The 56,013-nt window shown below is 63.0% G+C and carries 52 protein-coding genes and 2 tRNA genes (2 of these 54 only partly in view); 39 read left to right on the top strand and 15 right to left on the bottom strand.

What is annotated here, in order from left to right:
- Window positions 1–84: the 3' portion of a glutathione peroxidase gene (locus tag JC616_RS19585; protein WP_227104904.1), read on the top strand. It extends 402 nt beyond the left edge of the window; the window shows 84 of its 486 coding nt (coding positions 403–486); its start codon lies beyond the left edge, outside the window; the stop codon is at window positions 82–84.
- A 32-nt stretch (window positions 85–116) separates the two neighbouring features.
- Here JC616_RS19585 and trmB read toward each other — a convergent pair whose 3' ends face one another.
- Window positions 117–797, bottom strand: coding sequence for a tRNA (guanosine(46)-N7)-methyltransferase TrmB (gene trmB / locus JC616_RS19580; RefSeq protein ID WP_107800545.1), 681 nt, complete (start codon window positions 795–797; stop codon window positions 117–119).
- A gap of 37 nt (window positions 798–834) precedes the next feature.
- The gene (locus tag JC616_RS19575) at window positions 835–1,755 is read right to left on the bottom strand and encodes an NAD-dependent epimerase/dehydratase family protein (protein WP_227104902.1); all 921 of its coding nucleotides are present in this window, start codon (window positions 1,753–1,755) and stop codon (window positions 835–837) included.
- A gap of 38 nt (window positions 1,756–1,793) precedes the next feature.
- Here JC616_RS19575 and JC616_RS19570 point away from each other — a divergent pair, with 38 nt between their 5' ends.
- The 6 genes from JC616_RS19570 (at window position 1,794) to arcC (ending at window position 8,686) form a co-directional block, all read left to right on the top strand.
- Entirely contained in the window at window positions 1,794–2,822 is a 1,029-nt protein-coding gene (locus JC616_RS19570; RefSeq protein WP_227104900.1) for a CDP-6-deoxy-delta-3,4-glucoseen reductase, read from the top strand.
- 263 nt (window positions 2,823–3,085) lie between these two features.
- On the top strand, window positions 3,086–3,214 hold the full coding sequence (locus tag JC616_RS19565; RefSeq protein WP_019103856.1) for a DUF3149 domain-containing protein: 129 nt from the start codon (window positions 3,086–3,088) through the stop codon (window positions 3,212–3,214).
- A 494-nt stretch (window positions 3,215–3,708) separates the two neighbouring features.
- Entirely contained in the window at window positions 3,709–5,148 is a 1,440-nt protein-coding gene (arcD, locus tag JC616_RS19560; protein WP_107800543.1) for an arginine-ornithine antiporter, read from the top strand.
- An 85-nt stretch (window positions 5,149–5,233) separates the two neighbouring features.
- Window positions 5,234–6,466 (top strand): arginine deiminase, encoded by a 1,233-nt coding sequence (locus JC616_RS19555; protein WP_043637845.1) that lies wholly within the window; start codon window positions 5,234–5,236, stop codon window positions 6,464–6,466.
- Window positions 6,467–6,599: 133 nt separating this feature from the next.
- Complete coding sequence (locus JC616_RS19550; RefSeq protein ID WP_048409588.1) at window positions 6,600–7,610, top strand: ornithine carbamoyltransferase; 1,011 nt, start codon at window positions 6,600–6,602, stop codon at window positions 7,608–7,610.
- 131 nt (window positions 7,611–7,741) lie between these two features.
- The gene (arcC, locus tag JC616_RS19545; protein WP_107800542.1) at window positions 7,742–8,686 is read left to right on the top strand and encodes a carbamate kinase; all 945 of its coding nucleotides are present in this window, start codon (window positions 7,742–7,744) and stop codon (window positions 8,684–8,686) included.
- 64 nt (window positions 8,687–8,750) lie between these two features.
- On the opposite strand, the gene JC616_RS19540 is transcribed toward arcC, so the two are convergent.
- On the bottom strand, window positions 8,751–9,788 hold the full coding sequence (locus tag JC616_RS19540; RefSeq protein ID WP_107800541.1) for a patatin-like phospholipase family protein: 1,038 nt from the start codon (window positions 9,786–9,788) through the stop codon (window positions 8,751–8,753).
- Between the two features lie 318 nt (window positions 9,789–10,106).
- Between JC616_RS19540 and JC616_RS19535 the strand changes: the two genes are divergently transcribed.
- Genes JC616_RS19535 through JC616_RS19520 form a run of 4 tightly spaced genes read left to right on the top strand, consistent with a single transcriptional unit; the run spans window position 10,107 to window position 12,686 of the window.
- On the top strand, window positions 10,107–10,451 hold the full coding sequence (locus JC616_RS19535; protein ID WP_107800540.1) for a PadR family transcriptional regulator: 345 nt from the start codon (window positions 10,107–10,109) through the stop codon (window positions 10,449–10,451).
- Window positions 10,448–11,536, top strand: a complete 1,089-nt coding sequence (locus JC616_RS19530) for a DUF1700 domain-containing protein (RefSeq protein WP_227104898.1) — start codon at window positions 10,448–10,450, stop codon at window positions 11,534–11,536. Before JC616_RS19535 ends, JC616_RS19530 begins: the two co-directional genes overlap by 4 nt.
- 35 nt (window positions 11,537–11,571) lie before the next feature.
- Window positions 11,572–11,862, top strand: coding sequence for a DUF1700 domain-containing protein (locus tag JC616_RS19525; RefSeq protein WP_146176709.1), 291 nt, complete (start codon window positions 11,572–11,574; stop codon window positions 11,860–11,862).
- 56 nt (window positions 11,863–11,918) lie between these two features.
- On the top strand, window positions 11,919–12,686 hold the full coding sequence (locus JC616_RS19520) for a hypothetical protein (RefSeq protein ID WP_227104896.1): 768 nt from the start codon (window positions 11,919–11,921) through the stop codon (window positions 12,684–12,686).
- Between the two features lie 59 nt (window positions 12,687–12,745).
- Here the strand turns inward: JC616_RS19520 and JC616_RS19515 are convergent, their stop codons facing one another.
- Window positions 12,746–13,294: an adenine phosphoribosyltransferase gene (locus tag JC616_RS19515; RefSeq protein WP_019103866.1), complete on the bottom strand. Its 549-nt coding sequence runs from the start codon at window positions 13,292–13,294 to the stop codon at window positions 12,746–12,748.
- A 103-nt stretch (window positions 13,295–13,397) separates the two neighbouring features.
- A complete protein-coding gene (locus tag JC616_RS19510; protein WP_107800536.1) occupies window positions 13,398–14,696 on the bottom strand; it encodes an NCS2 family permease in 1,299 nt (432 codons plus the stop codon).
- Window positions 14,697–14,859: 163 nt separating this feature from the next.
- Here JC616_RS19510 and gmk point away from each other — a divergent pair, with 163 nt between their 5' ends.
- From gmk to JC616_RS19455, 11 genes are all read left to right on the top strand, one after another.
- Window positions 14,860–15,486: a guanylate kinase gene (gmk, locus tag JC616_RS19505; protein WP_107800535.1), complete on the top strand. Its 627-nt coding sequence runs from the start codon at window positions 14,860–14,862 to the stop codon at window positions 15,484–15,486.
- A 118-nt stretch (window positions 15,487–15,604) separates the two neighbouring features.
- Window positions 15,605–15,811: a DNA-directed RNA polymerase subunit omega gene (gene rpoZ, locus JC616_RS19500; protein WP_019103869.1), complete on the top strand. Its 207-nt coding sequence runs from the start codon at window positions 15,605–15,607 to the stop codon at window positions 15,809–15,811.
- A gap of 20 nt (window positions 15,812–15,831) precedes the next feature.
- Complete coding sequence (locus JC616_RS19495) at window positions 15,832–17,988, top strand: RelA/SpoT family protein (RefSeq protein ID WP_227104894.1); 2,157 nt, start codon at window positions 15,832–15,834, stop codon at window positions 17,986–17,988.
- A gap of 1 nt (window position 17,989) precedes the next feature.
- Window positions 17,990–18,193, top strand: coding sequence for a sulfur carrier protein ThiS (gene thiS, locus JC616_RS19490; protein WP_253313733.1), 204 nt, complete (start codon window positions 17,990–17,992; stop codon window positions 18,191–18,193).
- Between the two features lie 26 nt (window positions 18,194–18,219).
- Complete coding sequence (locus JC616_RS19485; protein WP_227104892.1) at window positions 18,220–19,014, top strand: thiazole synthase; 795 nt, start codon at window positions 18,220–18,222, stop codon at window positions 19,012–19,014.
- Window positions 19,015–19,143: 129 nt separating this feature from the next.
- Complete coding sequence (gene rpsU, locus JC616_RS19480) at window positions 19,144–19,356, top strand: 30S ribosomal protein S21 (RefSeq protein WP_039756346.1); 213 nt, start codon at window positions 19,144–19,146, stop codon at window positions 19,354–19,356.
- 189 nt (window positions 19,357–19,545) lie between these two features.
- On the top strand, window positions 19,546–19,992 hold the full coding sequence (locus JC616_RS19475; RefSeq protein WP_107800531.1) for a GatB/YqeY domain-containing protein: 447 nt from the start codon (window positions 19,546–19,548) through the stop codon (window positions 19,990–19,992).
- A 45-nt stretch (window positions 19,993–20,037) separates the two neighbouring features.
- Window positions 20,038–21,822, top strand: a complete 1,785-nt coding sequence (gene dnaG / locus JC616_RS19470; RefSeq protein ID WP_107800530.1) for a DNA primase — start codon at window positions 20,038–20,040, stop codon at window positions 21,820–21,822.
- Between the two features lie 165 nt (window positions 21,823–21,987).
- A complete protein-coding gene (rpoD, locus tag JC616_RS19465) occupies window positions 21,988–23,919 on the top strand; it encodes an RNA polymerase sigma factor RpoD (protein WP_107800529.1) in 1,932 nt (643 codons plus the stop codon).
- 111 nt (window positions 23,920–24,030) lie between these two features.
- Window positions 24,031–24,109, top strand: a tRNA-Ile gene (locus tag JC616_RS19460).
- Window positions 24,110–24,377: 268 nt separating this feature from the next.
- The gene (locus tag JC616_RS19455) at window positions 24,378–25,079 is read left to right on the top strand and encodes an FCD domain-containing protein (protein ID WP_107800528.1); all 702 of its coding nucleotides are present in this window, start codon (window positions 24,378–24,380) and stop codon (window positions 25,077–25,079) included.
- A gap of 88 nt (window positions 25,080–25,167) precedes the next feature.
- On the opposite strand, the gene tyrS is transcribed toward JC616_RS19455, so the two are convergent.
- The 5 genes from tyrS to mltA all read right to left on the bottom strand — a co-directional run bounded on the left by tyrS (window position 25,168) and on the right by mltA (window position 33,021).
- A complete protein-coding gene (gene tyrS, locus JC616_RS19450) occupies window positions 25,168–26,442 on the bottom strand; it encodes a tyrosine--tRNA ligase (RefSeq protein ID WP_227104890.1) in 1,275 nt (424 codons plus the stop codon).
- 71 nt (window positions 26,443–26,513) lie between these two features.
- Window positions 26,514–27,743, bottom strand: a complete 1,230-nt coding sequence (locus JC616_RS19445; RefSeq protein WP_227104889.1) for an amino acid permease — start codon at window positions 27,741–27,743, stop codon at window positions 26,514–26,516.
- A 124-nt stretch (window positions 27,744–27,867) separates the two neighbouring features.
- Entirely contained in the window at window positions 27,868–29,796 is a 1,929-nt protein-coding gene (locus JC616_RS19440) for a pyridoxal phosphate-dependent decarboxylase family protein (RefSeq protein ID WP_227104888.1), read from the bottom strand.
- A gap of 40 nt (window positions 29,797–29,836) precedes the next feature.
- Window positions 29,837–31,303, bottom strand: a complete 1,467-nt coding sequence (locus JC616_RS19435) for an amino acid permease (protein ID WP_158274335.1) — start codon at window positions 31,301–31,303, stop codon at window positions 29,837–29,839.
- Window positions 31,304–31,791: 488 nt separating this feature from the next.
- Window positions 31,792–33,021, bottom strand: coding sequence for a murein transglycosylase A (gene mltA, locus JC616_RS19430; protein WP_227104886.1), 1,230 nt, complete (start codon window positions 33,019–33,021; stop codon window positions 31,792–31,794).
- Between the two features lie 250 nt (window positions 33,022–33,271).
- On the opposite strand from mltA, the gene JC616_RS19425 reads away from it, so the two are divergent.
- Entirely contained in the window at window positions 33,272–33,565 is a 294-nt protein-coding gene (locus tag JC616_RS19425; RefSeq protein WP_158274334.1) for a BON domain-containing protein, read from the top strand.
- A 241-nt stretch (window positions 33,566–33,806) separates the two neighbouring features.
- A complete protein-coding gene (locus tag JC616_RS19420) occupies window positions 33,807–34,103 on the top strand; it encodes a hypothetical protein (RefSeq protein ID WP_227104885.1) in 297 nt (98 codons plus the stop codon).
- 4 nt (window positions 34,104–34,107) lie between these two features.
- Here JC616_RS19420 and lysA read toward each other — a convergent pair whose 3' ends face one another.
- Window positions 34,108–35,346 carry a diaminopimelate decarboxylase gene (gene lysA, locus JC616_RS19415; protein ID WP_227104884.1) on the bottom strand — a complete coding sequence of 413 codons (1,239 nt, stop codon included), beginning with the start codon at window positions 35,344–35,346 and terminating at the stop codon, window positions 34,108–34,110.
- Window positions 35,347–35,498: 152 nt separating this feature from the next.
- On the opposite strand from lysA, the gene JC616_RS19410 reads away from it, so the two are divergent.
- Window positions 35,499–36,419: a LysR family transcriptional regulator gene (locus tag JC616_RS19410; protein WP_227104883.1), complete on the top strand. Its 921-nt coding sequence runs from the start codon at window positions 35,499–35,501 to the stop codon at window positions 36,417–36,419.
- A 52-nt stretch (window positions 36,420–36,471) separates the two neighbouring features.
- Here the strand turns inward: JC616_RS19410 and JC616_RS19405 are convergent, their stop codons facing one another.
- The gene (locus tag JC616_RS19405) at window positions 36,472–37,179 is read right to left on the bottom strand and encodes an alanyl-tRNA editing protein (RefSeq protein ID WP_227104882.1); all 708 of its coding nucleotides are present in this window, start codon (window positions 37,177–37,179) and stop codon (window positions 36,472–36,474) included.
- 196 nt (window positions 37,180–37,375) lie between these two features.
- Between JC616_RS19405 and JC616_RS19400 the strand changes: the two genes are divergently transcribed.
- The 3 genes from JC616_RS19400 (at window position 37,376) to JC616_RS19390 (ending at window position 41,094) form a co-directional block, all read left to right on the top strand.
- The gene (locus JC616_RS19400) at window positions 37,376–38,050 is read left to right on the top strand and encodes a pseudouridine synthase (RefSeq protein ID WP_107800517.1); all 675 of its coding nucleotides are present in this window, start codon (window positions 37,376–37,378) and stop codon (window positions 38,048–38,050) included.
- Window positions 38,051–38,340: 290 nt separating this feature from the next.
- Window positions 38,341–39,657, top strand: a complete 1,317-nt coding sequence (locus JC616_RS19395; protein WP_107800516.1) for an NAD(P)/FAD-dependent oxidoreductase — start codon at window positions 38,341–38,343, stop codon at window positions 39,655–39,657.
- Between the two features lie 114 nt (window positions 39,658–39,771).
- Window positions 39,772–41,094 (top strand): MFS transporter, encoded by a 1,323-nt coding sequence (locus JC616_RS19390; protein WP_227104881.1) that lies wholly within the window; start codon window positions 39,772–39,774, stop codon window positions 41,092–41,094.
- A 1-nt stretch (window position 41,095) separates the two neighbouring features.
- Here JC616_RS19390 and JC616_RS19385 read toward each other — a convergent pair whose 3' ends face one another.
- Entirely contained in the window at window positions 41,096–41,464 is a 369-nt protein-coding gene (locus JC616_RS19385) for an Mth938-like domain-containing protein (protein ID WP_227104880.1), read from the bottom strand.
- Window positions 41,465–41,711: 247 nt separating this feature from the next.
- On the opposite strand from JC616_RS19385, the gene JC616_RS19380 reads away from it, so the two are divergent.
- The 4 genes from JC616_RS19380 to thrC all read left to right on the top strand — a co-directional run bounded on the left by JC616_RS19380 (window position 41,712) and on the right by thrC (window position 46,226).
- The gene (locus JC616_RS19380) at window positions 41,712–42,944 is read left to right on the top strand and encodes a pyridoxal phosphate-dependent aminotransferase (RefSeq protein WP_227108608.1); all 1,233 of its coding nucleotides are present in this window, start codon (window positions 41,712–41,714) and stop codon (window positions 42,942–42,944) included.
- A 237-nt stretch (window positions 42,945–43,181) separates the two neighbouring features.
- Complete coding sequence (locus JC616_RS19375) at window positions 43,182–44,492, top strand: homoserine dehydrogenase (RefSeq protein ID WP_107800513.1); 1,311 nt, start codon at window positions 43,182–43,184, stop codon at window positions 44,490–44,492.
- Entirely contained in the window at window positions 44,485–44,817 is a 333-nt protein-coding gene (locus JC616_RS19370) for a hypothetical protein (RefSeq protein WP_107800512.1), read from the top strand. Before JC616_RS19375 ends, JC616_RS19370 begins: the two co-directional genes overlap by 8 nt.
- Window positions 44,817–46,226, top strand: a complete 1,410-nt coding sequence (gene thrC, locus JC616_RS19365) for a threonine synthase (protein ID WP_227104878.1) — start codon at window positions 44,817–44,819, stop codon at window positions 46,224–46,226. Before JC616_RS19370 ends, thrC begins: the two co-directional genes overlap by 1 nt.
- A gap of 124 nt (window positions 46,227–46,350) precedes the next feature.
- On the opposite strand, the gene JC616_RS24585 is transcribed toward thrC, so the two are convergent.
- Entirely contained in the window at window positions 46,351–48,384 is a 2,034-nt protein-coding gene (locus JC616_RS24585) for an autotransporter outer membrane beta-barrel domain-containing protein (protein ID WP_319792907.1), read from the bottom strand.
- A 153-nt stretch (window positions 48,385–48,537) separates the two neighbouring features.
- On the opposite strand from JC616_RS24585, the gene flgA reads away from it, so the two are divergent.
- The 5 genes from flgA (at window position 48,538) to JC616_RS19335 (ending at window position 52,652) form a co-directional block, all read left to right on the top strand.
- Window positions 48,538–49,212 (top strand): flagellar basal body P-ring formation chaperone FlgA, encoded by a 675-nt coding sequence (gene flgA / locus JC616_RS19355; RefSeq protein ID WP_227104876.1) that lies wholly within the window; start codon window positions 48,538–48,540, stop codon window positions 49,210–49,212.
- Between the two features lie 119 nt (window positions 49,213–49,331).
- On the top strand, window positions 49,332–49,628 hold the full coding sequence (gene flgM, locus JC616_RS19350) for a flagellar biosynthesis anti-sigma factor FlgM (protein WP_019100618.1): 297 nt from the start codon (window positions 49,332–49,334) through the stop codon (window positions 49,626–49,628).
- A gap of 23 nt (window positions 49,629–49,651) precedes the next feature.
- Window positions 49,652–50,116 carry a flagella synthesis protein FlgN gene (locus tag JC616_RS19345; RefSeq protein WP_227104874.1) on the top strand — a complete coding sequence of 155 codons (465 nt, stop codon included), beginning with the start codon at window positions 49,652–49,654 and terminating at the stop codon, window positions 50,114–50,116.
- A gap of 162 nt (window positions 50,117–50,278) precedes the next feature.
- On the top strand, window positions 50,279–51,199 hold the full coding sequence (locus tag JC616_RS19340; RefSeq protein ID WP_107800507.1) for a CobD/CbiB family protein: 921 nt from the start codon (window positions 50,279–50,281) through the stop codon (window positions 51,197–51,199).
- Between the two features lie 115 nt (window positions 51,200–51,314).
- Window positions 51,315–52,652: a DEAD/DEAH box helicase gene (locus tag JC616_RS19335; RefSeq protein ID WP_227104872.1), complete on the top strand. Its 1,338-nt coding sequence runs from the start codon at window positions 51,315–51,317 to the stop codon at window positions 52,650–52,652.
- Window positions 52,653–53,008: 356 nt separating this feature from the next.
- On the opposite strand, the gene JC616_RS19330 is transcribed toward JC616_RS19335, so the two are convergent.
- Window positions 53,009–53,103 (bottom strand) — tRNA-Sec (locus tag JC616_RS19330).
- Window positions 53,104–53,837: 734 nt separating this feature from the next.
- Between JC616_RS19330 and JC616_RS19325 the strand changes: the two genes are divergently transcribed.
- Both JC616_RS19325 and JC616_RS19320 read left to right on the top strand, forming a co-directional pair.
- The gene (locus tag JC616_RS19325) at window positions 53,838–54,338 is read left to right on the top strand and encodes an oxidoreductase (protein WP_107800504.1); all 501 of its coding nucleotides are present in this window, start codon (window positions 53,838–53,840) and stop codon (window positions 54,336–54,338) included.
- 32 nt (window positions 54,339–54,370) lie between these two features.
- A protein-coding gene (locus JC616_RS19320; protein ID WP_158274333.1) for an ATP-binding response regulator crosses the window boundary here: on the top strand, window positions 54,371–56,013 show its 5' portion. The gene runs 112 nt beyond the window's last position; 1,643 of the gene's 1,755 nt are visible here — the first part of the coding sequence; it begins with the start codon at window positions 54,371–54,373; its stop codon lies off the right edge, out of view.

Below are 56,013 nucleotides of genomic sequence, written 5' to 3'. Positions count from 1 at the left end.
AGGGTGGTCAAGCGCTACGAGCCGGCGGTGGAGCCGCATGAATTGCTGGAGGATATCGAGGCCTTGCTGCCTAAAGGCGGCTGAGACCCGCCGCTGGCGGCGGGTCCGGACGGACATCAGCGCCGGCGGAAAATCACGTCCCACACGCCGTGGCCCAGCTTGATGCCGCGGGCTTCGAACTTGGTCAGCGGGCGGTAGTCCGGGCGCGGCGCGTAGCCGTCGGCGGTGTTGACCAGCTGAGGCTGGCCGCTGAACACCTCCATGATCTGCAGCGCGTAGTCTTCCCAGTCGGTGGCGGCGTGCAGATAGCCGCCCGGCTTGAGCTTGGCGACCAGCTTCTCCACCAGCGGGGCCTGAATCAGGCGGCGCTTGTTGTGGCGTTTCTTGTGCCAGGGGTCGGGGAAGAAAATATGCACGCCGTCCAGGCTGCCGTCGGCCAGCATGTGGTCCAGCACTTCCACCGCGTCGTGGCGGATGATGCGCAGATTGCTCAATTCCTTTTCCGCGATCAGCTTGCACAGATTGCCGACGCCGGGCGAATGCACTTCCACGCCCAGGTAGTCCTGAGCCGGATTGGCGGCGGCGATTTCGGCGGTGGCGCCGCCCATGCCGAAGCCGATTTCCAGGATCTTGGGCGCGGCGCGGCCGAAGGCCTGCTCCAGATCGATGCGCTCGGGGCGGTATTCGATGCCCCAGCGCGGCATGCCTTCGTCCATCGCGCGTTGCTGGCCGGGAGACAGATGGCCTTGGCGCAGAACGAAGCTGCGGATGGCGCGTTGAAATGCCGGATTTTCCATAGAGAAGCCTGCTTAAAAACTCAAAAAAACCGCGATGTTACCGAATCTTGGCCGCCGAAGCGAGCGCGGCGGCGATGCGCTCCGGCGCTTGGGCCAGCGCCGCCAGGTAGTCGGCGGTGTCGGGCCAGCGGGGAGCCGGCAGCAATTCCCGGCGCAAGCGCCGGTTGTTAAGCCGTCTGGACTCCATCATATAAGACCATAGACCAGCGGAGACCCGGGCGCGGACCTCCTCGCGCGGCAACAGGGGCGGCAAGGTCAGGTCCAGCGCGGCGGCCAGCCGGCGATACCATTCGCTGATCGGCAGCGGCTGATCGTCGCTGGCGTTGAATACGCGCGGACCGCCGCGGCATTGCAGCAAGGCGGCCACGCAGGCGGCGGCGAGGTCGTCGGCGTGGATGTGATTGCTCCAGCTGTCCTCCTCCGGCCGGATCAGCGGCGTTTGCGAGGCGAAGCGGCTCAGCGGCAGGCGGTCGTCGGCGTAGATGCCCGGCGCGCGCAGCACCGTCAACTGGCAGCCGTGGGCGGCGGCGAAGCCGCGCAAGCAGGTTTCCGCGTCCAGGCGGCGCCAGGCGCGGTCATTGTGCGGGCGGAGGCGGGCGCCTTCGTCCAGCAAAGCCCCGTCGGCATTGCCGTACACGCCGCTGGTGCTGATATAGACTAGACGCTGTGGTATCCTGCAACCTTTTGCCAACGCAGACAACAACTTGCGCATGCGCAAGTCCTTGCGGCCGATTTCCTGGGGGGGAGCGGTCAGCAGCAGATCGTCGGCCAGGCCGGCCAAACGGCGCAAAGCGCGGGGGTCGTCCAGATCGCCCCGGATGGGCGTGACGCCCTGGCGGCGCAGCGCTTCCGCGCTAGCGTTGGAACGGCACAGCGCCAGCACCCGCCAGCGGCGGGTCAGTTCCGGCAGGGCGCGGCGCGCGACATCGCCGGCGCCGATGATCATTAAGGTTCGCATGATGCGCATTTTAGCCAGATATTGAGTAGAGGAAACAGATGACAGCGCAGGTGAAAGTGCTCCCCAGCGGGCATACATTTGGCGTCGAGCCGCATGAAACCGTATTGGAAGCGGCGTTGCGCCAGGGCGTGGGCCTGCCTTACGGCTGCCGCGACGGCGCGTGCGGCGCCTGCAAAGGCAAGGTGGTGGAAGGCGAAGTGAGCCAGGACGGTTTCCAGGAAAAGGCCTTGACCGAGGCCGAACGCGCCCAGGGCATGGCGCTGTTCTGTTGCGCCCGCCCCAAGGGCGACATCGCCATCGAGGCGCGCGAAGTGGCCGGCGCCGGCGATATCCAGATCAAGACCTTGCCGTGCCGCGTAGAGAAAATCGAAAAAATCCACGACGTGGCGGTGCTCAAGCTCAAGCTGCCGGTGTCCGAGCGCTTGCAGTTCAAGGCAGGCCAATACATCGACATCCTGATGAAGGACGGCAAGAAGCGCAGTTTCTCCATCGCCAACGCGCCGCATGACGACGCTTTCCTGGAACTGCATATCCGCAATCAGCCGGGCGGCTCTTTTTCCGAGTATGTGTTCAGTCAGATGAAGGAGCGCGAGATCATGCGCTTCAAAGGCCCGCTGGGCTCTTTCTTCCTGCGCGAGGACTCCGACAAGCCCATTCTCTTCGTGGCCAGCGGCACCGGCTTCGCGCCGGTCAAGGGCATCATCGAGCACGCGATTCATAGCGGCATCCAGCGCGAGATGGTGTTCTACTGGGGCGCGCGCACCAAGGCGGATCTTTACATGGCGGATCTGGCCGGCGCCTGGCAGGCGCAGCATCCCAACATCACCTTCATCCCCGTGCTGTCCGACGCGCTGCCGGGCGACGAGTGGGCGGGCCGCACCGGTTTTGTTCACCAGGCGGTGCTGGAGGATTTCGACGATCTGGCCGGCTATCAGGTTTACGCCTGCGGCGCGCCGCTGATGGTGGAGGCCGCGCACGGCAGCTTCACCCGCGAGCGCGGCTTGCCGGAAGACGAGTTCTTCTCCGACGCCTTCTTCCTGTCCAAGGACATGGGCGGCAGCAAGTGAACACGCCGGCGAGACAGGGATGACGTAAGCCGATTTTTTCAGCTGAACTGATTCGAACTGTATCGCCTGACGCACAACTGTAATGATATAAGTTGCTGATTTTTAGGAAATGAGCCCTTGGCGCGAGCCAGGGGCTTTTTATTTGTCTTGCATCAAACTTGGGGGTCATGCCATTTGATTTGCGTCAATGGACGGGCCGCCCAACTGGCTAAGATGAGGATCAAGAAACCTATATGGGGCGTGGCCCCGGAAAAGGAGTGGCGATGGAACTTCTGACTCTTCTTCTTTCCGACGATGTCGGCATTTTAAGCTTGGTGACCATTGTGGTGACCACCTTGGTGGTGCTGGGCGCTCTGGTGGCGATTTTCAAGAACGTGAAAAAACCGGAGTGAGCGCCTGGGCAAACAGGATGTGTTTATCCTCTTGATGTGTGTGTTGGTGGATGCGGTGGTGGGCCGCATCCACTTTTTTTGCCCGCAATTGCCGTGGCCGCCTGCCTTATTCTCCGTCTCCTCTCTCCATCTTTATCTCACTGCTTCTTTGTCCCGTCTCTTTTGGCCGTTTGCGGCTCTTCTCTATTGGACGCGTTCAGACAATCTGATATTGCGTTTTATTTTTAATAAAAATTAAATACAAAATTAATTAAATGTTTTGTGCGCAGCACAATTGTTAGTTCTGCCAATTGTGCCTGGGGCTTCTATAAAGCTTTTGTTCTAATGTCGGGATGGGGCGAATGGAGCGGGAGGACGCTATTTGACGCAGGTCAAACGGATGTTCGACTGTTCTGGCGATCACTAAATCCGGGGTATACCATTGTCTCAGATGATAAGAATTTAATTATATAACAACAGATTTGCAGGTTAATGTACTCTCACGGAGAACGAAAATGTCTACGGAAACTGAAACCCAAGGCGGCGGCGCTCCCAAGCTCAAGCTTGGCGCGCTGACCGCTCTGGTGGTGGGCTCCATGATCGGCGGCGGCATCTTCTCGCTACCGCAGAACATGGCGGCGGGCGCCGGAGCCGGCGCCATCTTGATCGGTTGGGTGATTACCTTCTTCGGGATGTTGACTCTGGCATTCGCCTTTCAGATGCTGGCCAATCGCAAACCGGAAGTGGAGGGCGGCGTCTACGGCTACGCCAAGGCGGGTTTCGGCAACTATATGGGCTTCAACTCGGCCTGGGGTTACTGGATTTCGGCCTGGATCGGCAACGTATCCTACTTTGTGGTGATGTTCTCGGCGCTGGCCTTCTGGTTCCCGGTGTTCGGCGAGGGCAATACCACCACCGCCATCGTCTGCGCGTCCATTCTGTTGTGGGCCTTGCACTTCCTGGTGTTGCGCGGCGTGCACGGCGCGGCCTTCATCAACACCATCACCACCGTGGCCAAACTGGTGCCGCTGGCGCTGTTCATCCTGCTGGTCATTTTCGCCTTCAAAGTGGATACCTTTAATCTGGACTTCTGGGGCTCGGCCAAACTCGGCTCGGTCGTCGATCAAGTCAAGAGCACCATGTTGGTGACGGTATGGGTGTTCATCGGCATCGAAGGCGCGTCGATGTTCTCCAGCCGTGCGGAAAACATGAAAGAAGTGGGCAAGGCCACCGTGATCGGCTTCCTGCTGACCATCGCCCTGCTGGTTGCGGTATCGGTGCTGTCGCTGGGCGTGATGTCGCAAACTGAACTGGCCGCGCTGAAGAACCCGTCCACCGCCTATGTGCTGGAAAAAGCCATCGGCCCCTGGGGCGCCAATCTGATGAACGCCGGTCTGGTGATCTCGGTGGGCGGCGCGCTGCTGGCCTGGACGCTGCTGGCTTCCGAAGCGCCCTACCTGGCGGGCAAAGACGGCGTGATGCCCAAAGTGTTCGGCACCACCAACGCCAATGGCTCCCCGGCCGCCTCGCTGTGGCTGACCAACGGCCTGATCCAACTGTTCCTGATCATCACGCTGTTCAGTTCCGCAGGCTACCTGGCGCTGCTGTCGCTGGCCACCTCGATGATTCTGATTCCTTACCTGTTGTGCTCCGGCTACGCCTTGCTGGTGGCCAAGCGCGGCGAGGGCTACGCCCAGGGCGAATCCAGCGGCAAAGAGTTCAGCATCGCCGCCGTCGCCTCGGTCTACGGTGTCTGGCTGATCTACGCCGCCGGCCTGAAGTATCTGTTCCTGTCCATGGTGCTGTACGCCCCGGGCCTGCTGTTCTACCTGTGGGCTCGCAAGGAACGCGGCGAGAAAGCGTTCACCGGCGCCGAGGCGGTACTGGCTGCGCTGATTGTAGTGGCGGGCTTGTTCGCCGCCTACGAACTGGCTACCGGAGCGCTGACGCTCTAAGCCGGAACCTTGTAAGAAGATTACCGGAGGCGCGCGAGATCCACGGGCCTCCACCAGCTCCCCCAATATCATTAAGGAGTTTGTCATGACCAAGTTTGGTGTTCATTCCGAGTGCGGCAAGTTGCGAACTGTGATGGTGTGCCGTCCCGGCCTGGCGCATAAGCGCCTGACCCCGGACAACTGCCACGGCCTGTTGTTCGATGACGTGATCTGGGTGGAACGCGCACAGAAAGACCATGCTTACATGGTTGAGCAAATGCGCTCCCGCGGCATCGAAGTGGTGGAGGTGCACGACGCGCTGGCCAAGGTCTTGGACGACAAAGCTTCCCGTGCCTGGATCCTGGACCGCAAGGTCAAGGCCGACAACGTAGGTATCGGCATGTTGCGCGATCTGCGCAGCTGGCTGGACGAAATGCCGTCTTCGCAACTGGCCGAGCATCTGGTGGGCGGCATCGCCAAATTCGAACTGCCGTTCGACCCGAAAGGCCTGTTCGGCGGCTACCTGGACCAATCCGAATTCGTGCTGCCGCCGGTGCCGAACAGCCTGTTCCAGCGCGACCCGTCTTGCTGGATTTATGAAGGCGTGACGCTGAACCCGATGTACTGGCCGGCGCGTCGTCAGGAAACCCTGATCCTGCAATCCATCTACAAATTCCACCCGATGTTCGCCGGCAAGGTGAAAGTATGGTGGGGCGATTGCGACCAGGAACACGGCCCGGCCACGCTGGAAGGCGGCGACGTGATGCCTATCGGCAACGGCGTGGTCCTGATCGGCATGGGCGAGCGCACCAGCCCGCAGGCGGTGGTGCAAGTGGCCAAGCGCGTGCTGGGCAAGGAAGGCGGCGCCACTCGCGTGATCGCTTGCCAGATGCCGAAGTCCCGCGCGGCGATGCACCTGGATACCGTGTTCAGCTTCCTCGACATCGATCTCTTGTCGCTGTTCCCGGACGTGGTGGACGACATCACTTGCACCAGCATGTACGTTGGCGACCGCGAAGGCGAAATCCGCTTCGAACGCCACGAAGGCGTGCATCTGGTGGAAGTGGTGCGCCAGGCGCTGGGTCTCAAGGAAATCCGCGTGATCCAGACCGGCGGCGACGCCTACCAGCGCGAACGCGAACAGTGGGACGACGGCAACAATGTGGTGGCGCTGGATCGCCGCGTGGTGGTGGCCTACGACCGCAACACCTACACCAACCGCCTGATGCGCGAGCATGGCGTGGAAGTGATCGAGATCCCGGCTTCCGAGCTGGGCCGCGGCCGCGGCGGCGGTCACTGCATGACCTGCCCGATCACTCGCGACGAAGTGAAACTGTAATTCAGCTGTAGTGTCCCGGCCGCAGGCGCGGCCGGGAGGAAAACCCAAGATTCATGTGCAAAAAGACAGGTTGACCGCCGGTTTCCCCGGAAACGACGGCCGGCTTGCCCAGACTCTAATCAGGAGCAATATCATGGCTTTCAATCTGCGCAACCGTAACTTCCTCCGCATGCTGGACTTCACCCCGCGCGAAATCCGCTACATGCTCGACCTGGCCCGCGACCTGAAGCGCGCCAAGTACACCGGCACCGAACAGCAGCACCTGAAGGGCAAGAACATCGCCCTGATCTTTGAAAAAACCTCCACCCGTACCCGCTGCGCGTTTGAAGTGGCTTGCTACGACCAGGGCGCCAACGTGACTTACCTTGGGCCGTCCGGTTCGCAAATCGGCATCAAGGAATCGATGAAGGACACCGCCCGCGTGTTGGGCCGCATGTACGACGCGATCGAATACCGCGGCTTCGACCAGCACATGGTGGAAACCGAGCTGGCCAAGTTCGCCGGCGTGCCGGTATACAACGGTCTGACCGATGAATGGCACCCGACCCAGATGCTGGCCGACGTGCTGACCATGTGGGAAAACAGCGACAAGCCCATCTCCCAGATCAGCTACACCTATCTGGGCGACGCCCGCAACAATATGGGCAACTCCCTGCTGGTGATCGGCGCCAAACTGGGCATGGACGTGCGCATCGGCGCGCCCAAGCACCTGTGGCCGACCGACGAACTGGTGGCTCAGTGCCGCGAAATCGCCGCCAAGACCGGCGCGCGCATCACGCTGACCGAGGACGCCAAAGCGGCGGTCAAGGGCACCGACTTCATCCACACCGACGTATGGGTATCCATGGGCGAGCCGGCCGAAGTCTGGGCCGAACGCATCAAGCTGCTGAAGCCTTACCAAGTGAACGCCGCGCTGATGGCCGCCGCCGAGAACCTGCAAGTGAAGTTCATGCACTGCCTGCCGGCCTACCACAACAGCGAAACCAAGGTGGGCAAGGAAATCGCCGCGCAATATCCGGACCTGGCCAACGGCATCGAAGTGACCGAGGACGTGTTCGAGTCCGAAGCTTGCATCGCTTTCGAACAGGCCGAAAACCGCATGCACACCATCAAGGCCATCCTGGTGGCCACGCTGGGCGATTGATCCGGCCCTAGGCATCCCTAGCTGCACTTTGCCGGCCAAGGCTTCCCTGACCGGGAACCTTGGCCGGTTTCACATCAAGCACGCGGCTCGCCGTCGCAGACGGCGGGCGCGGCAATAGCGAGGAATAGAATATGCGAGTCGTCGTAGCTCTGGGCGGCAATGCCCTGCAACGTCGCGGCGAGGCCATGACCGCCGACAACCAGCGCGCCAACGTCAAAGTGGCCGCCGAACAACTGGCCGGCGTGACCCGGCTGGGCCACAACCTGGTGATGTGCCACGGCAACGGGCCGCAAGTGGGCCTGCTGGGCCTGCAGAACGACGCCTACGCCCGCCACGTGGACGAAAAAGTGACGCCCTATCCGCTGGACGTGCTGGGCGCGCAGACCGAAGGCATGATCGGTTACATGGTTGAGCAGGAACTGGGCAATGTGCTGCCCTTCGAAGTACCGATCGCCACCATCCTGACCCAGACCGAAGTGGACGCCAAGGACCCGGCCTTCAAGAATCCGACCAAATTCGTCGGCCCGGTTTACAGCAAGGAAGAGGCGGACAAGCTGGCCGCGGAAAAAGGCTGGACGGTGAAGGCCGACGGCGAATACTTCCGCCGCGTGGTGCCCAGCCCGAAACCGAAGCGCATCTTCGAAATGCGCCCGATCAAGTGGCTGATCGAAAAAGGCGTGGTCGTGATCGCCGCCGGCGGCGGCGGCATCCCCACCATGTACGAGGGCGACAAGCTGGTGGGCGTGGAAGCGGTGATCGACAAGGATCTGGCCTCCGCCTTGCTGGCGCGTGAAATCGACGCCGATTACTTCGTGATCGCCACCGACGTGAAGAGCGTGTTCATCGGTTGGGGCACGCCGGAAGCCAAGGCGATCAAGCAGGCGCATCCGGACGAGATGGACAAACTGGGTTTCGCCGCCGGCTCGATGGGCCCGAAAGTGGAGGCGGCTTGCGAGTTTGCCCGTCTGACCGGCAAGAAGGCCGTGATCGGCGCGCTGGAAGACATCGAGAAAATCGTCAAGGGCGAGGCCGGCACGGTGATCTCCACCGAGCAGGCCGGCATCAGCTGGTATTGATGCCGTTTGTGCTTAGCCAAGCGTCAAGGGCTGCCGTCAGGCAGCCCTTTTTTATTGGCGGCGTCTAGCCCAGCAGCTTGCCGCGGTGCTGGCGGAGGAGGTCCTGTCCGGCTTGATAGCCGATCTGGTAGAGCTGGGACAGATTGGAGTGCGACCAGTCCAGCTCCTCCGCGCGGCGTTGCGGGTCAATCAGTTGGTCGAACTGGATCTTCAGCACCTCGGTGCGCGGCCGGCCTTGCTCGTCCTTATTGTGCAAGGCTTCGAACAGCTTCAGGTCGTCGCGCGCGATTTCGGTCAGCGGGGTGATGATGGATTGCACCCAGGCGTCGTAAAGGCCGCGCGGCGGATGCAGGAGCCGGTCGCTGCCCAGCACGTCGAACACCAGGGTGTAGTCGATGTGCGGATGATCGCGGAACAATTGCTTGAAGTTCAGCGTGTCTATGGCCGCGCCTTCGATGTAATCGCCGTCGGCCAGCGGATACGGCGGGTAGATGAAGGGAAAGGACAGCGCGGCCAGGAAGTGTTCGTGACCGATCTCGCTCTTGTCCCAGCAGCGCATCTCGCCGCGGCTGATGTTGTAGGCGTTCAGGTAGAACTGCGGCGCAATGGTCTTGAGGCGGTCGAAATCCACGATCTCCTCGATGAAGGGCACGTGCGCGCACAGGCCTTGGCTGTTGGGGCCCAGATCGCTGGGGCAGAGCGTGGCCAGCAGCAGCGATGTCCAGTCGGCCAGCAGACGCTGCCAAGGCCCTTGATCGGCCTGTTGTTGAATGCTCTGCAACAGGGGGTTCTGGCTTTGCCAGCTGCGCCACAGGTCGGCGGCCGGGCCGGGTTTGTTGAACACCTTGTAGTTGATCGGCAGCAGCCGGTAGATCGGATCGGATACGCCGAGATCGGCCAGCCGGCGCAAATTGTCCAGCGGCGAGCCCTTGCGCGGCGCCGCGTACAAGAGACCGACGATGGCGCCGGCGCCGGAGGTGGAGATGATGTCGAATTCGACGCCGGCCTCCATCAGCGCGACCAGCGCGCCGGCCATCAAGGTTGCGTTGGGCGCGCCGCCGCCCAAGACCAGCGCGATGCTGGGCCTGTTTGCTTTTGCCATCGGAGTCCTCGTCGAGAGAGTGGCCGGTTGTTGGAACCGGTTGGGCGTATGACTTAGTTCAATGTCATTGTTGCTGTTGAATTATGGATGCCAAGGCGTATTTTGCAACGCAATATGGTGTCAGTAATGACATTCTGATTTGTTGCGAGAAAGCCGCAGTGACAGTGATTTGTCATTGGGTAATGAAAGATACCTTGCGGTACAAGGTAGTGGTTTGTATAGTGCAATCACAAGCAGATCGATGCCTTGGTCCGTCTAGCTATCTTGCAATGCAAGGTAGCTGGGTGGAAAGGACCGGGCGGTTTCAAGGAAGGCAAGATGAAAACCCAGTTGAAGAAGGGGACCCTGGACATGTGCGTATTGGCGGTATTGGCCCAGTCCGACAGCTATGCCTATGAATTGGTCAGCACTTTGTCGCGCACGATGGAAATCAGCGAAGGGACGATCTATCCGTTGATGCGCAGGCTGCAGAACGAATCCTGGGTCAGCACCTATCTGGTGGAGTCGGCGTCCGGGCCGTCGCGTAAATATTACACGCTGACCGAGGCGGGCAAACGGGAGTTGGAATTGATGCGGCGCGAGTGGCAGGAATTCGTCAGCGAAGTGGACAGCGTGCTGAGCCGCCTGCCGGCGGCCGGTCAGCCGGGAGAACAACAAGCATGAACCGCAAAGCGTTTTTGGCGCAATTGGAACAGGCCCTGGCGGGGATGCCGGCCGAGGAAATCCGTGAAATCGTCGCCGACTACCAAGAGTACTTCAGCGACGCGCAAGAAGCCGGCCGCGACGAGGACGAGGTGGTCGCCGCCCTGGGCAGCCCGCAGAAGCTGGCCAAGGAACTGAAGGCGCAGGCGCATTACCGCCAATGGGAAAGCCATCGTTCCTTCGGCAATTTGATGAGGGTGGTGGCTTCGGTCGCCGGCCTGGGCGTGCTGAACTTCTTCCTGGCGCTGCCCTTCATGATCTACCTGCTATGTCTGTCCATAGGCTATATGGTGTCCGGCAGCCTGTTGATCGCCGGCGTGGCGCTGGTGGCGGCCTGGGGCGGCAACAGCCTGTTCGGCTGGCCGGAGCTGGAGCCCAGCCTGTCGCCCGAGAACGGCAAGATCGAGTTCAAGCTTCAAGCCGACGGGGAGCCGGTCCACGGCGTGAGCCTGAAGCAGGGGAGGCTGTTGCTGAGGCTGGAGGAGGATGAAACCGCCAGCCTGAAGTTGCGTAGCGGAGAGCCGGTCAGGGTCAGTTACGACGGCGGCGAGTTGAAAGTGGACGCCAGCAATCCGGCGGCGCGGCAAACGATCAAACGCGAGAGCGAACGCTCCGTCAGCCTGGAGCGCGGCCAGCTGAGCGCGCTGACGCTGGTTTCGGACGGCGGCGACAGCATGGTGCTGGCGCAGGATGGGGATGGCCGTTCGCTGCGTTGGCGGATGATCTCGGCGCAGGCCTCCGCCGCCGTCGGCGAAGCCGGAGAAGCCGGCGATCTGGTGTTGAACGACGGCGAGAGCTCGCTGGTGATCAAGGATAACCGGCTGTCGCTGAAGGACGGCAAGGACCATATCGAGATCGACGGCATTCCGGGCTTGTCGCTGCAGGGCTCGGCGGCGGTCAGCGGCCTGGTGTTGTTATTGGTTGGCGGATTGGGGCTGGTGTTCTGCGTATGGCTGACGCGGCTGACCTGGCGCGGGCTGGTGCGTTACGTCCGTTATCAGATCGACTTGGTGGCGGGCAGGGGCTTGGGCGGCAACGCGGTGTGAGGAGTGGTGTTTTTGACCGGACTTGGGAGAGAAACATGAAACACGATGCATGCATTCAACAATTGCAGCTGACCATGGAGCGCTTGCCCGAAGCCGAGCTGCGCAAGATTCTCAGCGACTATCGCGAATACATTCGCGAGGCGGTGGCCGATCAGCGCAATGAGAGCCGCCTGATCGCCGCGTGGGCGGATTCGCGACGGACCGTTTCGATTCTTGCGCGCAAAGGCTCGCTGAGCGCTCAGTGGGCGCGCTTGGCCCGCCACGCGGTGGGCGGGATGGCGGCCGCTTGCGGCGTGATCGCGATGTACTGGTTGTTCATGCAGTGAGGAAAACCACCGCCGCCGGCCAAGGCGGCGGCTTCTACTTGGGAAAGGGGTGCGTGATGAGGCGTGGGATAGTGCGCTTGCTGGCATTGACGGGGCTGATGGGCGGCGGAGCGGCTTACGCGGCGGAAGCGCCGATTGAAAAGCTGGTGATCAACGGCGATGCGGCCGTGCTCAAGCTGAGCGCGGACGACAAGCGGCCGTATCAGCTGGACCTGAACAAAAGCAATTGGGACGCCAAGCAGTGCAGCGCCCTGGTGCGGCGCGCAGGCGGCGTGGTCACGATCACGGTCAAGCTCAACGACAAGCTGTTGGGCAGCAGTTGCGGGTTGGAGATCGCCGGCAATCTGAAGCCGGGCAAACAGGTGGAATTGGGGCTGGCTGCGGTCAAGGGGTCGATCCGCGGCGCGTATTCGGCGATCCGGGTGGACAGCCGGGCGGTGGATCTAACGCTGGACGGCAAAGCCGCCAGCCTGTCCATGTCCGCCGACGCGATCAGGGCGCAGGCCAAGGGCGCTTACGACAAGCTGGCGCTCAAGGGGCAGGCGCTGACCTTGGGTTTCGAAGGCAGCAGCCGCGACATGGTTTTTGACGGCCAGGCGGTGAAGGCGAAGGTGAAGCTGACCGACGCCAAGCCCAGCGGCTCCTTGTCGCTGGACGCCACCACCGGCAAGTTGTCGCTGACGCTGCCCAAGTCCGCAACGCTGCAATACGAGGTGCGGGGCACGGCGGCCTCGGTGGACAGCAAGCTGCCCAGCACCGCCGGCGCGCCGCTGAAGCTGAGCGCGCGCGGCCAGGCGCTGAAAGTGGCGGTGGAGGCGGATTAAGACGCGGCCAAACAAAAACGGAGCCCGAGGGCTCCGTTCGCTTGGCCGACGAATCCGGCTCAGTAAGCGCAGACGGTGAACAACTCCAGGCCGCCGTCGCGCACCAGCTTGCCGCCGCCCAGTTCGGGCAGTTCGATGATGGCGGCGGCTTCCAGCACGTCGGCGCCCATGCGCTTCAGCAGTTTGTAGCCGGCCATCATGGTGCCGCCGGTGGCGACCAGATCGTCAATCAGGATGACGCGGTCGCCCGGCTTGCAGGCGTCGGTGTGCATTTCCACCGCGGCGTTGCCGTATTCCAGCTCGTACTCCTCCTCCACCGTGGTGAAGGGCAGCTTGCCGCGTTTGCGGATGGGCACGAAGCCTACGTTCAACTCGTAAGCCAGCACCGAACCGATGATGAAGCCGCGCGCGTCCAGGCCCGCCACCAGGTCCACTTTCTCCATCATGTAGCGATGCACATAGATGTCGATCAGCATGCGGAAGGTTTTGGGGTTCTGCAGCAGCGGGGTGATGTCGCGGAACATCACGCCTTGTTGCGGCCAGTTGGGCACAGTGCGGATCCAGCCTTTCAGATAGCTGGAGTAGTCGAGATTGCTAAGGTTTTCCATGGCCTTATTGTACTTCGAAATAAAGAGAGTCGCCGCGCGCCCCACAAGAAAAAGCCCGCCGCGCAGCGCGGCAGGCTAGGAGTCCGCATCAATTATTGACGTTTCAGTGGAAGAAAGCCAGCTTGAAGATCCACAGCGCGGCGATCACCAGCACCGGCGGCTTCAGGTCGGAGAAACGGCCGGCCAGAATCTTGATCACCGCGTAGCTGATGAAGCCGAAGGCGATGCCGTCGGCGATGGAGAAGGTGAAGGGCATCGCCAGCGCGGTCATCACCGCCGGCGCGGATTCGGTCAGATCGCTCCAGTCGATCTCGGCCAGGCCGCGCGCCATCAGCACCGCCACATAGCACAGCGCGGGCGCGGTGGCGTAGGCGGGCACGGTGGCGGCCAGCGGCGACAGCCACAGCGAGGCCAGGAACAGCAGCGCCACCACCATGGCGGTCAGGCCGGTGCGGCCGCCCACGGCGGTGCCAGCGGCGGACTCGACATAGGCGGTGGTGGACGAAGTGCCCATTACCGCGCCGGCGGTGATCGCCACCGAGTCGGCCAGCAGCGCGCGCTTCAGGCGCGGCAGCTTGCCGTCCTTGTCCAGCAGGCCGGCGCGGTGAGACACGCCCACCAGGGTGCCGGTGGTGTCGAACAGATCGACGAAGAAGAAGACGAAGATCACGCCGATCAGGCCGGCTTGCAAGGCGCCTGCGATATCCATCTGCATGAAGGTGGGCGCCATGCTCGGCACCGGCGCCACCACGCCCTTGAACGGAGACAGGCCCATGGCGATGGACAGCACCGTCACCACCAGAATGCCGATGATGATGGAGCCCGGCACCTTGCGGTATTCCAGCGCCACGATCAGGAAGAAGCCCAGAATGGCCAGCAGGGTGGTGGGTTTGTGGATGTCGCCCAGGGTCAGATAGGTTTCCGGGTGCGGCGCGATCACGCCGGCGTTCTTCAGCGCGATGATGGCGAGGAACATGCCGACGCCGGCGGAAATGGCGAATTTCAGCGACTGCGGGATGGCGTTGACGATGGCCTCGCGCACGCGGAACAGGCTGACCGCCAGGAACACGATGCCGGAGATGAACACCGCGCCCAGCGCGGTTTCCCAGGACAGCCCCATGCCCTTGACCACGCTGAAGGTGAAGTAGGCGTTCAAGCCCATGCCCGGCGCCAGCGCGATCGGGTAATTGGCCACCAGGCCCATGATGGCGGTGCCCAGCGCCGCGGCCAGACAGGTGGCGACGAAGACGGCGTTCAGGTCCATGCCGGTGCTCGACAGGATCAGCGGGTTGACCAGGATGATGTAAGCCATGGTCAAGAAGGTGGTAAAGCCGGCGATGACTTCGGTCTTCACCGTGGTGCCGTTTTCTTTCAGCTTGAAGAAGCTGTCAAGGAATTGCATGGCGAAACGCGCTCCAAAGGAGATAGGTAGGAAAAAAACCAGCCATTTTATTCAGCCTGAAGAGATTTACCTAAATCTTGACGTGAAAATAACTTGGCGATTAACAGCCGGTACGCGCTTATGGTATTCTGGAGAATTACTCATTTGGCAGGAAGTACCTTTCATGAGCCAGCCAACCGGTAATATTTTTATCGTGGTCGCTCCTTCCGGCGCGGGGAAAACCTCGCTAGTGGCGGCCTTGCTCCAGGCGGAGCCGTCTGTGGAACTGTCCATTTCTTATAGCACGCGCGCGCCGCGCAAGGGTGAAGAGGACGGCAAGCATTACCACTTCGTCGATCAGGCCACGTTCAAGTCCATGATCGAACGCGGCGATTTCCTCGAGTACGCGGAAGTCTACGGCAACTACTACGGCACCAGCGCGCCGTGGATACGCAGCCGCCTGGCCGTGGGGCAGGACATTCTGCTGGAGATAGACTGGCAGGGCGCCGAGCAAGTGCGCAAGGTCTTCCCCGAGGCGATAGGCATTTTCATCGCGCCGCCGTCGATAGAAGAGCTGGAGCGCCGCCTGCGCGGACGCGCCACCGACAGCGAGGAAGTGATCCGCCGCCGGCTGGCTTCCGCCCGCGCCGAGATCGACAAGATCGCCGAATACGACTACATCGTGGTCAACGACGATTTCGAGCGCGCCCGCCTCGATCTGATCAGCGTCGTGCGCGCCAATCGGCTGCGCAGCGCCATCCAATGCCGCAAGCTGGCGACGATGCTGGCGCGGATGGGACAGACCGGCTGATCCGACCGTTTGTTGGTGAGTCGACTAAAATTTAGATATAGTGATCCCTCTGGGCGTTGCCGCGGCCGCAAGAACGGCGACCGACAACGCCCTTGGCAACTTTGAAGAAAGAAAGCACATGGCCCGTATTACTGTTGACGATTGCCTGGACCGCATCCAGAACCGTTTCGACCTGACCCTGGCCGCCGCCTACCGCGCGCGCCAAGTGGCTTCCGGCGCCAGCCCCTTCGTTGAAGCCGGCCGCCATAAGCCCACCGTCGTCGCGCTGCGTGAAATCGCCGCCGGCCACGTCGGCAAGGAAGTTCTGAGCCGCGGCAAAGCCTGATTGCAAGTGGGTGGTGGGTTATGGCAACCGGCATCGAGGATGAAATCGACTATAACGCCCTGATCGACAGCGAAGCGCAAGCGTTTTTCGAGTCTGTCGCGCGTTATCTCAAGCCGGAGGACGTCCAGCTGTTGCGGCAGGCTTTCGAAGTCAGCCGCGCGGCGCACGAAGGGCAGACCCGCAAGAGCGGCGAACCCTACATCACCCACCCGCTGGCGGTGGCCTGCATGTTGGCCGAGTGGCGGCTGGACGTGCAGGGCCTCGCCGCCGCCTTGCTGCACGATGTGCTGGAAGACACCGGCGTCACCAAGCCGACGCTGATCGAAAAGTTCGGCAAGATCATCGCCGATCTGGTGGACGGCCTCTCCAAGCTGGAGCGGCTGGAATACCAGACCAAGGAAACCGCGCAGGCGGAAAGCTTCCGCAAAATGGTGCTGGCGATGGCGCGCGACATCCGCGTCATCATCGTCAAGCTGGCGGACCGGCTGCACAATATGCGCACGCTGGATTCGATGCGCGAGGACAAGCGCCGCCGCATCGCGCTGGAAACTTTGGAAATCTACGCGCCGATCGCCAACCGCATCGGCCTGAACAAGGTTTACCGCGAACTCCAGGACCTGGCGTTCAAGCATCTGCACCCGCATCGCTACGGCGTGTTGTCCAAGGCGGTGCGCGCCGCGCGCGGCAATCGCCGCGAAGTGGTCACCAAGATCCTGCAATCCGTCAGCCAGAAGCTGGTGCAGAGCAATATCGAAGCCACCATCAAGGGGCGAGAGAAAAACCTCTACAGCATCTACAAGAAAATGCAGGAAAAACACCTGTCGTTTTCCGAGGTGCTGGACATCTACGGCTTCCGCGTCGTCGTCAACGACATTCCCGGCTGTTACCTGGCCCTGGGCGCGCTGCACAGCCTGTACAAGCCGATTCCCGGCAAATTCAAGGATTACATCGCCATTCCCAAGGGCAATGGCTATCAGAGTCTGCACACCACCTTGTTCGGCCCCTACGGCACGCCGGTGGAGATGCAGATCCGCACCCGCGAAATGAACAGCGTGGCCGAGGCCGGCGTGGCCTCGCACTGGATGTACAAGAGCGGCGACGGCGTCAACACCGCGCAGCAGCGCACCCACCAGTGGCTGCAAAAAATCATGGATATGCAGGAGGAGAGCGACGATCCGGTCGAATTCCTCGAGCACATCAAGATCGACTTGTTCCCGGACGAAGTCTACGTGTTCACGCCCAAGGGCAAGATCATGGTGATGCCGCAGGGCGCGACCCCGGTGGACTTCGCCTACGCGGTGCACACTGACATCGGTCACCGCTGCATCGCCGCGCGCGTCAATCACGCGCTGGTGCCGCTGCGCACCGTGCTGCGCAACGGCGACACCGTGGAAATCATCACCTCCACCCAGGCTAAGCCCAATCCGTCCTGGCTGACCTTCGTGCAGAGCGGCCGCGCGCGTTCTGGCATCCGCAACTACCTGAAGAGTTTGCAGCAGGAAGAAGCGGTCGGCCTGGGTGAGAAGCTGCTCAAGCAGGCGATAGGCGCGCTGGCGGTGACGCCGTTGGCCTTGAGCGAGGAGCTGTGGGTGGAGTATCTGGCCGCTTTCGGCGAGAAGCTCGCCTCGCAGCAGGACGTGCTGGCCGACATCGGCGCCGGCAAGCTGATGCCCATTGTGGTGGCGCGCAGGCTGCTGGAGCTGGCCGGCGAGCGCTTGGGCGAGGAAGTGAAAGTGGGACCGGTGACCATACGCGGCAACGAGGGCGGCATGGTGCAGCTGTCGCCGTGCTGCAACCCGCTGCCGGGCGACGACATTCTGGGCGTCATCACCAAGGGCCAGGGCCTGGTCATCCACCGCAAGGGCTGCCCGAACGCGCGGCGGGCGGATCACGACAAGCTGCTGGACGTCAATTGGGAAGCGCAGCGCGACCGCATGTTCGGCGTCACCGTCGGCGTGCTGTCCCGCAACGAGCGCGGCGCGCTGGCCGATATCGCCACCGCGATTTCCCAGGCCTCGGCCAATATCGAAAGCGCCGACACCCAGGACAGCAGCCGCGACGGCGACGGGCTGTTCAACATCCACTTCCGCTTGCAGGTGGAGGGCGTCGAGCATCTGGAGCGCGTGCTGAGCGCCATCCGCGTGCTGCCGGTGGTGCAGCGCGTGCAAAGGAGATGAGATGCTGAAACTCAAGATCAACGGCGAGGGCCGCGAACTGAGCGGCGTCGCCAATGTGGCCGAGCTGGTGGCGGCGCTGGGCCTTGTCGGCAAGCGCGTGGCGCTGGAAAAGAATGGCGAGATCGTGCCGCGCAGCCAGTATCCGGCCACCGGGCTGGCCGACGGCGACGAACTCGAAATCGTGGTGGCCGTCGGCGGAGGCTGAGCGGCAAAGCTGATAGAGGTGCAGGAGTGGCGGATCAACTGATCATCGCAGGCAAGGCTTACAATTCGCGTTTGCTGGTGGGAACCGGCAAGTATCGGGATTTTGAGGAAACGGCCCGGGCGCTGGACGCGTCGGGAACGGAAATCGTCACCGTCGCCATTCGTCGCGTCAACCTGGGTCAGAATGCCGGCGAACCCAATTTGCTGGACTTTTTGCCGAAAAACCGGTATAACCTTCTCCCCAATACGGCGGGGTGTTATTCCGCCGACGACGCCATTCGCACTTTGCGCCTGGCCAGAGAGCTTCTGGACGACCATCGTCTGGTCAAACTGGAAGTGCTGGGCGATCCGAATACCTTGTTCCCCAACGTCAAGGAAACCCTGAAAGCGGCCGAAGTGCTGGTGGCCGAGGGTTTCGACGTGATGGTGTACACCTCGGACGATCCCATCATCGCCCGGGAGCTGGAGCAAATGGGCTGCTGCGCCATCATGCCGCTGGCCAGCCTGATCGGCTCGGGGATGGGGATTCTGAATCCGTGGAATTTGAAGTTGATTATCGAGCAGTCCAAGGTTCCCGTGCTGGTTGACGCCGGCGTCGGCACCGCGTCCGACGCGGCGATCGCGATGGAACTGGGCTGCGATGGCGTGTTGATGAACACCGCGATTGCCGCCGCGCAACAACCGGTGTTGATGGCCCACGCCATGAAACAGGCTGTAGAAGCAGGCCGATCGGCATATCTTGCCGGCCGGATGCCGAAACGTTTTTATAGTGCAGTACCTAGTTCTCCTAGTGAGGGGGTGATTTCTTCCGCCAAGCCGTGATGCGTAAAGCGCCACAGATTGCTTGGTCGGAACGCTTCAGACTTTTCCAAACCGCGTAAGATTGTTAAAATGCTGTTTTTTATAGCTCCAGCCACGTCTGGACGCTAGGAACTAAGGATACTAGATTCAATGCCGAACATTCGCGTTAAAGAGAACGAGCCGTTTGAAGTTGCAATGCGTCGCTTCAAGCGCGCGGTGGAAAAAACCGGTCTGCTGACCGAACTGCGCGCCCGCGAGTTCTACGAAAAACCGACTGCCGAGCGCAAGCGCAAGCACGCAGCTGCCGTTAAGCGCCACTACAAGCGCATCCGCAGCCAAATGCTGCCGCCGAAACTCTACTAAGAGTTCGTCTGGTCAGTAAGCAGGACCGCAGGCTTAGCCTGCGGTTTTGCCATTTGTAGTTCCCCGTTTGCAGACTCTGACGGCATGGGTTTTGAACGATTCAAAACCAATGTCATCAGGGTTTGACTCTCTCTAAAGTGCGCGCTCGCCGCCGGCGACGAGTGGCGGTCATCTTCCGGAAAGCAAGCAATGAGCCTCAAGCAGCGAATCAGCGACGACATGAAATCTGCAATGAAAGCGCGGGAAAGCGACAAGCTGGCGGCTATCCGCCTGTTGCTGGCGGCCATCAAGCAGAAAGAAGTGGACGAGCGCGTGGAGCTGGACGACGCCGGCGTGGTCGCCGTCATCGACAAGATGCTCAAGCAGCGCCGCGATTCGGTCAGCCAGTACGAGGCGGCTCAGCGCCAGGATCTGGCCGACAAGGAAAAATTCGAGATGGACGTGCTGATGGCCTATATGCCGCAGCAATTGTCCGCCGGAGAGATTGACGCGCTGGTGGCCAAGGCCGTCGCCGACAGCGGCGCCGCCGGCATGCAGGACATGGGCAAGGTGATGGGGCTGTTGCGGCCGCAATTGGCCGGCCGCGCCGATATGGCGCAGGTTTCCGCCTCCATCAAGGCCAAGCTGGCCGGCTAGCCGGCTTCGGGCCGCGTGTGCGGCCCGCACCATTGGTGACCTTGTTTGATCCCTCAGGATTTTGTCGATCAGTTATTGTCCCGCGTCGATATCGTCGACGTGGTGGACCGTTACGTCCCCTTGAAAAAGGGCGGCCAGAACTATCTGGCCTGCTGCCCGTTTCATAAGGAAAAGTCGCCGTCGTTCACAGTGAGCCCGTCCAAGCAGTTCTATCACTGCTTTGGCTGCGGCGCTCACGGCTCGGCCATCGGCTTCGTGATGGAATACCAGGGGCTGGGCTTCGTCGACGCGGTGAAGCTGCTGGCTGAAGGCATCGGCATGCAGGTGCCGGACAGCCGCGCCCACGCCAACCCGGAAGCCAGCCGCGCCGCGCGCGAGCGCAAGCTGTCGCTGGAACAAATGATGCAGATGGCGGCAGGCTACTACAAACAGCAGCTGAAGTCCGCGCCCAACGCCATTTCCTATCTGAAAGGCCGGGGTTTGAGCGGCGAAGTGGCCGGCCGCTTCGGTCTTGGCTTCGCGCCGGACGGCTGGCAGAACCTGGAGGCGGTGTTTCCGGACTACCAGGACGACAAGCTGGTCGATACCGGCCTGGTCATCGTCAATGAAGAGAAGGGCCAGCGTTACGACCGCTTTCGCGATCGGGTGATGTTCCCCATCCGCAACCAGCGCGGCGCCATCATCGGTTTCGGCGGCCGGGTGATGGGCAAGGGCGAGCCCAAGTATCTGAATTCGCCGGAAACGCCCTTGTTCGAGAAGGGCCGGGAGTTGTACGGCCTCTACGAGGCGCGGCAGGCGATACGGGATAAAAACCGCGTGCTGGTGGTCGAAGGCTATATGGACGTGGTGGCGCTGGCTCAGTTCGGCGTCGCTTACGCGGTGGCCACGCTGGGCACCGCCACCACCGGCGAGCACGCGCGCAAGCTGATGCGCCACGCGGACCAGGTGTACTTCTGCTTCGACGGCGACAAGGCCGGTCAAAAAGCGGCTTGGCGCGCGCTGGAAAACAGCCTGCCGCAATTGCAGGACGGCAAGGCGCTGAACTTTCTGTTCCTGCCGCAGGAACATGATCCGGACAGCTATATCCGCGAGTTCGGCGCCGAGGCCTTTGAAAAAGTATTGGAAGAGCAGAGCCTGCCTCTGTCCGTTTACTTCACCCGCGAGCTGTGTCGCGAGGTGAACCTGACCACGCCGGAAGGCAAGGCCGATCTGATCCGTCAGGCCGCCCCCCTTCTGGCGCAGATTGCCGCTCCGGCACTGGGCTTCATCATCAAGAAAAGACTGGCGGAACTTGCCGGTGTGGATGTCGACGAATTCGACATGTTGACGACGGGCCAAAGGAAGTCGGAGCGCAAAGGCAAGCGGGAGCACCGTTTGCCGGAGGTATCGCATCGTCCGCAACAGTCCTCCATGGTGACGCGCCTGATCAAATGGCTGCTGTTGAATCCTGGTTGGGCTGGCGATGTGCGCTTGCCGGACAGCATGGCGCTGTCCGACGAGCTTGCCTGTTTTGCCATGTTGGCCGAATGCGTGCAAGGGCACGACCAGCCGCCGAATACGGCGCAATTGATGGAAAGCCTGCGTGGCACTCCATATGAAGGGCTGGTGGATAGTGTTCTGCAGCAGGCCATGCAGGATCCGGATGAGTTCGCCGATCCCAGCGAGGAAGATAGGCAGCAGTTTCAGGACGGCGCGGCCAAGCTCCTGAAAATGCTGCATCAAACTCAGGTGGAGCGGCTAAAACAAAAGGACCGGAACGAAGGCCTGACTCCGGAAGAAGTCAGATTGCTAGGGGAATTGCTGCGGGATTTGCTGACGCCAAACGCTTGACGACGTCGCCGCCCCGGCAGATCGCAGAGCGGTCTGGCGTACGCGCCGGACTGCCGAAAGCGATGCCGCGGCGGTAGAAAGCGCCCCGCAGGGCTACACAAACAGCGTTATTTGCTTGTGTTATTATCAACTGTTTTTTTCGGCTTATTTCAAGCAGGAAGCGAAATGGCGGCCTCTCCCGAAAATCAAAAAGACGTGCAGGAAAACGAAACCGAAGTGATGAGCCTGGAAGAGCAGCGTAAACGCCTGCGCCAGCTGATCGCCTTGGGCAAGGAGCGTGGGTATCTGACCTACGCGGAAATCAACGACCACCTGCCGGAAGACGTGTCCGACGCAGAGCAGATCGAAAACATCGTCACGATGATTTCCGGTCTGGGCATCCAGGTTTACGACGAGGCGCCGGATGCGGACACGCTGCTGATGTCCGACGCCACCCCGCCGGTGGCCGACGAAGACGCCGTGGAAGAAGCCGAAGCGGCGCTGTCCTCGGTGGATTCCGAATTTGGCCGCACCACGGACCCGGTGCGCATGTATATGCGCGAAATGGGCTCGGTGGAGCTGCTGACCCGCGAAGGCGAGATCGAAATCGCCAAGCGGATCGAAGACGGCCTGAAGTACATGATCCAGGCGATTTCGGCTTGTCCGGGCACCATCGCCGAAGTGCTCGAGCTGGTTGAGCGCGTCGGCCGCGACGAAGTGCGCGTGGACGAAGTGGTTGACGGCTTCATCGATCTGAACGCGCCGTCCGAAGAGGATGCCGCGTTCGCCGAGCCGGCGGACGAAGACGAGTTGCTCGAAGCCGAGGCCGAAGAGGAAGACGAAAGCGAGGACGAGGACGGCGACGCCGCCGACGCCGCCGGCGTCAACCTGGAAGAGCTGAAGCAGCAGGCGCTGGAGCATTTTACCGGCGTGCGCATGTTGTTCGACAAGATGGTCAAGGTGCTGTCCGTCAAGGGCGCGCAGAGCAAGGAATACCTGGAGCTGCAGGACGCGATCACCACCGAGTTCATGCTGGTGCGCTTCTCCACCCGCCAGGTGGAAAGCCTGTGCGACTCGCTGCGCAGCCGCGTCAACGAAATCCGCACTTACGAACGCGACATCCAGGATATCTGTGTCAGCCGCGTGCGCATGGAGCGCGCCCACTTCATCAAGGTGTTCCCGGGCAACGAGACCAATCTTGACTGGGTGGAAGACGAAATCCATTCCGGCAAGGCCTGGGCGGAAGCTTTGACCCGCTTCAAATACGCGATCATCGAGAAGCAGACCAAGCTGTCCGAGCTGCAGGATCGCGCGATGCTGCCGATCAAGGCGCTGAAGGAAATCAACCGCCAGATGTCGGCGGGCGAGTCCAAGGCGCGCCGCGCCAAGAAAGAGATGATCGAGGCCAACTTGCGCCTGGTGATCTCCATCGCCAAGAAGTACACCAACCGCGGTTTGCAATTCCTCGATCTGATCCAGGAAGGCAATATCGGTTTGATGAAGGCCGTGGACAAGTTCGAATACCGCCGCGGCTACAAGTTCTCGACCTACGCCACCTGGTGGATTCGCCAGGCGATCACCCGCTCCATCGCGGACCAGGCGCGCACCATCCGCATCCCGGTGCACATGATCGAGACCATCAACAAGATGAACCGCATCAGCCGTCAGATTCTGCAGGAAACCGGCCACGAGCCGGATCCGGCCGAGTTGGCGGAAAAGATGGAGATGCCGGAAGAGAAGATTCGCAAGATCATGAAGATTTCCAAGGAGCCCATCTCCATGGAAACCCCGATCGGCGACGACGACGATTCCCATCTTGGCGATTTCATCGAGGACCAGAACAACCTGGCGCCGTCCGACGCTGCGATGTATTCCAGCCTGAAGGACGCCACCAAGGAAGTGCTGGACACGCTGACGCCGCGCGAAGCCAAGGTGCTGCGCATGCGCTTCGGCATCGATATGAACACCGACCACACGCTGGAAGAAGTGGGCAAGCAGTTCGACGTGACCCGCGAGCGCATCCGCCAGATCGAAGCCAAGGCCTTGCGCAAGCTGCGTCATCCGACCCGTTCGGAACGCCTGCGCAGTTTCCTGGACAACGAGCCGGGCGGTCAGTGATCGGATCGCGAGACCGGGTCTAGGCCGATGGCCTGAGCCGGTTGAAAACCCCAAGCCGTCGGAATTCGACGCTTGGGGTTTTGCTTTTTGGCTGTTATAATGCGCTGCTCTGGGCCTCTAGCTCATGCTTGGTTAGAGCAGCGGACTCATAATCCGTTGGTGCGGGGTTCGACTCCCCGGGGGCCCACCAAGACTCCCGCGCAGCATGCGGCGGCGCTTGGCGCATTGATATCGGAAGCCGACGCTCAAGTCGGCTTTTTTGTTGCGGCGGCCGCGCCGCCGCGGCCTCCCTATCCGCCTTTTCTTTGGGGTTTCCCCGCCCGATCTCCATGTCGGAGAGACGTAGCTTTTAGCTATTTCCCTGCTATGCCGATGGGGAAAATCAATATGCTGCGCCATTTTAAGTTACTATCTAGCGTTTCGCGCATCATTGCGCGCTCTCATGTGGAAAAGACCGAATGCCCCAGAAGGAAAAAAAGGCGGCAAGCAGCAACGCCACATTGGCCGACAAGGTATTCCAGGAGTTGCGGCGGGACATTCTGCTGGGCGTGTACCGCCCGTCGCAGAAGCTGCTATTGCATGATCTCAAGGCGCGCTACGACGCCGGCGGCTCGCCGATCCGCGAGGCGCTGCTGCGCCTGAGCTGGTGCAAATACGTGGTGATGGAGCCGCAGCGCGGCTTTTGGGTGGCGCCGATTTCCCACCATGAGCTTTACGACATCCTGCTGGTGCGCCGAGTGCTGGCGGAGGAGGCGGTGCGCCGTTCTCTGGCGCAGGGCGACGAGGCGTGGGAGCTGGAGGTGTTGGCCAGCTATCACCGCTTGAGCCGGATAGATCTGAACGACGTGAATGTGGATTTGCAGGACTGGGCGGACCGCCACATGGCGTTTCACCTGGCCATCATCAGCGGCAGCCACTCGCCGGTGATTGTGGAGGTGATGGAGTCCTTGTACAACCGCTTGGAGCGCTATCGGCACATCTGGTTCGACCCGGCCTTGCCGACCTCCAAGCGCTATAGCGACGAGGGCGAGCATCAGGCCATCATGCAGGCGGTGCTGGCCAGAGACGCGGACCGGACGCTGCAATTGCTGGATCAGCATTATTCCCACGTGATGCAGGTGGTGGAAGGCCTGAGCACAGAGGCTTTTCTGCCCCGCTAGCCTATCCAACCGGCTGCCCCGCCCATGCGCGCTTGGGCGGCCGGACGGGGCGAGCCCGGCGCTTCAGCGCCCGGGCCGTTTCACGCGCTTACTCCCAAATCAACAGACAGTACTGTTTCTTGCCGCGTCGCAACAGCGTGTAGCGCTGATGAAGGTGGTCGGCCTGCTCCAGACGCGCGTCCAACGCGTCCGCCCTGGCGCCGTTGACGCTGACGGCGCCGCTTTGCAGCAGCGTGCGGGCCTCGCTTTTGGACGCGGCCAGGCCGCTGGCCGCCAAGGCGTCGACCAAGGGCGTGGACTGCCGCGGCAAGGCCAGCCGGGGCATGCCGTCTTGCGCCAGTTGGGCGAAGTCCGCGGCGCCGAGCCGCTCCACATCGTTGTCGAACAGGCTGAGGGTGATGCGCTGGGCGGCGGCGAGCGCGGCCGGACCGTGAACCAGCTCGGTCACTTGTTCGGCCAGGATGCGTTGCGCCCGCGGCTTGCCGCCGGACGCGCGGTCCTCGGCCTCGATGACCTCGATCTCCTCGTTGGACAAAAAGGTGAAGTAGCGCAGGAAGCGGTAGACGTCGGCGTCGGCCGCGCCCAGCCAGAACTGGTAGAAGGCGTAGGGCGAGCACTTGCTCGGGTCCAGCCACACCGCGTTGCCTTCGCTTTTGCCGAACTTGGTGCCGTCGCTATTGGTGATCAAGGGCATGGTCAGGCCGAAGGCCTGTTGCTGGGTCACCCGTCTGACCAGGTCGACGCCGGCGGTGATATTGCCCCATTGATCGGAACCGCCGATCTGCAGTTTGCAGCCGAAGCGGCGGTTCAGCTCCACGAAGTCGTGGCTCTGGAGCAGGCTGTAGGCAAACTCGGTGAAGGAGATGCCGACATCGTCGCGGTTGATCCGCTGCTGCACCGACTCCTTCTTGATCATGGCGTTGACCGAGAAGTGCTTGCCGACGTCGCGCAGGAAGTCCAGCGCGCTCATCTGGGCGAACCAATCGTGGTTGTTGGCCATCAGGGCGGCGTTGTCGCCTTCGAAACTGAGGAAGGGCTCCACCTGGCGTCGGATCTTGTCCACCCAGCCGGCCACCACGTCCGAGGTGTTGAGTTTGCGCTCGCTGGCCTTGAAGCTGGGGTCGCCTATCATGCCGGTGGCGCCGCCGACCAGGGCGATAGGGCGGTGCCCGGCCATCTGGAAGCGCTTGAGCAACAGCAGCGGCACCAGGTGGCCGAGGTGCAGGCTGTCGGCGGTGGGGTCGAAACCGCAGTACAGGGTGACCGTTTCCCGGGACAGCAGCGCGTCGAGCGCGTCCGCGTCGGTGGCCTGCGAGATCAGGCCGCGTTGCTGCAGATCCCGGATCAGGGTCGATTGCTTCATTTCGTTTACCTCCATGATTGCGGCGCGCGGCCGTATTGGCCGCGCGTCCGGACGACGGCGCGCTTGCGCCGTCAGAACACGGGCAGCAGTCCTTGCATCACCAGGATCTGGAACAGGATGATGGCGAGGCCGGAACCGCCTATCGCCCAATGCAGGGTGCCGCCGCCGCTGACTTGGTAGCCGGGCCGGTAGTTGTCCTGGCGGCGCAGTTTGATCAGGGCCAGCGCCGGGAACAGGATGGCGAGAATCACCAGGAAGATGGCGGCGGCGCCCAGCGCGGCGATGAAGCCGCTGGGGAAAAACAGGGCGAAGCCCAGCGGCGGCAGATAGGTGATCAGCGCGGTCTGCAGCCGCTGCCGCAGGCTGTCGCCGCGTTTCAGCGTGCTGGCCATGGCGTCGAACAGGCCGAGCGAAACGCACAGATAAGAAGTGAACAGCGCGATGGACGAGAAGGCGGACAGCAGGGAGGGCACTTGCGGCGTGGGCACCAGCGCGTGGAATTCGTCCAGGAACATGCCCACCGAACCGTTATGGGCGGAGATGGCCTGAAAGCTGTGGCTGCCGTAGCGCGGCAGCGCGCCCAGCGTGTTGAACACCCACAGCAGGTAGACGCCCATGGGAATCAGGCTGCCGGCGATGAAGACATTGCGCAGCGTGCGGGGTTGGTCGCGGCCCAGGTATTTGACCATGCTGGGCACGCTGCCGTGAAAGCCGAAGGCGGTCAGAAACATGGGGATGGCGGCCAGCATGTATTTGGCCGAGTCCGTGTTTTCCGATAGGTTGCCGGTGTCGACATAGGGCTGAATGACCGCGCTGAGCGAGAGAAAGATCAGGATGTTGAGGCTGAACAGCAGTCGGTTGACCTTGTCCACCACGGTGGTGCTGGCGAAGACGATGCCGCCGATCATCGCGGTGAAGGCCAGCGAGACCTGGCCGGGCGACAGGGTCAGGCCCAGGTATTGGTGCAGGCCGGATTGATAGGTGGAGCCGCCGCCGGAGATATAGGCGGAGGAGAGCGCGTAGAGCAGGAGCAACAGGCTGGCGTTGATCAGATAGCTGCCCTTGGCGTTGAACAGCGAGCGGGCGATGGCGTCGAAGCCGTAGCCTTCGGGAAAGGACAGACAGACCTCCAGCAGCATCAGGCCGGTATAGGTCATCAGCGCCCAGATCAGAAACAGGGTCAGGCAGGCGTAGCCGAAGCCCATGCCGGCGGACACCAGCGGCAGCGCCAGCATGCCCGCGCCCAGCATGGTGCCGGAAATCAGCAAGGTGGCCCCGATGGCCTTGAAATTGACTTGCATGTGGAATCCTCAACCATCCTTGATGAAGAGAAGGATGCGTTCGTAAAAACCGGACAAACTCATAGTCGGTATTGGGTCTGGTAGTGAAAAAAACGCTCCCGGCCAGGCCGGGAGCGGAGAGGGATCAGGCGGCGATCAGGGCGTCGGCGCCGGTCTTGTCTTCCATGTCCACGATCTGGGCCAGCTTGGCGGCGAAGACTTCGCGCAGCTGTTCCCAGTAGGCGTCGAAGTCCTCGGCCTTGCGCAGGAAGTGGGTCATCACCGCGGCGCGCAGGATGTAGACGCTTTCCACCTTGTCCCATTCGGCGCGGCTGAAGCCGCGGCTGGCCACGTAGTGCCAAGGGGTGTCGCCGTACTCTTCCACCGACAGCGAAGTCGAGGAGGTCAGGAAGTCGTTGGTGTAGGTGCGGCCGGAAGCGTAGGAGCAGATCTCGTACATCTTCTTGTTCAGCCGGTTGTGGTCTTCCAGGCTGTCGTTGCCGATTTCCTTGAAGGTGAAGTTCACCATGTGGAAGTCCGGGTGCATGATGGGACGCACTTCGAACTGGCGGCGGCCGACGGTCAGCGGCTTGGCGGCGGCCAGACGCTGGGCGAACCAGTCGGCGGTGACGATGCCGCGGCCGATCACCTTGCCGTAGCCGCCGATGTTCAGCGGCACCAGACGGTGGGCCGCCCATACCGCGGCGGCGGTGGCGCCGGCCTTGGAGCCTTCCATGATGGAGGAGCCCAGCACCACCTTGGTGTCCGCGCCTTCGGCCTCGTCCACTTCTTCGAACACATAGGCCGCGTGGTAGGAGATCAGGTCGACGATGCGCTTGTCCTTCATGCAGACGGCGCCGGCCGCGTACTGGATGTAGCCCACCTTGTGCGGGTCCACGGTGATGGAGTCCGCTTCGGCCATCGCCTTGAAGCCTTCGTAGACGTCGCGCTTGGGCCAGGTTACGCCGGCCGGGATGATGTCTTCGGCGCGGTAGCGGGCCAGCAGCGCGTCGTAGTCCATGAACTGATTGTTGTCATCGAGGAACATCGCGCGGACATAGCCGCCGTAGGCCGCGTCCACGTGCACGTAGAAAGAGGCGCCGTATTTCTGTTCGCACTCGGCGCGCAGCTTGATCACTTCGTCGACATGGTCGATCGAGCCTTCCTCGGTGGTGCCAACCACGGAGACCATGGCCAGGATGGGGTGGCCTTCCTCGATCAGGCGGAAGGTGATCTCGCGCATCTTGGCCACGTCGGTGCGGTAGTTCTCGTCCACCGGCAGCGGCACGATGTGTTCCTGGCCGATGCCCAGCACGTCCATCGCCTTCATCCACGAGTAGTGCTTGGATTGCGGCACCAGGATCTTGCCCAGCGAACCTTGCTTGATGCCGACGCCGCGGCAAGACATCGCGCGCACTTCTTCGAACAGGCCTCGTTTTTTCAATTCGTCGGTCAGGTCCAGCACCGCGCTGGGCGACAGGTTCAGCAGTTCGCGCTCGCTCTTGCCGGCGACCAGATCGCGGGCTTTTTCATGCTGGGCGATGGCCAGCGGCATGGTCTTCAGATTGCGCGCCACCCACATGCCTTCGTAGTTGGCCACGGTGCCGCCGGAGGTGATGTGGCCCCAGCTGCGCTTGGGGTCGTAGCCGAACATCCGGCACAGATCGAGGCCGGCTTCCACTTCCAGTTCGGTGGTGGTGGGCGAGGCTTCGTGCGCGCAGTTGTTCGGGTTGTACATCATGGTCATCACGTAGGCCAGATTGGACACCATCAGCGTGTCCGCATTCATATGGCCCAGATAACGCGGCGAGAACCAGGGCACCGAGGTGTTCTTCAGCTTGGAGGACAGCTGGCGCAAGATGCCTTCGGTGCGATACAGGGTCTGGCGGAAATCGCCGGCGTGCTGTTCCACCGGGGTGACCAGCGCCGGGTCTTCCGGGTGAAAGTCCGCGCGCCAGTGCAGGTGTTCGGACACGGCGTATTCCATCATTTCCTTGAAGAACACGCGGTTTTCGGATTTGGGGCCGATGAACAGGGCATCGACGTTAAGCGGGGAGAAAGTCGGATTGGTCATGACTGAGTAACCTTGTTATTTAAGAGAGGCGTGAGCCGGCTCATTTGCCTTCGGCGGGACGAGCCTTGCTGGCGGGCGAGGTGCGCGGGGCGACGCCGGCGGAACGGGCGTGCTTGGCTTTTTGGCCGTAGGCGTACACCAGGAAGGGAATCACCAGCATGACGGCGAGGCCGATGAGCTGGAACTGCAGGTATTCATGCGCGGAGCCATGGAAGCTGCCCGGCGGGATGAAGCCCAGGTAGCCGGCCAGCAGGGAGATGGCGATGCCCAGGCCGGAGCAGATCCACATGCCCGCCTTGCCGCCGGGAACGCGGAAGCTGCGTTCCACGTCCGGGCGCTTGTAGCGCAGATAGATGGCGGCGGAGAACATGAACAGATAGGCCACCAGATAGACGAGCCCGGTCAGGCCCATCAGCATGAAGTAGAAGTTGTCCACATTGGGCATCACGGTGATCAGCACGCCGACGATGGTGATGGCCGCCGCCTGGATCAGCACCAGGGTCACCGGCACGCCATGGCGATTGGTCGTCTGCAGGAATTTGGGCAGCGCGCCGGAGTCGGCGGTGGCTTGCAGGCCGCGCACCGGGCCCAGCACCCAGGAGTTCACCTGACCCACCAGGCCCAGGCCGATGCACAGGCCCATGACCGGGGCCAGCCAGCCCATGCCCCATTGATTGAAGTAGAGCTCGAAGGCCTGCATCAGGCCGGCGGTCATCGATATCTTCTCTTTGGGGATGGCGATGAAGATCGCGGCGGAGCCGATCACGGACAGCAGCACCATGATGACCGACACCAGGATGATGGCGATCGGATAATTGCGGCGGGCATCCTTGATGGAGGACACATTGGACGCCGACACCTCCATGCCCATCACCACGAAGATGAAGCCGATGAACAGGCCGAGGGTGCCGCTGTCGCTAAAGCTGGGCACCAGATTGTTCCAGCTCCAGGACACGTCGGTCATGATGGGGTGGCCGCCGGCAAGATAGGCGATGCCGCAGCCGATCAGTACCACGCCGGGCAGGAACACGCCCAGGCTCACGCAGATGGTGGAGACCCAACCCAGGGTTTTCACGCCGCGCATGTTGACCAGGGTGCAGGCCCACCAGATGCCCAGAATCATCGCCAGCATATAGAGCTTGTTGCTGGCGAGCGCAGGGTCGAACACATAGGCGAAGGTGGCGGCGATGATCATGATGATGGAGGTCATGCCGAATACCATCTGTATCCACTGCATCCACACCGCGACAAAGCCCATGCGCTCGCCGAAGGCCTCGCGCACCCAGATGAACAGGCCGCCGTCCTGCGGCCAGGCGGTGGCCAGCTCCGCGGACACCAGCGCGGTGGGCACCAGGAACAGCAGCGCGGCCGCCAAGGTCAGGAAAATCGTCATCATCCCCGGCTGCGCCGTCATCGGCAGCGTACGGACGCTGACGACCACGGCGGCGGTGATCATGACGAAGGCGAAGACGCTGATCTTGGGAGGCGCCTTATCGATTGTCGTCATTTTCATCTCCATCGAACAAATAAATAAAAACGTTCAAACATAAAATTTCGAAAATATTATTTATTTCGCCATGTTCAGCGTTTGATGAAAGTCAATATTAGGAAAATTCGATAAACGATAATTCTTATGGAATAATTGGAATGGGCCGGAAAAGCCTTGCCAGGCAAGGCTTTGATTGGTCTTGGGGCGGATCAGGCTATTGAGGATGAATTTGGCTTGGCGCTGGCGCAGCGGCGGTTTTGGCCGCCTGTTTACGTTCTCGCAAGCGAGAGAGACAAGGCCTTGCGGCTGAGAAACGGAACCCACGCGTGGCGGATGAGGGCTTCGGGCGGCGCTCAGCGCTTTGCGTCACGCCAGGCGCAGCAGAGTGTGAGGCGGCGCTGACGTCGCGGGACGGCGAGAAGACGGGATGGGTGTGCTGGAGGAGGACCGCGGGGCGCGGAAGCGGCGGCGCAAGCAGGCATGCGCCGCCGGAGGAGGCTAAAGGTTTACAGGGCCTGGGACGGGTTCATGCCTTTGGGCAGCAGCATCCACAGATTGCCTTGCTGCTTCATTCTGCCGGCGTACATGCCGGCCTCGGTGCCGAAGCCCCAGAAGAAGTCCGCGCGCACCGCGCCCTTGATCGCGCTGCCGGTATCCTGGGCGTGCACCAGCCGCGCCAGCGGCTGGGTGGAATGAGGCCAGGTGGTGAGCAGGTAGACCGGCGCGCCCAGCGGGATGTAGCGCGGGTCAACCGCGATGCTGTAGCCGCCGGTCAGCGGCACGCCCAGCGCGCCCATGGGGCCGCCGTTGTCGCCCGGCAAGGTTTTGAAGAACACATAGCTGGGATTCACCGCGAACAGCTCTTGCCGGCGTTGCGGATTGCGCGCTAGCCAGTCCTTGATGCCCTGCATGGACGCGTCGCCCATGGTCAGCTCGCCCTTGTCCACCAGCCATTTGCCGATAGATTGATAGCCGTAACCGTTTTGCTCGGCGTAGCCGATATGGATGAAGCTGCCGTCGTCCAGCTGGATGCGGCCCGAGCCCTGCACTTGCAGGAAGAACAGCTCCACCGGATCTTCGACCCAGGCGAGGATGGGCGCGTTGGCCACGCCCTTGCCCTGGTTGATTTCCGCGCGGGTGTAATACGGCAGCAGGCGTTTGCCTTCCAGGCGGCCCTTCAGCCGCGTGCCGCGGTTGTCGGCGGGAAAGTCGCCGGGGCGGATTTCAATATCGCCGGCCGCGCTCAGCGCCAGCCGGTTGGGCCCGCTGCGGCGCGCCGTCAGGCTGGACTTGCCGCGAACCGAGGGCGGAACGTCCACGCTGTAAAAATCGGCAGGGATGCCGTATACCGGCCAGGGGGTGCGTTCGCTGCGCGTCCGGCTGCCGCTGAGCAGCGGTTCGTAATAACCGGTGATCAAGCCGCTGTCGCGGCTGCCGTCGTTGACCTTCCAGGCGGCGAAGCGGTTTTCGAAGAACTGGCGCACCGCCTGCGCGTTGTCGGCGGCGATGCCGTCGGCTTGCCGGCACACTTCGGTCCAGCCCGGTTTTCTGGCGATGGCCTTACAGCTTTGCTTCAGCGCGACGAGGGTATCGCCCAAGTCCTGCTGGCTCCAGGCCGGCAAGGCGGTCGGCGCGCCGCTTTCCCGCGCCGCGCCGCCCGTCTTGCCGGGCGGACTGGAAGTGGAGCAGGCGGCCAGGCCGACGACAAGCAGTAACAACAGCCATTTTTTTAACATGCGCTAAGTTCTCTGAAACGGGGCTAGGGCAGCGACGCGCTGCGAACCGGTCTGATTCTACGCTGGGACGCGCATGACGGGGCGATGACGGCCGCGGCGATTGTTGCGGCGGCGCCAACAGGCGAGACCGTCGCGCCGCGTTGTCATGGACTGGCAACAAAATTGAAAAGTTTCCTCGCTAGTATGCGGTAAAACATTCGCGCTGAAGCTTGGGCTTGAGCGCATGCAGGCCATATCACTGGAGAATCTGATGAAACGTTTTTGCATCCGCGCCTTGTTGTTGACCACCTTGCTGTCCGCCGGCCTGCCGGCTTACGCCGAGCAGACCCCGCCGACCGATGAAGAGTTGGCCGCCAGCGTGCAACAGGCCTTGAACGGCGATGCCGAACTGCAGCCGCTGAGCCTGAAGGTGAGCAGCAAGAAGAGCGAGGTGACGATTGAAGGCGGCATGACCGACGACCAGCAGATGTTCAAAGCGGGGCAGATTGCCGAAAAAGTGCCGGGCGTGAAGTTCGTCATCAACAATATGGTGCTGAAAAACTAAAAAGTTTGCTCCGGCGGCTTGTCCGGCGGCAGCAAAGGGCGCTTCGGCGCCCTTTTGTCATTTTATCCATCCAGTTTTTCGCCGGGAATTTAAGATTAATCCGATTGTGGTGCCTTCTCTTATTGCGAAAAATATGTGGTGTTGCCGGCTGACGGCCTTTCCGGAGGCTGGAGCCGGCAAGGTTTTTCCAATCAGCAGTATGGATCGCTCGCGGCCCACTGCGAAGCACCGGACACGACTCATGGAATATGCATCCGCACTTGGCAAGAGGGTTTCCCACCGCATGATGCTGCAACCGGCGGAGCAGGTGGACAAACTGATTTCACGGCTGGAGGGCGCGGACGAAGCCAAGCTGGTGTATTGGGACGAACGCAGCCAGCGGCTGCGCGCGCTGAGTCCGCGCTCGCGCCGCGGCCAGCAATTGCTGGCGCGCGGTTTGCAATCGCCCCAGGTGGTGGGCGTGTTCGACGGTTACGCCAGTTATCAGGACATCTATCAGGCCTTCCAGCAGACGCTGGCCGACCTGAAGCTCAGCTGAGCACTTAGACGCGTTCCAGCTCCAGCAACTCCGCCATGGTTTGACGGCGGCGGATCAGCCGGCTGGAGGCGCCGTCTATCATGGCCTCGGCCAGCAGCGGCCGGCTATTGTAGTTAGACGACATGGTGGCGCCGTAAGCGCCGGCGTCGTGAAACACCAGCAAATCCCCTACCTGAGCCTCCGGCAGCAGGCGGCTTTCCACCACGCCGCCCTCCTGTTGGGTAAAGACATCCCCCGATTCGCACAGGGGGCCCGCCACCACGCAGGGGGCGCGCTCGCCTGATTTTTCCTCGCCGTCCGCGCTGAGGACGGAAATATCGTGATGGCTGCCGTACATGGCGGGGCGCATCAAGTCGTTGAAGCCCGCGTCCACCAGCACGAAGCGCCGGCTGCCCATGGTTTTGACCGCCCTCACCTCGGAGATCAGGGCGCCGGATTCCGCCACCAGGAAACGACCGGGCTCGATCTCCAGCCGCACCGGGTGGCCCAGGTGAGCGGCGATCCGCCGCCGCGCCTCGTCCCACAGCTCGAAATAATGCGCGGTGTCGATGCGGGCGTCGCCGTCGCGGTAAGGGATGGACAGGCCGCCGCCGGCGGAGATCGCCTCGATGTCGTGGCCCAACTGGGTCGCCAGCCTGACCATGGCGCCGCAGACCTGTTGCAGGTGGCCGTAATCGACGCCTGAGCCGATATGCATGTGCAAGCCCACCAAGTGCAGGCCGAACTGGCGGATCACCGCCAGCGCGTCGGCCACCTGTTCATGCCAGATGCCGTGCTTGCTGTTCTCGCCGCCGGTATTGGTTTTCTGGCTATGGCCATGGCCGAAGCCGGGGTTGACGCGCAGCCAGACCCTATGGCCGGGCGAAGCCGCGCCCAGCTGACGCAGCATGTCGATGGAACCGGCGTTGACGGCGATGCCTTCGGCCGCCACTCGCGCCAGCGTGGCCCGGTCCAGCACATCGGCGGTGAAGACGATGTCGGAAGGCTCGGCGGAGTCCGCCCGATAGCCGGCGGCCAGCGCGCGTTCGATTTCGCCCAGCGACACCGCGTCCACCTTGACGCCCTGTTCCCGCATCAGGCTGAGGATATGGGTGTTGGAGTTGGCTTTTTGCGCATAGCGGATCACGTCGAAGCCTTTCAGTTCGGCAATGCGCCGGCGAATGGTGTCGGCGTGGTACACCCAGAGCGGGCTGCCGTATTGGCGGGCGAGTTCGGCCAGTTGGCGGGCGTCGAAGCATTTCATGGCGTGGCGATGGCGTAGGTGATAGACAACTGCATCATGGCGTGCGCCGCGGCAAAAATAAAATATCAAATTATCGCTGCTTCTTTCATTTATGATATGGATTGCCAAGGGGAAAGGCGGGCTTGGCGCCGCCTATGCGCAAGGGGTAGGGGATGGAAATCAGTCTGCGCCACATTGAAGTGTTTCGCGCGGTGATGACCACCGGCAGCGTCACCGAGGCGGCCGTCCTGCTGCGCACCTCGCAGCCCACGGTCAGCCGAGAACTGGCGCGTTGCGAACAATTGCTGGGCATGGTCTTGTTCGAGCGCAGCCGCGGCCGCTTGCGGCCAAGCGCGCAGGGGCTGCAGTTGTTCGAGGAAGTGCAGCGCAGCTATCAAGGCCTGGAACGCATCGTCAGCAGCGCGGCGGCGATTCGCCAGTTCGAGCAGGGGCAGTTATCGATTGCCTGTTTGCCGGTATTCGCGCAATCGCTGTTGCCGGCGGCGTGCCGGCGATTTCTGTCGCAAGCGCCGGGCATCAGCCTGAACATCGCGCCGCAGGAGTCGCCTTTGCTGGAAGAGTGGCTGGCGGCGCAGCGTCATGACCTGGGTTTGAGCGAGAGCGCGCACGCGCCGGCGGGGACGCGGATGGAGTCCTTGCTGCTGGCGGACGAGCTGTGCGTGTTGCCGGAGGGGCATAGGCTGCTGAGCAAGACGGTGTTGGCGCCGGAGGATTTCGAAGGCGAGGCCTTCATCAGCCTGGCGGCGACCGACAGCTATCGGCAACAGCTGGATCAGGTGTTCGCCGAGCGGGGGGTCAAGCGGCGCATGGTGGTGGAGACGCATAGCGCCGCCTCGGTATGCGCGATGGCGCGGCAGGGCATAGGCGTGGCCGTCGTCAATCCGCTGACGGCGCTGGATTATGCCGGCTCAGGCCTGGCCGCAAGGCGCTTCAGCGTATCGATTCCGTTCGCGGTCAATCTGGTGCGGCCGCTGCACCGGCCCGCCTCCCCGCTGCTGGAGCGCTTCGTCGACAGTCTGAAGGCCGAGCTGGCCGCGGTCAGCCGGAGGCTGGCCGCGCCGACGGGGGCTTAGCGGCAGTTCAAAGTTTCGCGAGTTAGCCTGAGCGCAGGCTTTGAGCCGGTTCTTAGTCGCGCAGCGCCACCACCACCCGCTTATTGCGCGCGCCCTTGCTTTCAATCTTCTTGACCACGACCGGGCCGATCTCGCCGGTGCTGCGCACATGGGTGCCGCCGCAAGGCTGCAGATCGATGCCGTCGATATTGATCAAGCGGATTTCCGGCAGGTGCAGCGGCGGCGTCACCGACATGGTCTTGATCAGCTCCGGCTGACGCCGCAGCGCCTCGCCGCTGCTCATTTCGATGCGCACCGCGCGGTCCTCCGCCACCAGCCGGTTCAGCTCGCGCTCGATGTGCTCGCGGTCCAACTCCATGCCTTCCGGCAGATCGAAGTCCAGACGGCCGGATTCCGCGCTCAGATTGCCGCCGGTGACGCCGGCCTTGATCACCACGGACAATAAGTGCAGACAGGTGTGAATGCGCATGTGGCGGTGGCGGCGCGCCCAATCCAGTTCCAGGACGACCGGCGTGCCGGCGGCGAGCCGGGGCGCATCGGCGGGCAGCAGGTGGACGATGGCGCGCGTTTCGCGGTCGCGGCGGGTATCGCTGATCGCACAGCCGCCGCCGTCCCAGCTCAGCGCGGCGCTGTCGCCGGGCTGGCCGCCGCCCAGCGGATAGCACAGCGTGTCCTCCAGCACCAGGCCGGCGTCGTCATGCCGCGCCACGCGGGTTTCCAGGCGGGTTTGGTAGGGATCGATGTAAAAGCGCTCTGCCATGCGGTGATTCCTTTTCAGACTATGCTGGGAAGACCTGCGTCGCTTGTCGCCGCCGGTCCCGATAATTTTGAGAATGCTGCCGCCGGCTGTGTATTTCAAGAGACAGCGCTGGCGAAAAATCATGGCAACAGCTTGTCGCAACAGCGTTTAGCGCAGATAATCGCCGACTTTTTCCGCCTTCCTGTCCATTGCTCTCATGACCATTCGCCATAATCTGGAACATTACAATCCGCCGCCGGACGCCGGCCTAGACGTGATTTACGCCGACGAGGCCTTGCTGGTGCTGAACAAGCCTTCCGGTTTGCTGTCGGTGCCGGGGCGCGGCGAAGACAAGGCGGACTGCTTGATCAGCCGCGCGCAGCGGGTCTATCCGGACGCGCTGACCGTGCATCGGCTGGATATGGCGACGTCCGGCCTGGTGGTGATGGGACGCGGCGCCAGCATGCAGCGAGAACTGTCCATCGCCTTCATGGACCGCAAGGTGGACAAGCGCTATGTGGCGGTGGTGGACGGCATCGTGGAACAGAACAGCGGCACCGTGGATCTGCCGCTGATCATAGATTGGCCGAACCGTCCGCGTCAGAAGGTGGATTTCGAACACGGCAAGCAGGCGATCACCCATTTCCGTGTGGTGCTGCGCGACGGTTTGCGCCAGACCAGCCGGGTGGAGCTGGAGCCCTTGACCGGCCGCGCCCATCAGCTGCGCATGCATATGCTGCATCTGGGCCACCCCATCCTGGGCGACGACATCTACGCGCCGGAAGCGGTGCTGGCCAAGGCCGATCGCCTGCTGCTGCACGCGGATCGCCTGACGCTGCGCCACCCCATCACTCGCGAAGAGATGAGCTTCGACGCCAAAGCGCCATTCTAAGTCGGCAGTCAGCGCGCGGCCTGACAGCGCCGCCGTTCCTCTCCTCTTGCGCGGCCATTCTTGCCGGCCGCGCCTCGCCCTGATCTTCCCCCTTGTACCGTCCACAGCGTGGCGGCGCCTTGCCCGGAGGCCGCTTTTTACAATGTCTTCGGCATTTTGTGGCACGGAAAGATTGGCTTGCCCTGCCAGTCTGTGCATACTTCCGTTTTGATCTGAAGCAAGAACTCACTAAACAAGCGTGCTGCCGCCAGAACGCTTGTTTAGTGATTTCTACCTTGTAAGGATCTGTCATGTTAAGTCGCAATTCCGCATTGCCCAGCATCGTCGTCGTCGGCGGCGGCGCCGGCGGCCTGGAACTGGCCACTCGTCTGGGACGCAGCTTGGGCGCGCAACACAAGGCCCGCGTCGTGCTGGTCGACGGTTCGCCCACCCATATCTGGAAACCGCTGCTGCACGAGGTGGCCACCGGCGCGCTCAACACCGGCGAGGATGAGGTCAATTACTTCGCCCATGGCTATCGCAACGGCTACGAGTTCGAATTCGGCTATATGCAGTCGCTGGACACCGAGCGGCGCTGCATTCAGCTCGCCGAAGTGCGCGACGCCGGCGGGGAGCAGCTGAGCCCGCCGCGCGAGGTGCCCTACGACTGGCTGGTGCTGGCGGTGGGCGCGGAAGCGAACGACTTCGGCACGCCCGGCGTCGGCGAGCACGCGATGTTCCTGAACACCCCGGACGACGCGGAGAAGCTGCGTCACCGGGTGCTGGAACTGGCCTTCCGCTGCAGCAGCGGCCAGCAACCGCTGTCCAAGCTGGGCATCGCCATCGTCGGCGGCGGCGCCACAGGGGTGGAACTGGCGGCGGAGTTGAACCACACCCTGTGCGAACTGCATCATTACGGCGCGCGCCTGCAGCCGGAGCGCGTGGAAATCAGCGTGATCGAAGGCGCGGACCGCATCCTCGCCGCCGCGCCGCCGTCCTTGTCCGCTTACGCCCAGGAGCAATTGGCCGCGCGCAACATCAAGGTGCTGACCGGCAGCCGGGTGGCGGCGGTGCGCGCCGACGGCGTGGAATTGCAGGGCGGCGACAAGGTGGCGGCCGACATCACCGTCTGGGCCGCCGGCGTCAAGGCGCCGACCTGGCTGGCCGGCCTCGCCGGCTTGCAGACCAACCGCATCAATCAACTACAGGTGGATAAGTGGCTGCGTTGCCAGGGCGCCGCCTGCGTCTACGCCTTGGGCGATTGCGCCGAGGCGCCGGACGGCGACAGCGGCCGCAATCTGCCGGCCACCGCCCAGGTGGCGCACCAGCAGGCGCGTTATCTGGCGGATGAATTGAGCCGGCGCGTGGCCGGTCGCCAGGGCAAGCCCTTCGTCTTCAAACCGCAGGGCATGCTGGTGTCGCTGGGCAAGCACAGCGCGGTGGGCAGCCTGGCGGCGGTGGTCGGCCCCAAGCGCGATTACTATGTGGAAGGCCTCGGCGCCAAACTGATCTACAGCTCGCTGTACCGCATGCATCAGGCGGCGGTGCATGGCTGGGTGCTGGCCACTCTGCTCTACGTCGGCGACAAGCTGCGCCGCGCCGCGCGGCCGTCCTTGAAGCTGCACTGAGCCGCTCCCATCCAATGCCAAGCCCACCTTCGAGGTGGGCTTTTCGTTGGCGCGGCTTGACCGGGCGGCGGTTTGCGAACATCTTTATTGCCATTTGCATAAATGGGGATGGGGATGACGCAAGCTTCTCGCCTGGAGATAGACGCCTGGCTGGATCAACGGCCGCTGGGCGGGTTTCAGCGCCGGCTGCTATTGATCTGCGGCTTGCTGATGATTCTGGACGGATTCGACGTGCAGGCCATGGCCTACGTCGCGCCGGCGCTATTGGCGGACTGGGGCTTGGCCAAGCCGGCCTTGGGGCCGGTGTTCAGCGCCGGCTTGCTGGGTCTGCTGCTGGGCGCCTTGCTGTTCAGCCCGCTGGCGGATCGCTTCGGCCGCCGCGCCTTGCTGCTGCTGTGCACCGTGTGGTTCGGCCTGGGCATGTTGGCCACCGGCTTCGCCGCCACGCTGGAGCAGCTGCTGTGGCTGCGCTTCCTGACCGGCCTGGGCTTGGGAGGCATCATGCCGAACGCGATGGCGCTGGCCGGCGAGTACAGCCCGAGCCGGCGCAGAGTCAGCATGATGATGCTGATTTCCTGCGGCTTTACCGTCGGCGCGCTGCTGGGCGGCTTGTTGGCGGCCTGGCTGGTGCCCGCGCACGGCTGGCGCGCGGTGTTCCTGGCCGGCGGCGTCGCGCCGCTGCTGCTGGCGCTGTGGATGTGGCGGCAATTGCCGGAGTCGCTGCAGTTTCTGTTGTCGCGGCAAAGGCGGGAACAGGCGCTGGCCTGGCTGCGTCGTCTGGACCCGGCGATGAGCGGGGCGGCGGCGTCCAGCTTGGCGCTGCGCGAACCCGTCGCCGCGGCGTCGTTGCCGCATTTGTTTCGGGCCGGCCGCGCGCGATTGACGCTGACCTTGTGGGCGCTCAGCTTTCTGAACCTGCTCTTGCTCTATTTCCTGTCCAACTGGATGCCTGCCTTGGCGCGGGACGCCGGCCTGAACACGCAAAACGCCATCCTCGCCGGCGCCGCGCTGCAACTGGGCGGCGTGGCAGGCACCTTGCTGTTGGGGGTCTGGATAGACAGACTGGGTTTCTTGCGGGTGATGCTGCCCAGTTTCGCGCTGGCCGCCGCCGCCGTGGCCATGCTGGGGCAGTGGGGGGCGCAGCAGGCCGGCTTGTTCGGCTTATTGTTCGCCGCCGGTTTTTGCGTGGTGGGCGGCCAGCCGGCGATCAACGCCCTGGCGGCCAACGCCTATCCCACCTCCTTGCGCGCCACCGGGGTGGGCTGGAGTCTGGGCGTGGGCCGGGTGGGCTCGGTGTTGGGACCGTGGCTGGGCGGCGAGCTGCTGCGCCAGGACTGGAGCCTGGCCAGCCTGTTCATGCTGGCGGCGACGCCGGCCTTGCTGGCGGCCTGGCTGGTGTGGATGTGCCCGCAGGCGGCGCGGCCGGCCGCCGTCTGAGTCAGATCGCCAGCAACGCGGCGACGACGCGGCGGTCTTCCGCCAGCAGGATGTTGAAGGTGCGACAGGCGGCCTGAGTGTCCATGGTCTCCACGCCTATGCCGGCGTTGGCCAGCGCGGCGGACAGGCGCGGATGGCAAAAGCGCAGGCTTTTGCCGGTGCCGAAGAGCACCACTTCCGGCTGCAGCGCCAGCAGCGCGCTGAAATGGCTTTCCTGCAAATCCTCGAAAGCGTCCACCGGCCAGGGCGCCACGCTGTCCGCGGTGACGATCAGATTGCCCTCGTGGCGCTGGGCGTTGATTAGAACATGGCCGTCGCCATAGCCGGTGAACAAGTTGCGGCCTTGCCCCAGCGATTGCTGCATTTTCATGTGAGCGGATTCCCGATTGCGAGCGCTGCGGCGGACGGCCCTTTCCGGGCGCGAATACCTGCTGCAGTGCATCAGAGATTGGGATAGGATTATAACTCGACCCCGCCGCTGATTGCCGCCACAACGTCAACGTGGTCATCGCTTCAGCGGGGACATCCAAAGAGATCAGATGAAAGAACACAAACCGCGCCGCCAGGGCAAGACCGCCGTCTCCGGCGGGCGGCAAGCCACGGAAACCATTGTCGTCATGCAGCCAGTCCATAAATCGCAAAAACTCGCCAACGTTTGTTACGACATCCGCGGTCCGGTGCTTGAGCACGCCAAGAAGATGGAAGACGAAGGCCATCGCATCATCAAGCTGAACATCGGCAACCCGGCGCCGTTCGGCTTCTTCGCGCCGGACGAAATCATCGAGGACGTGATCGTCAACCTGCCGTCCGCCTCCGGCTATTCCGATTCCAAGGGCCTGTTCGCCGCGCGCAAGGCGATCATGCATTACGCCCAGCAAAAGCAGCTGCCCAATGTGGGCATGGACGACATCATCGTCGGCAACGGCGTGTCCGAGCTGATCGTGATGTCGATGCAGGCGCTGCTGGACAACGGCGACGAAGTGCTGGTGCCGGCGCCGGATTACCCGCTGTGGACCGCCGGCGTCAGCCTGGCCGGCGGCAAGGCGGTGCATTATCTGTGCGACGAAGAGCAGGGCTGGTTCCCCAGCATCGACGACATCCGCGCCAAGATCACGCCGGCCACCCGCGCCATCGTGGTGATCAACCCCAACAATCCCACCGGCGCGGTCTACCCGCCGGCGCTGCTCAAGCAGATCGTGGAAGTGGCGCGCCAGCACCAGCTGATCATCTACGCCGACGAAATCTACGACAAAGTGCTGTACGACGAGGTCAAGCACACCTCCATCGCTTCCTTGGCGCCGGATCTGTTCGTGGTCACCTTCAACGGCCTGTCCAAGAATTACCGCGCATGCGGCTACCGCGCCGGCTGGATGATTCTGTCCGGCGAGAAGAAACACGCCAAGGACTATATCGAAGGCCTGAACATGCTGGCCTCGATGCGCTTGTGCGCCAACGTGCCGGCGCAGTTCGCGATCCAGACCGCCTTGGGCGGCTACCAGAGCATTGACGATCTGGTGGCGCCGGGCGGCCGCCTCGCGCGCCAGCGCGACCTGGCGCACAAACTGCTGACCGACATTCCCGGCGTCAGCTGCGTCAAGCCGCAGGGCGCGCTCTACCTGTTCCCCAAGCTGGATCCCAAGATCTACCCGGTCGGCGACGATCAGCAGTTCATCCTGGAACTGCTGCAGGAGGAAAAGGTGCTGCTGGTGCAGGGTTCAGGGTTTAACTGGATTGCGCCCGATCACTTCCGCGTGGTATTCCTTCCCAACTCAGACGATTTGGTGGAGGCCATCGGCCGCATCGCGCGCTTCCTGGAAAACTATCGCAAGCGCCACGGCGGCGAAGCCTGAAATCATGGTGGCTTGAGCCGGCGGACGGGGGCTGCGGCCCCCGTTTGGCCATCAGGCTTTCCTTGACAGCGGATACCGTCCGCTGCCAAGGAAAACTTGGGACACGCGCCCGCTGCGCCAGCAGCGGCCTGGCGGCGCGGCTCTTGATCAGGGCCGGCCGCCGGCGCGGGCCGCGCGCAAGGATCTTGCGCCTGGCCGCCGCGGGCAGGGACAGAATACTAGAGACAGGGAGCAAGAATGAAACCGATCAATATCGGCCTATTGGGCGTGGGGACTGTCGGTGGCGGCACCGCCACCGTTCTCAAACGCAACGCCGAGGAAATCAGCCGCCGCGCCGGCCGTCAAATCCGCCTGCTGCAGGCGGCCAACCGCAATCAGGCGCGCGCGCAATCGCTGCTGGGTCCGGACGTGGACGTGGTGGCCGACGCGATGCAGGTGGTGAATAACCCCGACGTCGACATCGTGGTGGAACTGATAGGCGGCGACACCGTGGCCAAGGAACTGGTGCTCAAGGCCATCGCCAACGGCAAACACGTGGTCACCGCCAACAAGAAACTGCTGGCGCTGCACGGCACCGAAATCTTCGCCCGCGCCCAAGAACAGGGCGTGATGGTGGCCTTCGAGGCCGCGGTGGCCGGCGGCATCCCCATCATCAAGGCGCTGCGCGAAGGCCTGTCCGCCAACCGCATCGAGTGGATAGCCGGCATCATCAACGGCACCTCCAACTTCATCCTGACCGAGATGCGCGACAAGGGCGCGAGCTTCGCCGAAGTGCTGGCCGAGGCGCAGCAGCTGGGTTACGCCGAAGCCGATCCCACTTTCGACATCGAAGGCCATGACGCCGGCCACAAGCTCACCATCATGGCGGCGCTGGCCTTCGGCATCCCGATGCAGTTCGACCGCTGTTACCTGGAAGGCATCAGCAAGCTGGAAGGGCGCGACATCAAGTACGCCGAGGAGCTGGGCTACCGCGTCAAGTTGCTGGGCCTGACCCGGCGCACCGCCGCCGGCGTCGAGTTGCGCGTGCACCCGACGCTGATCCCGGCGCGCCAGCTGATCGCCAACGTCAACGGCGTGATGAACGCGGTGCTGGCCAAGGGCGACGCGGTGGGGCCGACCTTGTACTACGGCGCCGGCGCCGGCGCGCTGCCCACCGCCTCCGCGGTGGTGGCCGACATCGTCGACGTGACTCGCTTGCTGACGGCGGACCCGGAGCACCGCGTGCCGCATCTGGCTTTCCAGCCGGACCAGCTGCAGAACCTGCCCATCCTGCCGATCTCCGACGTGGTCAGCTCCTACTATCTGCGCATCGGCGCCGCCGACCGCGCCGGCGTGCTGGCCAACATCACCCGCTTGCTGGCGGAGAACGGCATCTCGATCGAGGCGGTGATCCAGAAAGGCTCGGTGTCCGACGGCACCGCCGAGGTGGTGATCCTGACCCATCGCGTTCAGGAACAGGCGATAGACCGCGCCATCACCGGCATCGAGGCGCTGGAAAGCATTACCGGCAAGGTGGTGCGCCTGCGCATGGAAGAGCTGAATGATTAAACGCTGGCTGACCGGCCTCGGCGCCGGTCTGATCCTGGCGAGCGCCGGGGCGACGCCCTTGTCCCCCGGTCAGCACAGCCTGTTGCAGGGCTTTTTGATGCGAGGCTGCGTCAAGCGCACGCCGGCCTCGGACGGCGTCGGCCAGCGCTCTTCGGAGCAAGTGCAGAAATACTGCCAATGCGCCAGCCAGCATCTGGCCGGCCGCTTCTCCTCGGAAGAGGTGATGGGCGTGCTGACCGGCCAGATCAAGAAAGACGACCCGCGCGGCAAACAGCGGATGAAGGACGCCTCCGCCGCCTGCGCCCAATATCTGGAAACCCCCTGATGCGTTATATCAGCACCCGCGGCGGCATGGCCCCGCAATCGTTCAGCGACATCCTGCTGATGGGCCTGGCGCCCGACGGCGGCCTGGTGTTGCCGGAAAGCTATCCGCAGATCGGCCGCGAGCAGCTGGACGCCTGGCGCGGCCTGTCCTACGCCGAATTGGCTTTTGAAATCATTCGCTTGTTCGCCACCGACATCCCGGAAGACGATCTCAAATCCATCGTCGAGCGCACCTATACCCGCGCGGCTTTCGGCAGCGAGGCGATCACGCCGCTCAAGCGGCTGCACGACGGCCTGGCCGTCCTGGAACTGTCCAACGGCCCGACGTTGGCCTTCAAGGACATGGCGATGCAGCTGCTGGGCAATCTGTTCGAATACGTGCTGGCCAGGAAGGGCGAGCGCCTGAACATCCTGGGCGCCACCTCGGGCGACACCGGCAGCGCCGCCGAGTACGCGATGCGCGGCAAGGCGGGCATCCAGGTATTCATGCTGAGCCCGGACGGGTTGATGAGCCCGTTCCAGCGCGCGCAAATGTACAGCCTGCAGGACGCCAACATCCACAATATCGCGATCAAGGGCATGTTCGACGACTGCCAGGACATCGTGAAGGCGGTGCAGAACGACCATGCTTTCAAGGCGCGTCACAAGATCGGCACCGTCAACTCCATCAACTGGGCGCGAGTGGTGGCTCAGGTGGTGTATTACTTCAAGGGCTATTTCAACGCCACCGCCGGCAATGAGGAGAAGGTCAGCTTCTGCGTGCCGTCCGGCAACTTCGGCAATGTCTGCGCCGGCCACATCGCGCGGCAGATGGGCTTGCCGATAGAACGCCTGCTGGTGGCCACCAACGAGAACGACGTGCTGGACGAGTTCTTCCGCTCCGGCGCCTACCGTCCGCGCGGCACGGCCAACACCTATGTCACCTCCAGCCCGTCGATGGACATCTCCAAGGCGTCCAACTTCGAGCGCTTTGTGTTCGATCTGCTGGGACGGGACCCCGAGGCGCTGAAAGCGCTGTGGCGCCAGGTGGACGCCGGCACCGGCTTCACGCTGTCCGCCGCGCAAACGGCCGCCGCGGCCGAGGTGTTCGGATTCGCTTCCGGTAAGAGCGCGCATGCGGACCGGTTGGCCACCATTCGCCAGCTGGACCGCGAAGACGGCGTGGTGGTGGACACCCATACCGCCGACGGCGTCAAGGTGGCGCGCGAGCTGCGCCGCCCCGGCGAAACCGTGGTTTGCCTGGAAACCGCCTTGCCGGCCAAGTTCGCCGCCACCATACGCGAAGCGCTGGACCGCGATCCGCCGCGACCGGCCGGTTTCGACGGCCTGGAGGACTTGCCGCAAAAAGTGTCGGTGTTCCCGGCGGACGCCGGCGAGGTCAAAGCCTTTATCGAGCGCAGTTTGAGCTGACGCGCGTCGGACGAAAAAACGGCCCCCAGGGGCCGTTTTTTTTTGCGTCCGCCGCGGCGTTAGAGCCTGTTCAAGGCCCCGTTCCATCCCTCTCGCCGACGCGCGACAGACATTGAACAGGCTCTTAAAACGTCAGCGCCACGCCGACATTGCCGGCGGTCTGATTGCTGCCGCTGCGGCCGCTGGCGGCGCTGAGCTGGCCGAACATCGACACGCTCTTGCTCAATTGGGCGCTGAGGCCGGCGGTCCATTCCAGCCAGTCCGCCTTGGGTTTGCCCAGCTTGACGCTGTAATCGCCCAGGGTGGTGGCCAGGCCGGCGGTGACCACGCGGTCGTCGCGCTTGAACTCGTGCGCGTAGCTGAGTTTGGCGTAGGGGCTGAAACGGCCGATGTCGGCTTCCAGCTGCCAGCCGACGCGCGCCACCAGGGAGGTGCCGTTTTGCGCGTTGAAGGCCATGCTGCTGCTGTTGCCTCCTTGCTCGGTGAAGCCGTTCACCTTGACGTGGGCGTAGTCCAGGCCGGAGATGGGGCCGGTGCGGTAGGTGCCCAGCGGCATCAGATAGCCGCCGGCTACGCGCAGGCCGTATTGGCTCTGGCGCGCGCTGCCGTTCAGCGTGATCCGGGCCGCGCCCAGCGAGACCTGGCGACGGGTGTCGATATCGCCGGCGCCGATGTGGGCGTCGCCGTCCAGCCAGAACCGTTCCTGCTTATAGCTGAACAGCGCGCTCATCAAGGTGCTGCGGTCGTCTACGCTGCCCGGCGTGGCGATGCCGTTGATGTTGGTCTTGCCGTTCTGGCGGGACATCGCCAGTCCCAGGCTCAGCGCCGGACTGGCCTGGAAGTCCAGACCCACGGTGTACAGCCGGCCTTGCGGCTTGGCGGATACGTCGTCGTAGCCGACCTTGTCGTCGTTGAAGGCGCCGCTGACGAAGGCGCTGACCGCGCCGACTTCACGCTTCTGCGCGCGGATGGCCTGGTAGCGGCTATCCAGCGTCCCGCCCAACTGGCGGGCGTTGTTCAGCGCGGACTCCGGCAGCGCGCCGGCGAAATAGGGCGCTTGCAGCAGGCCGTATATATAGTCGCCAATCAGCTGATAGGCGGCCGGAGTGGGGTGCAAGGCATCGGTGAATAGATAGCTTTGCCCGGGTATGACGGCGGCCAGGCAGTACAGCGCGGACTGAGGGCAGGCCGCGCCGGAGGTATTGCTGAAGCCATAGGCTTGCGGATTGGCCAGAAGCTCCGTGAACAGACCCGATATATTGGCCCTGACTATCCCGTGTTGCAGATTGCCGGCGCTAAGCGCCATGTCTACCAACTGGTTGTAGCCGCTGGCGCCTTTCTGAAGATTGGGCTGCACCGCGGCGTAAACGCTGCTCAGCGTGCCGGCGCTCAGACCGGCGGCGGTCTCCGCCTGGCTTAGCGCCTGATTGATCAGGGCGGGGGAATTGCTGGTTTGACCGGAGCTCAGTATCTGCCATGCGGCGCCCCAGGCGGCGACGACTTTGCCGGCGTTGCCGGCGCCGGGCAGAGCGGTCTGAATGGCGGCGAGCACAGAGAGTGGAGCCGCCGAGATATCAGGCAGATTGGGCAAGATGATGGTATTGGCCCCGGCGGCCTTGAGCGCGGCCACGGCTTGTACGGTGTAGCCGGCGGAGGCGCCCAGATAGGCGGTCGGATCGCTTTGGCTGCCGGCGGCAATGACGTCGTTGCCGCCTATCCAGATGGCGTAGGCCGCGTTGGGGTCGGCTTTTTGGCCTTTCTGGCCCAGATAAGCGTTGATCTGGCCCGGCAGGTCTGTGACCGCGATCGCATCGGCTGCAGGGGTCTGGCTGGGGGTGTCCGGATTGGTGTTGGGCGGGCTGGCCGGCTGCGCGCGCGCATCGCCCTGAGCGTAATTATTGCCCGCAGTATTGGCGATGTGGCTGTTTAGGCTGTTGTTGGGCGATACGTTCTGGCCATAGTGCTTGGCCAGGACTTCGGCCCAGCCGGTGCCGTAGCCCAAGGTCCAGCGGGCGTTGGACGGCAGGCCGCCCAGGCCGCCGAAGGCGCCGGTGTCGGTCAGACTGTCCCCGAAAAAATAGAAATTGCTATAGGCGTTGGCGGCGGCCGGCAGGGCCAGCAGAGTGGCCACGGCCAGCGTGTTCAGGCGCTTGCGCATTTGGAATGTCCCCTTCCGGATAAAACTTTGGTTTTATTTAATTTAGATTTAAGAGTCTAAGCTCTATTCGAACGATTATTTGAATGTATGTATCGCATTGTCAATAGCGGCCCCAGGCTGCAGCCCTGGGCCCGCTTGCGCTAGAATGCGGGAATGCGACGTTTACTACTGTGGATGATGTGCTGCGCCTGGAGCGTGGCGGCGTCGGCCGCCATGCAGGATCTGGGGCGGCTGGAGGCTTTGGCCGGCGATTTTCTCAAACACGAGTTGTCGATGCGGCCGGCCACCTGGACGCTGGGGCAGCTGGACCGCAAGCTGGCGGTGCCGGCCTGCGCGCAGCCCAAGGCGGATTGGGCGACGCCGGGGGTGACTACCGGTTCCACCTTTGTCGCGGTGTCCTGCCCGGAACTGGGGTGGGCGCTGCGGATTCCGGTGCGGATCAATGAAAAGAAAATGGGCGTGGCTTTGAGCCGCGCGGTGGCGGCCGGCGAGGTGCTGAGCGCCGCCGACCTGCGCCTGGTCGAGGTGGCCAACCCCAGCCTGGCGCGCAATGTGCTGGACGATCTGCAGCAGGCGATAGGCAAGACCATGCGCTCCGGCGCGCCGGCCGGCGCCTGGCTGCGCAGCTTCATGGTGCGCGCGCCTTATCTGGTGAACAGCAACCAGCGGGTCAAAGTGGTGGCCTCGGGCGAGGGCTTCGCCGCGGCGGCCGACGGTTTGGCGATAGGCAATGCCGCCGAGGGCGAGCAAGTGTCGGTGCGCATGGCTTCCGGGCGGGTGATACGCGGGCAAGTTCAAGCGGACGGCAGCGTGATGGTGATATATTAGAGACGGTTCGCCGGCAGGTCTCGGCGCGCAGCGGCGGATAATTGGGCGAAAGTCTTCAAGATATTGTTTTTCCGTCCGATAATAGAGGTAATCCAGGTTCCCTTTGGGAAGGCCATGCCATGAAAGTAGATAACTCGGGCAAGCTGTCAGCAAGCTACAGCACCCAGAACAAGGCGGCGCCGCGCGACGCGGCCGCCAACGCCAACCCTGCCGCTAGTGGATCCGACAGCGTGACGATCAACCCTTTGGCCAGCCGTCTGAGCGCGGTGGAAAGCAAGGTCAGCGGCGATTCCGGCTTCGACGCAGGCAAAGTGGCCGCGATCAAGTCGGCGATAGCCGCGGGCACCTTCAACGTCAATCCGGAGAAGATCGCCGACGGCTTGATCGCCTCCACCAAGGAATTGTTGGCGCGCTGAGCGCGCGCAGGTGAGAGTCAGGCATGAACGTTGTTGAAGAATTCTGCCAGCTGTGCCGGGCCGAGAGCGCTCTCGTCACCCGGCTGATCGCGTTGCTGGAGCAGGAACAGAAGGTGCTGGTGCAGGGCTTTGACGTTCAGCTGGACGCCCTGGCCGAGAGCAAGAGCGGCGTGTTGGACCTATTGGCCGTCAGCGCCGCCCAGCGCGGCGAATTGATGCGGCGGATCGGCGTGCAGGACAGCGAGACGGTTTACATCTGGCTGGCGGACAAGCCGGAGGCCAGCCTGGCCTGGACCGGGCTGGAAGAGGCGATCCAGCGGGCGCAGAGCATCAATCAGCTCAACGGCAGCTTCATCGATCAGCGCTTGTCGCTGGTGGAGGGCGCGCTGAACACCTTGAAGGACGCCGCCGCGTCCACCGTGGGCTACGACAAGGCCGGCCAATTGCCGGAACTGGCCGCCGGGCGACGCTTTCTCGGCTCCGCCTGAGCGTTTGAAGCCGCTCCCGAGGGGGCATGCAAGAGCGCCGTTGCAGCGCTCTTGGCGTTTCCGTCCGACGGTTTTAGAGTCTATTCTCAAGGAGCAGTGGGAATGCCCTGGCCTTTATGGTATCTTCCTCTCCGGGCCTGAGAAAACCACTATCCGGAACCAATGACCCTGATTTCCTTGATTATCGCTCTGGCACTGGAGCAGTTGCGGCCCTTGGGCAATCGCAATCGCGTCTGGCTGCTGTTCACCCGCTACGCCAATCATTTGGAACGCAATCTGAATGCCGGCTCCAACCGTCATGGCGTGTTGGCGTGGTCCTTGGCGATCGTGCCTGCGGTCTTGCTCAGCTTGCTGATCTATTACGCGCTGCACGCCTTGAGTCCGATTCTGGCGATGTTGTGGAATGTCCTGGTCTTGTATCTGACCATGGGTTTCCGCCATTTCTCCAGCGCGTTCTCCGAAATCTCCCAGGCCTTGGCCGAAGGGCGGGATCTGGACGCGCGCGCCTCCTTGGCGAACTGGACCGGACAGGGCACCGCGGAGTTGTCGGTTGAGGAAATTTCCCGGCTGGCGATCGAGCAGGGGGTGGTGGACAGTTACCGCCACGTGTTCGGCACCATGTTCTGGTTCGTGCTGTTGCCGGGTCCGGCCGGCGCGCTGTTGTACCGCCTCTGTTCTATGCTGAATCAGAAATGGGGCAACCGCGACGCGAACGAGGACCCGTTCGGCCGTTTCTCGGCCAGCGCCGCCGCTTGGCTGGACTGGATTCCGGTGCGTTTGACCGCCGCCAGCTTCGCCATCATGGGCGATTTCGAGGATGCGGTGTATTGCTGGCGCTCCCAGGCCAAAACATGGGGGAACTACGCTAATGGCATTTTGTTGGCTTCGGCCGCGGGTGCGATCGGCGTGAAATTGGGCGATCCGCTCAGACAGGATTACTCCATACGCTTCCGGCCCGAACTGGGCTTGGGCGACGAAGCGGACCCCAACTACCTGAAAAGCGCGGTTGGTCTGGTCTGGCGTTCCGCCTTGCTATGGTTGGCCGTAATCCTGCTGCTCAGCGTCGCAAGCCACATGGGCTGACGACCCAACGCCGCCGTCCGGGCGGCGTTGCCTTGTCCGTTCGTGTCATTTGAATACGGGGGCGTGTTGGCGCATGCGCGCAACAGGCCCCGCGAGTTTTGCAGGAGTGTTGTCCATGCTGTTTTCCGAACTCGGGTTGTCTCCCGAGATTCTGCGCGCCATCGAAGAACAGGGCTATTCCCAGCCCACCCCGATTCAGGAAAAGGCGATTCCTCTGGTCTTGTCCAGCCGCGATTTGCTGGCCGCCGCTCAAACCGGCACCGGCAAGACCGCGGCCTTCATGCTGCCCATTCTGGAGCGCCTGAAGAAATACGCCAATACCAGCGTGTCGCCGGCGATGCATCCGCTGCGCGCCTTGGTGTTGTCGCCAACCCGCGAGTTGGCGGATCAGATCGGCGTCAACGTCAAGAGCTACACCAAATACCTGCCGCTGCGCGCCACTACGGTGTTCGGCGGGGTCAATATGGACCCGCAAACTCAGGAACTGCGCCGCGGCGTTGAGATCCTGATCGCCACGCCGGGCCGCCTGCTCGACCACATCCAGCAAAAAACCGTTCAATTGAACAAGGTGGAAGTGCTGGTGCTGGACGAAGGCGACCGCATGCTGGACATGGGCTTCATTCAGGACATCCGCAAGATCATGGGCATGCTGCCCAAAGAGCGTCAGACCCTGCTGTTCTCCGCCACTTTCGCGCCGGAGATCAAGCGGCTGGCCGCCGATTTCATGAAGTCGCCGCAAACGGTAGAGGTGGCGCGTCAGAACGCCACCAACGATCAGGTCGAGCAGATCGTTTACTCGGTGGACGCCTTCAAGAAGCGTCATCTGCTGACGCATCTGATCAAGTCCCGCGACATGAGCCAGGTCATCGTGTTCTGTAAAACCAAACTCAGCGCCGATCGTCTGGCGCGCGAGTTGCAGCGCGACGGTCTGCAAGCCGAAGCCATTCACGGCGACAAGGCGCAGGGCGCGCGTCTGGAAACGCTGGCCTCGTTCAAGGAAGGCAAGCTGCGCGTGCTGGTGGCCACCGATGTCGCCGCCCGCGGCCTGGATGTGACGGAGCTGCCCTATGTGGTCAACTTCGAGCTGCCGAACGCCCCGGAAGACTATGTGCACCGGATTGGCCGCACCGGCCGCGCCGGCGCCAAGGGCGTGGCGATCTCTTTGATGTCTCCGGAAGAAACCCGCCAGCACGACTCCATCGAGAAGCTGACCAAGCAGACGCTGACGCCGCAGATCGTGGACGGCTTCCGTCCCTCCTGGCTGGCGCGCCCCAACGAGCGCGAACGCGAGCGGGAGCGCCCGTCTGCGCCGCCCAAGCCGGAGGCTTCGGTTCTGGCCGGCTCCTCCGAGGGCGTGAAGAAGCCCTTGAACGGCCGCCGCAGCCGCAAGGCGAAGCGGGAAGTGCCGGCGCTGTTGCTGCCGCCGCGCTACAAGGTGGAAATCATTCGCTGATTGGGCGAACGAGCAAGGAACGGTCCCGAACGGGGCCGTTTTTTTATGGGCGTCGGCGGCACTTCCCGCCGGCCGCGGAGTCGGATGTCTGGGCGGTTTGCCCTGGGCGAGGAGAGCGCGATGCGGGTGAAATGGCTGCATATCGGTGTGGGCGGCGCGATGTTGGGCGTTGGCGCGGCGGCGGGAGCGACGACGACGGCTTGGCCGGCGTCGAGAAAAACCGAAGCCAAACCCGCGCCGGTGTCGGTGATGGTGGCGGAGGCGCAGCGACTGGAGCGTCTGCGCGCGCTGGTGAAGCAGCATGCGATCCAATGCCATTGCTCGCTGTGCCTGGGGCTGGGCGCCGCCGAAGCGAATGGCGGAAGAGAACAGGAGTCGAACCTGCCCGGGACCGCTGGCGGCCCCATCTGATTTTGAAGACCAGCCGCCCCACCGGGGACGCGTCTCTTCCTGCGAGCGAGCGGGCTCTTGGCCCGATGGCGTCCGGGCGACGCCAGCGCGCATTATATCGCGGAATCGGAATCGGGATCGGAATCCGTTCACGATCGGTCGCGCGGCAAGGAGACGGGGAAAGGGCCTTGAGCACCGCTTTGAAACGAGGATGAGCGGCTAGTGCGATCCGCTTCCTCCGCCTCTGCCGGCCTGCCTTGTCTTGCTGGCGAGAGGGTGAACCGGCGATAAGTTAATTTTATGCCTGATAAATAAAATGAATGTCTTGGCCTCGCCTCATGCCGTTAGAATGGAGAGCCCCGCCGAACGCGCCGCAAGAGCGTCGGGGCATTCCGTCTACCGAGAATAAAGGAAATCAGCATGAAGCACGTTCTGTCCCTGTTTATCCAGCTTTGCCATGTCGCCGGCCGTCCGGGGCTGCGTCGCGGCAAGTAAAGCATGGCCGGCGACGCCGGCGGAGCCAAGAAAAAGCGGCCCAAGGGGCCGCTTTTTCATTGCGCGCGGCGCGCCGCCCTGGCGGCGGGTCGCGGCTACTGTCCCATGGGACTGGTCTGGATGCGGGCGGATGGCGTTTTGTTGGACGGCTTGATATATTGGCCGTAAATATTTTAATGGCATTTTTGTTCTAATTAGATTCAATTATTTTGCTTGTGAAATCAAAGTTCAAATGTCATGAGTCCGGCGCGTGAAGCCGCCGGGCCAAGGACGCGGGATGAGCAGGGTTGGGAGCTTGGCATGGGGAAGAGCGGGAAGGCGGTCTTGAGCGGAGTGGCGCTGGCGTGTTGCGTGGCCGCGCTTCATGCCGCGCCGGGGCCTGTGGTGTTGACGGTGTCGGGCAAGATCAGCCAGTTCACCAATAAAGAAAAGAATGTGTACGAGTTCCGTGAGCAGGACTTGCAGAGCTTGCGTCAGCATTCGGTGGTGACCCGGACCACCTGGACGCCGCAATCGGTGTTCAGCGGGCCGCTGATGCGGGACATTCTGGCCAAGGTGGGCGCCAGCGGCCAGAAGGTCAAGCTGCGGGCCCTGAACGATTACGTGTACTGGATAGACCGCCGCGAGTTCTACGACTTCGACGTGGTGTTGGCGCGCTCGGTCAACAACAAGCCTTTGGACATCACCAACCGCGGTCCCTTATGGCTGATGTATCCGCTGGATCAAATGCCGGAGGACAAGAAAGGGCCGGTGATGGACGCCAAGCTGGTGTGGCAGATCAACCGCCTGGTGGTGTTCTGATGCCGGCCGGCCAGGAGGGCTCGGGACGAGCGATGAACAAGTCGATGCTGTCCGGCTGGAAGGGCATCCCGGCGCTGGCCTTGCTCGGCTTTTTGCTGTTGGGCATCGGCGTTTACATGGCGATCGAGCGTTATGTGCCGGCGCGCAGCTTTGAGGGGCGCAGCGAGGATTTGTACTGGTCGGTGGCGCAGATGCAGCTTGAGCTGGAGAAAGCGCGCGCCGACTTATTGCGTTTGAAGGCGGGGGAAGTTCCCGAGTCGCAGGTGCAATTCCGGCTGGCGGTGGCCAACAGCCGTTTCCTGGATTTCGTCACGCCGTCCAAGATGCAGGAGATGCTGAGCCGCGTCGATGGTTTCAAAGGCACAGCCAGCCTGCTGCAGGATTTCTTCGAGGACGAAAACATCCTGCATCCCAGCGTCCGGAGCGCGCAGCAGAACATAGACCGCATCGACAGCATCCGGCCGTCGCTGGCGGAGTTCGCGGTCCAGGCGCGCGTGGCCGAGGTGTCTTCGCGCGACGCGCGCAACAAGGACTTGCGGCACAACCAGCAATTGGTCGCCTCGCTGTGGTTTGCGCTGGGCGGCATCTGCATGGTGATTTTCGTGCTGCTGTACCGCTATCAGGGCGCGCGTCGCGACGCCGCCGCGCGCCAGCAGCTGCTGGAGCAGGAGCGGGCGGCGCACAAGGCCACGGTGAACGCGGAGCTGGACCGCACCACCTTCCTCGCCACGCTGAGCCACGAGATCCGCTCGCCGCTGCAGACCATGCAGGTGTGCGTGGAGTTGATCGAGCCGGACATCGATCCGGCCGGCAAGGCCGCCAAGGCGGTGGGGCGCTTGAAAACCTGCATGGCGCATCTGATGACCCAGGTGCGCGACATCATGGACATCTCCGCGATCAAGAATATGCAGTTCCGGCTGCATATCGGCGATGTGGACGTGGCGGCGACCTTGAACGAGGTGATCGACGTGCATCGCGCGCAGTTGGACGGCAAGGGCTTGGGCCTGCATGTGCGGCTGGGCGAATTGCCTGAGACGGTGAAACTGGACGGCGACCGCTTGCGGCAGATCGTCGGCAATCTGCTGACCAACGCCATCCGCTACACCGATCACGGCACGGTCACGGTGGAGGCCGGCGTGGACAGCGCCGACGGTCGCAATATCCTGGATATCCGCGTGATAGACACCGGCATCGGCGTGCCGGAGGAGTTTCAATCGCGCATCTTCCAGCCGTTTTTCCAGGGGCACGCGCGCCGGGTGGGCAGCAGCGGGCTGGGCCTGGCGGTGGTCAAGGAACTGGTGTCCTTGCTGGGCGGGGAGCTGGAGCTGAAGAGCGTGGTGGGCGTGGGCTCCGAGTTCATCGTCCGCTTGCCCATCGTGGTGCCGGATCAGCCGCCGGGGCCGGAACGTTCGGTGCTGGTGGTGGACGACGACAAGAATATCCGAGAGCCGTTTTCCGATTGCCTGCAAATGAACGGCTACGCGGTGTCCACCGCCAGCTCGGTGGCGGAAGCCTGTCAGAAGCTGCAACAAGCCAGCTTCAACGTGGTCTTGCTGGACATGCAGCTGGGCAATGAGAGCGGTTATTCGGTGGCGGAGGCGCTGAAGCGCAGCGTGCGCCACCGCGGCGTGAAAATCATCGCGATGACCGCTTACCCGGAGGAATACGCCGATCC

Origin of the sequence: Chromobacterium rhizoryzae (genome assembly GCF_020544465.1) — a bacterium.
GTDB lineage: Bacteria > Pseudomonadota > Gammaproteobacteria > Burkholderiales > Chromobacteriaceae > Chromobacterium.
This window is presented reverse-complemented; position numbering and strand designations above follow the sequence as displayed.

Bases quoted from the DNA above. Each gene is read 5' to 3' on its own strand.
- trmB (WP_107800545.1), bottom strand. From the start codon at position 797: ATGGAAAATCCGGCATTTCAACGCGCCATCCGCAGCTTCGTTCTGCGC.
- JC616_RS19575 (WP_227104902.1), bottom strand. From the start codon at position 1,755: ATGCGAACCTTAATGATCATCGGCGCCGGCGATGTCGCGCGCCGCGCC.
- JC616_RS19570 (WP_227104900.1), top strand. From the start codon at position 1,794: ATGACAGCGCAGGTGAAAGTGCTCCCCAGCGGGCATACATTTGGCGTC.
- JC616_RS19565 (WP_019103856.1), top strand. From the start codon at position 3,086: ATGGAACTTCTGACTCTTCTTCTTTCCGACGATGTCGGCATTTTAAGC.
- arcD (WP_107800543.1), top strand. From the start codon at position 3,709: ATGTCTACGGAAACTGAAACCCAAGGCGGCGGCGCTCCCAAGCTCAAG.
- JC616_RS19555 (WP_043637845.1), top strand. From the start codon at position 5,234: ATGACCAAGTTTGGTGTTCATTCCGAGTGCGGCAAGTTGCGAACTGTG.
- JC616_RS19550 (WP_048409588.1), top strand. From the start codon at position 6,600: ATGGCTTTCAATCTGCGCAACCGTAACTTCCTCCGCATGCTGGACTTC.
- arcC (WP_107800542.1), top strand. From the start codon at position 7,742: ATGCGAGTCGTCGTAGCTCTGGGCGGCAATGCCCTGCAACGTCGCGGC.
- JC616_RS19540 (WP_107800541.1), bottom strand. From the start codon at position 9,788: ATGGCAAAAGCAAACAGGCCCAGCATCGCGCTGGTCTTGGGCGGCGGC.
- JC616_RS19535 (WP_107800540.1), top strand. From the start codon at position 10,107: ATGAAAACCCAGTTGAAGAAGGGGACCCTGGACATGTGCGTATTGGCG.
- JC616_RS19530 (WP_227104898.1), top strand. From the start codon at position 10,448: ATGAACCGCAAAGCGTTTTTGGCGCAATTGGAACAGGCCCTGGCGGGG.
- JC616_RS19525 (WP_146176709.1), top strand. From the start codon at position 11,572: ATGAAACACGATGCATGCATTCAACAATTGCAGCTGACCATGGAGCGC.
- JC616_RS19520 (WP_227104896.1), top strand. From the start codon at position 11,919: ATGAGGCGTGGGATAGTGCGCTTGCTGGCATTGACGGGGCTGATGGGC.
- JC616_RS19515 (WP_019103866.1), bottom strand. From the start codon at position 13,294: ATGGAAAACCTTAGCAATCTCGACTACTCCAGCTATCTGAAAGGCTGG.
- JC616_RS19510 (WP_107800536.1), bottom strand. From the start codon at position 14,696: ATGCAATTCCTTGACAGCTTCTTCAAGCTGAAAGAAAACGGCACCACG.
- gmk (WP_107800535.1), top strand. From the start codon at position 14,860: ATGAGCCAGCCAACCGGTAATATTTTTATCGTGGTCGCTCCTTCCGGC.
- rpoZ (WP_019103869.1), top strand. From the start codon at position 15,605: ATGGCCCGTATTACTGTTGACGATTGCCTGGACCGCATCCAGAACCGT.
- JC616_RS19495 (WP_227104894.1), top strand. From the start codon at position 15,832: ATGGCAACCGGCATCGAGGATGAAATCGACTATAACGCCCTGATCGAC.
- thiS (WP_253313733.1), top strand. From the start codon at position 17,990: ATGCTGAAACTCAAGATCAACGGCGAGGGCCGCGAACTGAGCGGCGTC.
- rpsU (WP_039756346.1), top strand. From the start codon at position 19,144: ATGCCGAACATTCGCGTTAAAGAGAACGAGCCGTTTGAAGTTGCAATG.
- JC616_RS19475 (WP_107800531.1), top strand. From the start codon at position 19,546: ATGAGCCTCAAGCAGCGAATCAGCGACGACATGAAATCTGCAATGAAA.
- rpoD (WP_107800529.1), top strand. From the start codon at position 21,988: ATGGCGGCCTCTCCCGAAAATCAAAAAGACGTGCAGGAAAACGAAACC.
- JC616_RS19455 (WP_107800528.1), top strand. From the start codon at position 24,378: ATGCCCCAGAAGGAAAAAAAGGCGGCAAGCAGCAACGCCACATTGGCC.
- tyrS (WP_227104890.1), bottom strand. From the start codon at position 26,442: ATGAAGCAATCGACCCTGATCCGGGATCTGCAGCAACGCGGCCTGATC.
- JC616_RS19445 (WP_227104889.1), bottom strand. From the start codon at position 27,743: ATGCAAGTCAATTTCAAGGCCATCGGGGCCACCTTGCTGATTTCCGGC.
- JC616_RS19440 (WP_227104888.1), bottom strand. From the start codon at position 29,796: ATGACCAATCCGACTTTCTCCCCGCTTAACGTCGATGCCCTGTTCATC.
- JC616_RS19435 (WP_158274335.1), bottom strand. From the start codon at position 31,303: ATGACGACAATCGATAAGGCGCCTCCCAAGATCAGCGTCTTCGCCTTC.
- mltA (WP_227104886.1), bottom strand. From the start codon at position 33,021: ATGTTAAAAAAATGGCTGTTGTTACTGCTTGTCGTCGGCCTGGCCGCC.
- JC616_RS19425 (WP_158274334.1), top strand. From the start codon at position 33,272: ATGAAACGTTTTTGCATCCGCGCCTTGTTGTTGACCACCTTGCTGTCC.
- JC616_RS19420 (WP_227104885.1), top strand. From the start codon at position 33,807: ATGGAATATGCATCCGCACTTGGCAAGAGGGTTTCCCACCGCATGATG.
- lysA (WP_227104884.1), bottom strand. From the start codon at position 35,346: ATGAAATGCTTCGACGCCCGCCAACTGGCCGAACTCGCCCGCCAATAC.
- JC616_RS19410 (WP_227104883.1), top strand. From the start codon at position 35,499: ATGGAAATCAGTCTGCGCCACATTGAAGTGTTTCGCGCGGTGATGACC.
- JC616_RS19405 (WP_227104882.1), bottom strand. From the start codon at position 37,179: ATGGCAGAGCGCTTTTACATCGATCCCTACCAAACCCGCCTGGAAACC.
- JC616_RS19400 (WP_107800517.1), top strand. From the start codon at position 37,376: ATGACCATTCGCCATAATCTGGAACATTACAATCCGCCGCCGGACGCC.
- JC616_RS19395 (WP_107800516.1), top strand. From the start codon at position 38,341: ATGTTAAGTCGCAATTCCGCATTGCCCAGCATCGTCGTCGTCGGCGGC.
- JC616_RS19390 (WP_227104881.1), top strand. From the start codon at position 39,772: ATGACGCAAGCTTCTCGCCTGGAGATAGACGCCTGGCTGGATCAACGG.
- JC616_RS19385 (WP_227104880.1), bottom strand. From the start codon at position 41,464: ATGAAAATGCAGCAATCGCTGGGGCAAGGCCGCAACTTGTTCACCGGC.
- JC616_RS19380 (WP_227108608.1), top strand. From the start codon at position 41,712: ATGCAGCCAGTCCATAAATCGCAAAAACTCGCCAACGTTTGTTACGAC.
- JC616_RS19375 (WP_107800513.1), top strand. From the start codon at position 43,182: ATGAAACCGATCAATATCGGCCTATTGGGCGTGGGGACTGTCGGTGGC.
- JC616_RS19370 (WP_107800512.1), top strand. From the start codon at position 44,485: ATGATTAAACGCTGGCTGACCGGCCTCGGCGCCGGTCTGATCCTGGCG.
- thrC (WP_227104878.1), top strand. From the start codon at position 44,817: ATGCGTTATATCAGCACCCGCGGCGGCATGGCCCCGCAATCGTTCAGC.
- JC616_RS24585 (WP_319792907.1), bottom strand. From the start codon at position 48,384: ATGCGCAAGCGCCTGAACACGCTGGCCGTGGCCACTCTGCTGGCCCTG.
- flgA (WP_227104876.1), top strand. From the start codon at position 48,538: ATGCGACGTTTACTACTGTGGATGATGTGCTGCGCCTGGAGCGTGGCG.
- flgM (WP_019100618.1), top strand. From the start codon at position 49,332: ATGAAAGTAGATAACTCGGGCAAGCTGTCAGCAAGCTACAGCACCCAG.
- JC616_RS19345 (WP_227104874.1), top strand. From the start codon at position 49,652: ATGAACGTTGTTGAAGAATTCTGCCAGCTGTGCCGGGCCGAGAGCGCT.
- JC616_RS19340 (WP_107800507.1), top strand. From the start codon at position 50,279: ATGACCCTGATTTCCTTGATTATCGCTCTGGCACTGGAGCAGTTGCGG.
- JC616_RS19335 (WP_227104872.1), top strand. From the start codon at position 51,315: ATGCTGTTTTCCGAACTCGGGTTGTCTCCCGAGATTCTGCGCGCCATC.
- JC616_RS19325 (WP_107800504.1), top strand. From the start codon at position 53,838: ATGGGGAAGAGCGGGAAGGCGGTCTTGAGCGGAGTGGCGCTGGCGTGT.